At 69.8% G+C, this 48,884-nt stretch carries 47 protein-coding genes; 16 read left to right on the top strand and 31 right to left on the bottom strand.

Features of this window, described 5'->3' with window-relative positions:
* Positions 1–145 precede the first annotated feature (145 nt).
* Complete coding sequence (locus EV186_RS38125) at positions 146–1,444, bottom strand: SWIM zinc finger family protein (RefSeq protein WP_243754542.1); 1,299 nt, start codon at positions 1,442–1,444, stop codon at positions 146–148.
* A 107-nt stretch (positions 1,445–1,551) separates the two neighbouring features.
* On the opposite strand from EV186_RS38125, the gene EV186_RS38120 reads away from it, so the two are divergent.
* Positions 1,552–1,926, top strand: a complete 375-nt coding sequence (locus EV186_RS38120; RefSeq protein WP_166659531.1) for an FKBP-type peptidyl-prolyl cis-trans isomerase — start codon at positions 1,552–1,554, stop codon at positions 1,924–1,926.
* 60 nt (positions 1,927–1,986) lie between these two features.
* Here EV186_RS38120 and EV186_RS38115 read toward each other — a convergent pair whose 3' ends face one another.
* Positions 1,987–2,706: an alpha/beta fold hydrolase gene (locus EV186_RS38115; protein WP_133854424.1), complete on the bottom strand. Its 720-nt coding sequence runs from the start codon at positions 2,704–2,706 to the stop codon at positions 1,987–1,989.
* Entirely contained in the window at positions 2,703–3,437 is a 735-nt protein-coding gene (locus EV186_RS38110; RefSeq protein WP_133854423.1) for a nucleotidyltransferase domain-containing protein, read from the bottom strand. Before EV186_RS38110 ends, EV186_RS38115 begins: the two co-directional genes overlap by 4 nt.
* A 14-nt stretch (positions 3,438–3,451) precedes the next feature.
* On the opposite strand from EV186_RS38110, the gene EV186_RS38105 reads away from it, so the two are divergent.
* The 3 genes from EV186_RS38105 to EV186_RS38095 are packed head-to-tail and all read left to right on the top strand — an operon-like array spanning position 3,452 to position 6,729.
* Positions 3,452–4,744: a cytochrome P450 gene (locus EV186_RS38105; protein WP_133854422.1), complete on the top strand. Its 1,293-nt coding sequence runs from the start codon at positions 3,452–3,454 to the stop codon at positions 4,742–4,744.
* 52 nt (positions 4,745–4,796) lie between these two features.
* Positions 4,797–5,873, top strand: coding sequence for an HpcH/HpaI aldolase/citrate lyase family protein (locus EV186_RS38100; protein WP_133854421.1), 1,077 nt, complete (start codon positions 4,797–4,799; stop codon positions 5,871–5,873).
* Complete coding sequence (locus tag EV186_RS38095) at positions 5,866–6,729, top strand: HpcH/HpaI aldolase/citrate lyase family protein (protein WP_133854420.1); 864 nt, start codon at positions 5,866–5,868, stop codon at positions 6,727–6,729. Before EV186_RS38100 ends, EV186_RS38095 begins: the two co-directional genes overlap by 8 nt.
* Before the next feature lie 209 nt (positions 6,730–6,938).
* On the opposite strand, the gene EV186_RS38090 is transcribed toward EV186_RS38095, so the two are convergent.
* Both EV186_RS38090 and EV186_RS38085 read right to left on the bottom strand, forming a co-directional pair.
* Positions 6,939–8,318: an MFS transporter gene (locus EV186_RS38090; protein WP_133854434.1), complete on the bottom strand. Its 1,380-nt coding sequence runs from the start codon at positions 8,316–8,318 to the stop codon at positions 6,939–6,941.
* A 56-nt stretch (positions 8,319–8,374) separates the two neighbouring features.
* Entirely contained in the window at positions 8,375–9,424 is a 1,050-nt protein-coding gene (locus EV186_RS38085) for a Gfo/Idh/MocA family oxidoreductase (RefSeq protein WP_133854419.1), read from the bottom strand.
* A 122-nt stretch (positions 9,425–9,546) separates the two neighbouring features.
* On the opposite strand from EV186_RS38085, the gene EV186_RS38080 reads away from it, so the two are divergent.
* Entirely contained in the window at positions 9,547–10,617 is a 1,071-nt protein-coding gene (locus EV186_RS38080) for a serine hydrolase domain-containing protein (RefSeq protein ID WP_133854418.1), read from the top strand.
* On the opposite strand, the gene EV186_RS38075 is transcribed toward EV186_RS38080, so the two are convergent.
* Genes EV186_RS38075 through EV186_RS38065 form a run of 3 tightly spaced genes read right to left on the bottom strand, consistent with a single transcriptional unit; the run spans position 10,614 to position 12,639 of the window.
* Positions 10,614–10,976: a VOC family protein gene (locus EV186_RS38075; protein ID WP_133854417.1), complete on the bottom strand. Its 363-nt coding sequence runs from the start codon at positions 10,974–10,976 to the stop codon at positions 10,614–10,616. The two genes, EV186_RS38080 and EV186_RS38075, sit on opposite strands and share 4 nt — an antisense overlap.
* Before the next feature lie 25 nt (positions 10,977–11,001).
* Entirely contained in the window at positions 11,002–11,724 is a 723-nt protein-coding gene (locus tag EV186_RS38070; RefSeq protein WP_133854416.1) for an SDR family oxidoreductase, read from the bottom strand.
* Positions 11,725–11,739: 15 nt separating this feature from the next.
* Positions 11,740–12,639: an RNA polymerase sigma-70 factor gene (locus tag EV186_RS38065; RefSeq protein ID WP_133854415.1), complete on the bottom strand. Its 900-nt coding sequence runs from the start codon at positions 12,637–12,639 to the stop codon at positions 11,740–11,742.
* Positions 12,640–12,736: 97 nt separating this feature from the next.
* Here EV186_RS38065 and EV186_RS38060 point away from each other — a divergent pair, with 97 nt between their 5' ends.
* The gene (locus EV186_RS38060) at positions 12,737–13,432 is read left to right on the top strand and encodes an alpha/beta fold hydrolase (protein ID WP_133854414.1); all 696 of its coding nucleotides are present in this window, start codon (positions 12,737–12,739) and stop codon (positions 13,430–13,432) included.
* Between the two features lie 114 nt (positions 13,433–13,546).
* On the opposite strand, the gene EV186_RS38055 is transcribed toward EV186_RS38060, so the two are convergent.
* Complete coding sequence (locus EV186_RS38055) at positions 13,547–14,365, bottom strand: amidohydrolase family protein (RefSeq protein WP_279538364.1); 819 nt, start codon at positions 14,363–14,365, stop codon at positions 13,547–13,549.
* 15 nt (positions 14,366–14,380) lie between these two features.
* On the opposite strand from EV186_RS38055, the gene EV186_RS38050 reads away from it, so the two are divergent.
* On the top strand, positions 14,381–14,734 hold the full coding sequence (locus EV186_RS38050; RefSeq protein WP_133854412.1) for a MerR family transcriptional regulator: 354 nt from the start codon (positions 14,381–14,383) through the stop codon (positions 14,732–14,734).
* A 201-nt stretch (positions 14,735–14,935) separates the two neighbouring features.
* Here EV186_RS38050 and EV186_RS38045 read toward each other — a convergent pair whose 3' ends face one another.
* The 5 genes from EV186_RS38045 to EV186_RS39750 all read right to left on the bottom strand — a co-directional run bounded on the left by EV186_RS38045 (position 14,936) and on the right by EV186_RS39750 (position 21,550).
* Complete coding sequence (locus EV186_RS38045) at positions 14,936–15,616, bottom strand: hypothetical protein (RefSeq protein WP_208116012.1); 681 nt, start codon at positions 15,614–15,616, stop codon at positions 14,936–14,938.
* 147 nt (positions 15,617–15,763) lie between these two features.
* Complete coding sequence (locus tag EV186_RS38040; RefSeq protein WP_208116011.1) at positions 15,764–16,930, bottom strand: hypothetical protein; 1,167 nt, start codon at positions 16,928–16,930, stop codon at positions 15,764–15,766.
* A 104-nt stretch (positions 16,931–17,034) separates the two neighbouring features.
* Positions 17,035–19,851, bottom strand: coding sequence for a vitamin B12-dependent ribonucleotide reductase (locus tag EV186_RS38035; protein WP_133854411.1), 2,817 nt, complete (start codon positions 19,849–19,851; stop codon positions 17,035–17,037).
* Positions 19,852–19,988: 137 nt separating this feature from the next.
* Positions 19,989–20,462, bottom strand: a complete 474-nt coding sequence (gene nrdR / locus EV186_RS38030; protein WP_133854410.1) for a transcriptional regulator NrdR — start codon at positions 20,460–20,462, stop codon at positions 19,989–19,991.
* A 638-nt stretch (positions 20,463–21,100) separates the two neighbouring features.
* Positions 21,101–21,550, bottom strand: a complete 450-nt coding sequence (locus EV186_RS39750; protein WP_208116010.1) for a LysM peptidoglycan-binding domain-containing protein — start codon at positions 21,548–21,550, stop codon at positions 21,101–21,103.
* 226 nt (positions 21,551–21,776) lie between these two features.
* Between EV186_RS39750 and lexA the strand changes: the two genes are divergently transcribed.
* On the top strand, positions 21,777–22,544 hold the full coding sequence (gene lexA / locus EV186_RS38020; protein ID WP_424984174.1) for a transcriptional repressor LexA: 768 nt from the start codon (positions 21,777–21,779) through the stop codon (positions 22,542–22,544).
* 365 nt (positions 22,545–22,909) lie between these two features.
* Here lexA and EV186_RS38015 read toward each other — a convergent pair whose 3' ends face one another.
* The 3 genes from EV186_RS38015 to EV186_RS38005 all read right to left on the bottom strand — a co-directional run bounded on the left by EV186_RS38015 (position 22,910) and on the right by EV186_RS38005 (position 26,010).
* The gene (locus EV186_RS38015) at positions 22,910–23,926 is read right to left on the bottom strand and encodes an esterase-like activity of phytase family protein (RefSeq protein ID WP_243754540.1); all 1,017 of its coding nucleotides are present in this window, start codon (positions 23,924–23,926) and stop codon (positions 22,910–22,912) included.
* A gap of 63 nt (positions 23,927–23,989) precedes the next feature.
* Positions 23,990–25,435, bottom strand: a complete 1,446-nt coding sequence (hflX, locus tag EV186_RS38010) for a GTPase HflX (RefSeq protein ID WP_424984172.1) — start codon at positions 25,433–25,435, stop codon at positions 23,990–23,992.
* 5 nt (positions 25,436–25,440) lie between these two features.
* On the bottom strand, positions 25,441–26,010 hold the full coding sequence (locus EV186_RS38005; RefSeq protein ID WP_133854409.1) for an ArsR/SmtB family transcription factor: 570 nt from the start codon (positions 26,008–26,010) through the stop codon (positions 25,441–25,443).
* 54 nt (positions 26,011–26,064) lie between these two features.
* Between EV186_RS38005 and EV186_RS38000 the strand changes: the two genes are divergently transcribed.
* Positions 26,065–27,330, top strand: coding sequence for an MFS transporter (locus EV186_RS38000; protein ID WP_133854408.1), 1,266 nt, complete (start codon positions 26,065–26,067; stop codon positions 27,328–27,330).
* Here the strand turns inward: EV186_RS38000 and dapF are convergent.
* Genes dapF through EV186_RS37985 form a run of 3 tightly spaced genes read right to left on the bottom strand, consistent with a single transcriptional unit; the run spans position 27,299 to position 29,748 of the window.
* Positions 27,299–28,120 (bottom strand): diaminopimelate epimerase, encoded by an 822-nt coding sequence (dapF, locus tag EV186_RS37995; RefSeq protein WP_133854407.1) that lies wholly within the window; start codon positions 28,118–28,120, stop codon positions 27,299–27,301. The genes EV186_RS38000 and dapF overlap by 32 nt on opposite strands.
* 9 nt (positions 28,121–28,129) lie before the next feature.
* Positions 28,130–29,047: a tRNA (adenosine(37)-N6)-dimethylallyltransferase MiaA gene (gene miaA / locus EV186_RS37990; protein ID WP_133854406.1), complete on the bottom strand. Its 918-nt coding sequence runs from the start codon at positions 29,045–29,047 to the stop codon at positions 28,130–28,132.
* Positions 29,029–29,748: a class III extradiol ring-cleavage dioxygenase family protein gene (locus EV186_RS37985; protein ID WP_133854405.1), complete on the bottom strand. Its 720-nt coding sequence runs from the start codon at positions 29,746–29,748 to the stop codon at positions 29,029–29,031. The genes miaA and EV186_RS37985 overlap by 19 nt, the downstream gene beginning before the upstream one ends.
* Before the next feature lie 193 nt (positions 29,749–29,941).
* Here EV186_RS37985 and EV186_RS37980 point away from each other — a divergent pair, with 193 nt between their 5' ends.
* On the top strand, positions 29,942–31,258 hold the full coding sequence (locus EV186_RS37980; RefSeq protein WP_133854404.1) for a DUF349 domain-containing protein: 1,317 nt from the start codon (positions 29,942–29,944) through the stop codon (positions 31,256–31,258).
* Positions 31,259–31,747: 489 nt separating this feature from the next.
* Here EV186_RS37980 and EV186_RS37975 read toward each other — a convergent pair whose 3' ends face one another.
* Both EV186_RS37975 and miaB read right to left on the bottom strand, forming a co-directional pair.
* Positions 31,748–32,260 carry an Rv2732c family membrane protein gene (locus EV186_RS37975; RefSeq protein WP_133854403.1) on the bottom strand — a complete coding sequence of 171 codons (513 nt, stop codon included), beginning with the start codon at positions 32,258–32,260 and terminating at the stop codon, positions 31,748–31,750.
* The gene (gene miaB / locus EV186_RS37970) at positions 32,257–33,729 is read right to left on the bottom strand and encodes a tRNA (N6-isopentenyl adenosine(37)-C2)-methylthiotransferase MiaB (RefSeq protein ID WP_133854402.1); all 1,473 of its coding nucleotides are present in this window, start codon (positions 33,727–33,729) and stop codon (positions 32,257–32,259) included. Before miaB ends, EV186_RS37975 begins: the two co-directional genes overlap by 4 nt.
* Positions 33,730–33,772: 43 nt before the next feature.
* On the opposite strand from miaB, the gene EV186_RS37965 reads away from it, so the two are divergent.
* Positions 33,773–34,702 (top strand): TAXI family TRAP transporter solute-binding subunit, encoded by a 930-nt coding sequence (locus EV186_RS37965; protein WP_243754539.1) that lies wholly within the window; start codon positions 33,773–33,775, stop codon positions 34,700–34,702.
* Here EV186_RS37965 and EV186_RS37960 read toward each other — a convergent pair.
* Both EV186_RS37960 and EV186_RS37955 read right to left on the bottom strand, forming a co-directional pair.
* Positions 34,681–36,081: a sensor histidine kinase gene (locus EV186_RS37960; protein ID WP_133854400.1), complete on the bottom strand. Its 1,401-nt coding sequence runs from the start codon at positions 36,079–36,081 to the stop codon at positions 34,681–34,683. The genes EV186_RS37965 and EV186_RS37960 overlap by 22 nt on opposite strands.
* Before the next feature lie 10 nt (positions 36,082–36,091).
* Entirely contained in the window at positions 36,092–36,763 is a 672-nt protein-coding gene (locus EV186_RS37955) for a response regulator transcription factor (protein WP_133854399.1), read from the bottom strand.
* A gap of 202 nt (positions 36,764–36,965) precedes the next feature.
* Between EV186_RS37955 and EV186_RS37950 the strand changes: the two genes are divergently transcribed.
* From EV186_RS37950 to EV186_RS37935, 4 genes are all read left to right on the top strand, one after another.
* Positions 36,966–37,694, top strand: coding sequence for an amino acid ABC transporter ATP-binding protein (locus tag EV186_RS37950; RefSeq protein WP_133854427.1), 729 nt, complete (start codon positions 36,966–36,968; stop codon positions 37,692–37,694).
* A gap of 31 nt (positions 37,695–37,725) precedes the next feature.
* Positions 37,726–38,562, top strand: coding sequence for a glutamate ABC transporter substrate-binding protein (locus EV186_RS37945; RefSeq protein WP_133854398.1), 837 nt, complete (start codon positions 37,726–37,728; stop codon positions 38,560–38,562).
* Positions 38,563–38,652: 90 nt separating this feature from the next.
* Complete coding sequence (locus EV186_RS37940; protein WP_133854397.1) at positions 38,653–39,321, top strand: amino acid ABC transporter permease; 669 nt, start codon at positions 38,653–38,655, stop codon at positions 39,319–39,321.
* Positions 39,318–40,205, top strand: a complete 888-nt coding sequence (locus tag EV186_RS37935; protein ID WP_133854396.1) for an amino acid ABC transporter permease — start codon at positions 39,318–39,320, stop codon at positions 40,203–40,205. Before EV186_RS37940 ends, EV186_RS37935 begins: the two co-directional genes overlap by 4 nt.
* 120 nt (positions 40,206–40,325) lie before the next feature.
* On the opposite strand, the gene EV186_RS37930 is transcribed toward EV186_RS37935, so the two are convergent.
* The 6 genes from EV186_RS37930 to EV186_RS37905 all read right to left on the bottom strand — a co-directional run bounded on the left by EV186_RS37930 (position 40,326) and on the right by EV186_RS37905 (position 47,224).
* Entirely contained in the window at positions 40,326–41,090 is a 765-nt protein-coding gene (locus EV186_RS37930; protein ID WP_133854395.1) for a succinate dehydrogenase/fumarate reductase iron-sulfur subunit, read from the bottom strand.
* Between the two features lies 1 nt (position 41,091).
* On the bottom strand, positions 41,092–42,984 hold the full coding sequence (locus EV186_RS37925; protein ID WP_133854394.1) for a fumarate reductase/succinate dehydrogenase flavoprotein subunit: 1,893 nt from the start codon (positions 42,982–42,984) through the stop codon (positions 41,092–41,094).
* A gap of 9 nt (positions 42,985–42,993) precedes the next feature.
* Positions 42,994–43,797 (bottom strand): hypothetical protein, encoded by an 804-nt coding sequence (locus tag EV186_RS37920; RefSeq protein ID WP_133854393.1) that lies wholly within the window; start codon positions 43,795–43,797, stop codon positions 42,994–42,996.
* Positions 43,798–44,248: 451 nt separating this feature from the next.
* On the bottom strand, positions 44,249–44,821 hold the full coding sequence (gene recX / locus EV186_RS37915; protein ID WP_133854426.1) for a recombination regulator RecX: 573 nt from the start codon (positions 44,819–44,821) through the stop codon (positions 44,249–44,251).
* Between the two features lie 997 nt (positions 44,822–45,818).
* Positions 45,819–46,862 (bottom strand): recombinase RecA, encoded by a 1,044-nt coding sequence (gene recA / locus EV186_RS37910; RefSeq protein WP_133854392.1) that lies wholly within the window; start codon positions 46,860–46,862, stop codon positions 45,819–45,821.
* A gap of 167 nt (positions 46,863–47,029) precedes the next feature.
* Positions 47,030–47,224 carry a DUF3046 domain-containing protein gene (locus EV186_RS37905; protein WP_133854391.1) on the bottom strand — a complete coding sequence of 65 codons (195 nt, stop codon included), beginning with the start codon at positions 47,222–47,224 and terminating at the stop codon, positions 47,030–47,032.
* A gap of 24 nt (positions 47,225–47,248) precedes the next feature.
* On the opposite strand from EV186_RS37905, the gene EV186_RS40645 reads away from it, so the two are divergent.
* Complete coding sequence (locus tag EV186_RS40645) at positions 47,249–47,374, top strand: hypothetical protein (protein ID WP_279538363.1); 126 nt, start codon at positions 47,249–47,251, stop codon at positions 47,372–47,374.
* Between the two features lie 4 nt (positions 47,375–47,378).
* On the opposite strand, the gene EV186_RS40400 is transcribed toward EV186_RS40645, so the two are convergent.
* Positions 47,379–48,824, bottom strand: a complete 1,446-nt coding sequence (locus EV186_RS40400; protein ID WP_243754538.1) for an Hsp70 family protein — start codon at positions 48,822–48,824, stop codon at positions 47,379–47,381.
* Between the last annotated feature and the right edge of the window lie 60 nt (positions 48,825–48,884).

The following is a 48,884-nucleotide window of genomic DNA, read 5'->3' as shown; positions in this document are numbered from 1 at the left end:
TACGATCCAGCCCGGCACGGCGGCGCCCGACACAACACCGAACAGCAAGCCGCAGCCTGACTTTGATCTTGAGGTTGACACAAGGGGTGTCATGGCGCCACCTCCAGCCTGGCGTCGGGGACGGGCATCACGTGTTCCTGGGCCATCAGACCGGTACCGGGCGGTTGCCGTCCCAGCAGGACATGGGGCGCAGGCCTGCGGTCGACCATTCGGCGGACACGGTCACCGGGCGGCCCGCCGACACCGCCAGCAACCGCCACGGTTCGGCCGTTCTGCGCAGCGGCAACGCATCGCCTGCCTCGTCGCGCAGGAGCCAGCTGTCGCTGTCCCCGGCCGCCGGGACCACGTCCCGCAACAGCACCGGCCAGCGCTCCAGCCACGGGTCCACCGCCAACGCGGCCGACCACGACGTCAGCGCGTCGCCCACCGTCTCCCCTGACGGGTGCTTCGCCACCACGGGCTCCCCCTGTTCGATCACCAACGCCCGCAGGCTCAGCGCCCCCGGGTGAAACGCCAACTCGGCCGCCACTTGGGTGCCCGGCACCAGCGACGAATCCAGCGGCCGCCCCGGCGGTGCGAACGACAACACCAGCGCCCGTCGGCCGGTGCCCAGCCCACGCAGCCAGACCCGCCGGCTGGTCAACCGCTCGTTGATGTCGTCGACGGCTCCGGTCACCAGCCACGTGTCAGCGACGCGTTCACCATCGGCGCGGACGCGTTCCTTCTCCACCGTGTACCCCAGCCGCGACCGCACGGTCTCGGCGAGCGGACCGGGTAAGTCCGCCAGTCCGGCGTGCGCGCGGGCCAGCAGGTACAACTGCGCGAACTCGTCGAGCACGCGGTCGGGCCAGTCGGTGGACCGGCCGATCAGCGACGCCGCCCGGCGCAGGCCGGACGCGAGCCCGGGCGCCTGCGCGTCGACCATGCGGGCGGCCACCGTGAACAGCTCCAGGCCACCGTCCCGGTCGAGCCCGGCCAAGCCCCGGGCCAGCTGGTCGGACAACCAGCCGGTCAGCTCGGCCACCCCGGCCGACACCCGCTGCTCGCGCTGGGCCGCGCGGCGCTCGGCCGCGGCCGGGTCCCGGACCTCGGTGCGTTCGGCCTTGTCGGCGCGTTCGATGGACCGCGCCGCGCGCTCCTGCAGCCACGCCTCGACCCAGCCGGGCGCGTCGGCGTCCGGCACGCGGCCGGCGGACCAGCGCAGCAGCAGGCCCAGCGCGTGCTTGCACGGGAACTTCCGCGACGGGCACGTGCACTTGTACGCGGGCCCGGACGGGTCGACCGCGACCTGGTACGGCCGGCTCCCGCTGCCCTGGCAGTAGCCCCACACGGCAGCGTCGGACCCGCCCTCGTCGGTCCAGCGGGCTTCGGCCTGCTTGCGGCCCGCACTCACCGACGCGGCGTCGGGTGCCAGGGCCAGCACCTGATCCGCGGTCCAGCGCACGTCGTTTCCTCTCCATCCGGCGGTGCCCAGAGCATGCCAGCGACCACCGACAAAACCAGGCATGGCACGGTGGCACCCACGAATCACGGCAATCAAGGAGGAGTCGCGTGGCACTGGAGAAGCCGGAAGTCGACCCGATCGAGGGCAATCCCCCGAGCGATCTCGACGTGCAGGACATCACCGTCGGCGACGGCGACGAGGCGACCGCCGGCAAGACCGTCTCGGTGCACTACGTCGGCGTGGCGCACTCGACCGGCGAGGAGTTCGACGCGTCCTGGAACCGCGGCGACGTGCTGCGGTTCCCGCTGGGCGCCGGCCGCGTCATCGCTGGGTGGGACCGCGGCGTGCAGGGGATGAAGGTCGGCGGCCGCCGACGGCTGGTGATCCCGCCGCACCTGGGCTACGGCGCGCGGGGCGCGGGCGGGGCCATCAAGCCGAACGAGACGCTGATCTTCGTGGTGGACCTGGTCAGCGTGGACTGACGACCACAGAAGTGATCGACGGGGAGGCCGCGTGGGCCTCCCCGTCGTCGTTTCCGCCGGTCAGGGCAGCAGCCGCGCCACGGCGGCCGGGTCCTCGACGTGGGCGTTGTGCCCGAGCCCGGGCAGGATCACGTGCTGCGCCTGCAGTTCGGCCAGGTGCGCCTCCGGGCACATCGGGTCGTGTTCACCTGCGGCCAGCACGACGTCGGCCCGCGCGGCGGCGAGCAGGCCCGGCAGATCCGGCGCGCCGACGCCGAACGCCGCCTGGTCCACGGCCGGCCGCCAGCCGTCGTCTTCCTTGCGCACCAACGAATCGGCGAACTCGGGCGACGAGAGCCCGGCCACCCGCAACGCCCGCGCCACGGCCTCGTCCCGGCCGGCGAAGGTGCGCGCGGGCCGCGCCGCCAGCTCCGCCGCCTTCGCCAATTCCTCCGCCGACCAGCGCACCTTGATGCCGAGGCCGATCGCCGACGTGACGGGCACGCCGAACCACCCGGTGGCCATGGTCAACGCCAGCACGCCGCCGAGCGAATGCCCCAGCACCACGACCGGCTGGTCGCCGACCTCATCAGCGAGTTCGGCGGCGACCGCGGCCGCCATCGCGCCGAAGGAGTAGCGCCGCAACGGATCCGAGCCGCCGTGGCCCGGCAGGTCGGGCGCGAGCCAGCGACCCGGCCAGTGCTCGGCGACGCCGTGCCACACGTCGGCGCTCGCACCGAGGCCATGCAGCAGGACGAGGAGCGGGCCGTCGCTGCCGCCGCCGATCACGCGCAAACTCATGCACCGATCCTGCCATTGCCGAACAACTGCTCCGCCGCGGTGATCGCGTCCGGCGGCATCGCGGCGATGATGTCGTCGATGCCGCGCAGGCCCGCGCGTTCGAGCAGGCGTTTCTCGTTGGTCACCCACTCCCCGCGCTCGGCGAGGATCGCGTGCGCCGTCTGCATCGCCGCGGTGGCCAGGGTGCCCGCGAGTTCGGCGACCCGGCCGGCGTAGTTGTTCTTGGCGTAGGCCATGGTCAGGGCCGCGCGTTCCCGCCAGAACCGGGGCGCGGTCGCGCGCAACGGCTCCGGGTAGTCCGGTTTCGGCAGGTCGCCACGCAGGACCACGTTGACCGCGAGTTCGGCGACCACCAGGTAGCTCGGGATGCCGGCGAGGTGGAACAGCAGCGGCTCCCAGTGGAACCGGCCCGCGCGGGCCTCGGCGAGTTCGTGCTCGACCACGTCGAGGTCGCGGTAGTGCACGTCGACGCGCCGGCCCTCGATCGTGAGCCACGCGCCGCCGTTGAACACGCCGCCGCCCCAGCCGCCGATCGCCGAGACCTCCCCCGGCCAGCCGAGTTCCCGCAGGTCAGCAGGGTCGAAGCTGTCTCGGTAGTACACGGCGAGGTCCCAGTCGCTGTCCGGTCCGTGGGTGCCTTGCGCGCGTGAGCCGCCGAGGGTGACGGCGCGAACGCACGGCAATCCGGCCAGCCGGTCGGCCACAAGGGCGAGGAATTCGTCGTCAGTCACGCTAGAAACGACACATGGACCTGGCCGAGCTCGTCAATCCGGATACCTACGTGCGGGGCGTGCCGCACGAGTTGCTGGCGCGGCTGCGTGCGGAACACCCCGTCGTGTGGGTGGACGAGCCCGCGATCGACGGCTGGCCCGCGGGCCCCGGGTTCTGGGCGGTCCTGCGGCACGCCGACGTGCGGCACGTGCTGCGCTCGCCCGCCACGTTCTCCTCGAGCCTCGGCGCCACGCAGATCCGCGACCCCTCGACGCCGGAGGCGCTGCGGTACGTGCGCCGGATGATGCTGAACATGGACCCGCCCGAGCACTCACGCCTGCGCGGACTGTTGACCAGGGCGTTCACCCCGCGGGCGATCGCGCGGCTGCAGGAACGGATCACCGGGTGGGCGCGGGAGCTGGTGGCACGCATCGATGGTCCTTGCGACTTCGCGCAGGTCGCGGCCGACCTGCCGTTGCTGACCCTCGCCGAGGTGTTCGGCGTGCCGGCGCCGGACCGGTGGCTGATGTTCGACTGGAGCAACCGCGTGATCGGCTACCAGGACCCGGAGTACGCGGTCAGCGCGCGCACCGACGCCGGGTCGTCCACGGAGCTGGCGCGCGCGGCGCTGGCCGTGCGACCGAAGCCCGACGCACACGGGCGGATGCCGGATCCCCGTACCAGGGAAGGGATGCCGGACCTCTACGCGTACGCCCACGCCCTCGGCGAGTTCAAGCGCCGAGAGCCGGGCGACGACGTGATGTCGAACCTGATGACCTATGTGGACGATGAGGGCGGGCGGGTCAGCCTCGCGGAGTTCGAGAACCTGTTCTGGCTGTTCTCGGTGGCGGGCAACGAGACCCTGCGCAACGGGCTGCCCGGCGGCCTGATCGCTCTGCTGTCCGATGTGGACGTTTATCGCGCGGTGCGGGCCGACCGGTCGTTGTTGCCCGGTGCCGTGGAAGAGATGTTGCGGTGGTGGACACCGGTGATGAACTTCCGGCGCACCGCCACCGAGGACACAACGCTTGCGGGGACCCGGATCAAGGCCGGTGACAAGGTCGTCGTGTGGTTCTCCTCGGCCAACCGCGACGAGGACGTCTTCCCCGATCCCGATCGTTTCGATCCTGGCCGCCGGGGCGAGCACCTGACGTTCGGCCATGGCCCGCACTTCTGCCTGGGCGCCCACTTGGCCCGCGTGCAGATGCGCGCCATGTTCGACGCGGTCCTGGATTTGCCTGGTGAGCTGCGGATCGACGGCGAGGTCCAGCGCCTGCGGTCCAACTTCCAGAACGGCGTCAAGCACCTGCCGGTGCGCTGGAGTTAACCGTGACTAACGCCACCGCGCGGGTTACCGGCAAGTAGGGCAACATCTACACATGCGCTCTCCGAAGGACTTCTTCAAGCCGCTGGCCATCGGCGCGCCGCAGCCGGTGCGGGAGATCCCGTTCCGGCCGTCCCGGATGATCCACTTCTTCGACCCCAGCAACCCCAAGATGGCCGCCAAGGTGCCGGACATCGCCAAGGGCGTCGACATCATCCTCGGCAACCTCGAAGACGCGATCCAGGCCGACCGGAAGGTCGCCGCACGCCAGGGCCTCGTCGACATCGCCAAGGCTACCGACTTCGGCGCCACGCAGCTCTGGACGCGGATCAACAGCCTCGACTCGCCGTGGGTGCTCGACGACCTCACCACGCTGGTCACCGAGATCGGCGACAAGCTCGACGTGATCATGGTCCCGAAGGTCGAAGGCCCCGAGGACATCCACTACGTCGACCGCCTGATCGCCCAGCTCGAAGCACGCGCCAAGCTGGAGCGCCCGATCCTGGTGCACGCGTTGCTGGAGACGGCGAGCGGCGTGCGGCGGGTCGAGGAGATCGCCGCCGCGAGCCCGCGCATGCAAGGCATCTCGCTCGGTCCGGCCGACCTCGCCGCGAGCCGCCGGATGAAGACCACGCGGGTCGGCGGCGGGCACCCCGGCTACCTCGTGCGCACCGACCCGGTCGGCGACGACCTCAGTGAGGGTCGCCAGACCTACCAACAGGACCTGTGGCACTACACCGTGTCCCGCATGGTCGACGCCTGCGTGAGCAACGGGATCCTGCCGTTCTACGGGCCGTTCGGCGACATCCGCGACACGGTCGCGTGCGAGGACCAGTTCCGCAACGCCTACCTGCTCGGCTGCGTCGGCGCGTGGAGCCTGCACCCGGTGCAGATCGCGATCGCCAAGAAGGTCTTCTCCCCCGAGCCCAGCGAGGTCGCGTGGGCCCGCCGGGTGATCAAGGCGATGGGCGACGGCACCGGCGCGGTCATGATCGACGGCAAGATGCAGGACGACGCCACGTACAAGCAGTGCCTGGTCGTCGCCGAGCTCGCCGACGCGCTGGCCGACCGCGACCCGGAACTCGCTTCGGCTTATGACAAGGCGACCGAGGAGGCCTTGGCGAATGACTGACCTGCGGCCGCGACGCTCCGTGCTCTACATGCCGGGCGCCAACGAGCGCGCGCTGGAGAAGGCGAAAACCCTGCCCGCCGACGCGTTGATCCTCGACCTGGAGGACGCGGTGGCGCCGGACGCCAAGGCCGAGGCACGCAAGCGGGTGTGCGCGGCCGTGGCGTCGGGCGAGTACGGCGAGCGCGAGCTGGTCATCCGGACCAACGGCCTGGACACGTCGTGGCACGAGGATGATCTGCGCGCCGCCGCCGAGGCCGGCCCGGACGCGATCCTGATCCCCAAGGTCAACAGTGCGGCGGAGGTCCACCAGGTCGAACGTGCGCTGGAGGCAGCGCCCGATCACACGGCGATCTGGGCGATGGTCGAGACGCCGATCGCCATGCTGCACGCGCACGAGATCGCGTCCGCCTCGCCGCGGTTGACCGTGCTGGTCATGGGCACGAACGACCTGGCCAAGGAGCTGCAGGCCGAGCACGTGCCCGGCCGCGCGCCGCTGCTCGCCGGGCTGTCGCTGGCGCTGCTCGGCGCGCGGGCGGCCGGCAAGGTGATCCTCGACGGCGTCTACAACGACGTGCAGGACCTTGCGGGTTTTGAAGCGGAATGCTTGCAGGGCAGGCAGTTCGGCTTCGACGGCAAGACGTTGATCCACCCGAAGCAGCTCGAGCCGTGCAACCGGGTGTTCGCGCCGTCCGAGGAGGAGGTCGAGCGCTCGCGGCGGATCATCGACGCCTTCGAGGAGGCCTCGCGCGAGGGTCGCGGCGTGGTGACGGTCGACGGCCGGATGATCGAGAACCTGCACGTGGAGAACGCGCGCCGAGTCCTCACCCTGGCCGAAGCGGTCGCCGCCCGCGGCTGACCACCGCGCGTGTCCCACACTCACGCCCGGCGTGTCCCCTCTTCCGACCCCGCGTGTCCCCTCTTCCAACCCCGCGTGTCCTCTGTTCCGGCCCCGCGAGTTCCCTTCCGATCGCCGGAGCGAGGGACACACCCGACGGGAACAGGGGACACACCCGGCCGGAGCAGGGGACACACCCTGCGCGAACGTGGGACACGCCCTGTTGCTGGTCAGTTCTGGTGGGCGTCCGCGGGAACGGCGTCCGGGGCTTCCTGGTGCGGCTGAGGTCGGTCGGCGACCAACTCCTTGATGCCGAGACCCAGCGCGATCACCACCAACGCCGCCGCCGTCGCGATCGCCCAGCCGACGCCGGTCGCGTAGCTCCTGGTCGCGGTGAGCACCGCGTGGAACACCGCCGACAGCACGGCCGTACCGATCGCCGTGCCGATCCGCTGGCCGGTCTGCAGCGCGCCGCCGGCCGCGCCCGACATCCTGGTCGGCACGCAACGCAGGGTCAGCGTCGTGTTCGGCGAGATCACCATGCCGCCGCCGAGCCCGGCGACCGCCATCGGCGCGATGATCGCGAGACCCGGGTGGGCAGGCTGCACGAAGCCCAGGATCACCGCCACGACACCGAGCCCGACGATCACCAGCGACAGGCCCAGGACCGTCAGCCACCGCCCGCGTTTCTCCACCAGCCGCCCGGCCAGCGCGGCGGCGACCGCCGAGGCCAGCGCGAACGGCGTGACCGCGAGCCCCGACTGCAACGGGGTGAGCCCGGCGCCCTGCTGGAAGTACATGGCAAAGACAAGCCAGATCCCGCTGAACCCGCAGAAGTACACGGCGCCGAGCAGCGCGCCCGAGGCGTACCCGGGCGTCCCGGTGAACAGGCGCAGGTCGAGCACCGGCGCCCGTCCGTGCCTGGTCAGCCGCGCCTCCCACCGCACGAAGGCGAACCCGAGCACGGCCGCGACCGCCATGAGCCACCAGGCGCCTTCGTGCACCATCGGGAACAGCACGGCGACCACCGCGGCGCCGAGCAGCAGCGCGCCGACCGTGTCGATCTCGTCGCGCAAGCGGCCTTCCTTGCGCCGCCCGGACGGCAGCAACCGCGCCGCGAGCACGAGCGCGACGAGCCCGATCGGCAGGTTCACGAAGAAGACCCAGCGCCAGCCGTCGTGCGCACCGGTCACGGCGAGGATCAGCCCACCGGCCAGCGGACCGACGGCGGTCGACAGCCCGACGGTGGCGCCGAACAGGCCGAACGCCTTGCCCCGCTCCGCGCCGGTGAACAGGTCCTGGATGAGGCCGGTGTTCTGCGGGGTCAGCAGGCCCGCGGTGAGCCCTTGGGCCAGCCGCGCGACGATCAGCAGCTCGATGGTCGGGGCCAGGCCGGCCAGCCCGCTCGTCACGACGAACCCGGTCAACGCCAACAGGAACATCCGTCTGCGGCCGAGCACGTCGCCGAGGCGGCCGCCGGCCACCAGGGTCAGGCCGAACGCCAGCGCGTACCCGGACACGACCCATTGCACGGCGCCGGGCGTGGTGGTCAGGCCGCGCTGGATCGATGGCAAGGCGACGTTGACGATGCTGACGTCCAGCAGGCTCATGAAGCCCGCGACCAGGGTGACCGCGAGCGCCCGCCACCGCTTCGGATCCGGTTCCGTCACAGCACCACCGGCCTGCCGTCGCGCACCGCGCGCATCGCGGCCGCGACGGTGGTGACCAGCCGGATCGACTCCTCCGGCAGCACGGGCGGCGGCCCGTCGCCCCGCAGGCACGCTTCCACCATCGACCAATACCCCAGGTAGTCGCCGTTCAGGGTGGGCACGACGGCCCGGCCCTCGTCCGTGATCAGGCTGCCCCACTGGGCCTCGTCGTACACGCCGAACCCTGGGTCGGTCGGCCGGGCGCCGGACCGCGCTGCCCGTTCTTGCGGGTCGAGACCCCAGCAGCGGTAGCCGGCGGTCGCGCCGGTCACGGTGAACCGGGGCCCGGCGGGCTGGACCGCGTTGCTCATCCGCAGCAGGGTCGAGACCCCGCTGACGTGCCGCACCGCGAGCGTGACGTCCTCCTCGACCGGCACGTCCGGGCGTGGGCTCGACGCCCGGCCGAACACCGACTCGACCGGTCCGAACAGCACGATCGCCTGGTCGAGGAGGTGGCTGCCGAGGTCGTAGACGATGTGGGCCAGGTCGAGCGGGTCGGTGCTCGTCTTCCACGCCGAGCGCGCGCCCGGGCGGCCCACGCGCTCGAACCGCGACTCGAAAGCCGACACGTCGGGCAGCCGGGCCGTGTCGACGAGGTCGCGGACGGTGCGGAAGTCGCCATCCCAACGGCGGTTCTGGAAGACCGTGAACATGACGCCCTGGTCCTCGGCCAGTTCGCCGAGCGTCGCCACCTCGTCCGGCGTGCCCGCCACCGGTTTGTCCACCACGACCGAAATGCCGCGCCGCAACGCTTCCGTCGCGTTCGCCACGTGGTGACGGTTGGGTGTGGCGACCACCACCAGGTCCGGCCCGGCGGCCAGCATATCCTCCATTGTGGACACGACAGCGGCGTCCGGGTAACGCTCCCTGGCCGCCGCCTGGCGTTCCGGGTTGCCGGTGACCACGGTGGCGACCCGAAGACCCGGCGTGGCTTCGATGTACGGCGCGTGGAAGGCGCTGCCCGCGAGGCCGTAGCCGAGCACGGCCACCCGCTTGTCGTCCGTCATGTCCTCCAGCCTGCCATGCGGGGGTGGAGCCAGCCCCACCTCGAACAAGGGGGTCAGCGTGATCGACCGGCACCGCTCGCGCCACCAAGGTGGGTGCAGATGAAAGCGACCAAGGGGGTCCGATGCAGTACCGCTCGATCGTCGCGCTGGCCGCGACGTTGTCCCTGCTGCCGGTGAGCGCGCAGGCGGCTCCGCGCCCCGCGCTGGCCGCGGCCGTGCACCAGATGGTGGCCGACGGGTTCACCGCCACGGTGGTGCGTGTGCGTGACGACGACCGAGTGGTCAGCCTTGCCGCGGGGGTGGCCGACGTGCGCACCGGCGCGCCCGCGCGGACCGGCGACCGTTTCCGGATCGCCAGCAACACGAAGTCGTTCGTGGCCGTCGTCGTGCTGCAACTGGAAGCGGCCGGATTGTTGTCTATTGAGGACAGTGCGGCGCGCTGGGTGCCCGGCTTGGACCCGCGGATCACCCTTCGGCAGTTGCTGAACCACACCAGCGGCCTCTACGACCCGACCGAGGAGCGGTCGTTCTGGAAGCCCTACCTGGACGACGACCACCGCGGGTACGTGTACACGCCGGACCGGGTGATCAGGATGGCGCTCGCGCACGGGCCGACCGGCGAGCCCGGCGCCGCGTACAAGTACTCCAACACCGGCTATCTGGTGCTCGGCAAGGTCATCGAGCGGGTGACCAGGCACAGCCCGGTCACCGAGATCCAGCGCCGGCTGCTGGACCCGCTCGGCTTGCACGACACGTACTTCCCCGTGCTGGACCCGGTGCTGCACGGCCCGCACCTGCACGGCTACGACATGAGCACGCCGATGCGGGACATGACGACGTTCAGCCCGTCCTACGACTGGACAGCCGGTGCCATGGTGTCCACTGTGGAGGATCTGGCCCGGTTCCACGAGGCGTTGTTCGCCGGACGACTCTTGCCTGCGGCGCAACAGGAAGAGCTGCTGACCGGGAACCTCGGCATCGAGCGGATGCCGTCGCCGTGCGGTGGGGTGCTGGTCGGCCAGACCGGCGCCGGGCCCGGGTACACCAGCATGTCGCTGTCCACCGAGGACGGCAAGCGGCAGCTCGTGCTGGTGGGCACCCGGTTCGACGTGGCGAAGGAGATCGCCGACGAGCCCCCGCTGCCGACCGGTGACGGGTCACGGCAGGTGCTGTCGGCGGCCTTCTGCCCCTAGGACGGCAGGCAGATGCAGAACGGCTGGCCGTCGGGGTCCAGGAGCACACGCCACCGCTCCCCCGGCTGGAAGTCCGGCTTGGTCGCGCCGAGCTCCAGGCACTGCTGCTCGGCCTTGTCCAGGTCGGCGACGTGCAGGTCGAGGTGGAAGCGCTTGCCGTTCTCCGGGTCGGGCCACTTCGGCGGCTGGTAGCCGTCCATGCGACCGAACCCGATCGGCGCGCCCGGGCCGCTGATCATGGCGTACTCGTCCTGGGCGTGCGTGACCTCCCAGCCGAGCACCTGGGCGTAGAACTCGGCTTCGCGGGCCGGGTTCGCGCAGTCGAGGTTGAGCATGGCGAGCTTGGCGATCTCTGTCATGCGTCCAGCCTCGCAGACATACCTGTCAGGCAGTGTCAGGATTGCGCAGGTATTCCTCGAACGTGATCGAGCCGCGGCTCGGTCCCACGTGTTCGCCCCGGCGGAAGGCGGCGAACGTCCGGCCCGGCACCCGCACCGGCAGGATCGGCCGCCGCTTGCCCCGTGCAGCGAGGAAAGCCTTGGCGAACTCGGGCAGCGGCCGGGTCTCCGGTCCGCCCAGGTCAGGCACTCGTCCGGCTGGTTCACCACCAGCCAGCTTGGCCAGTTCCACGGCGACCTCGCTGACCGCGATCGGCTGGTCGGGGATGGCGGGCACCGGCATCACCGGCAGCTTCGCCGCGGCCGTGAAGATCCGCACCAGCAGCGTGTGGAACTGGGTGGCGCGCAAGATCGTGTGAGGGACACCGGAGGACTCGATCACCTTCTCGGCCGCCAGCTTGGCCTTGTAGTAGGGCAACGGGACCTCGTCGATGCCCACGATCGAGATGTAGATCAGGTGCCGCACGTCGGGCGCGGCCTCGATCAGGTTCCGCACGGCTTCGGCGTCGTCGCTGGGGCTGCTCGCGCAGTGCACGATCGTGTCCACCCCGTCTACCGCCGCGGCGAGCCCGGCACCCGTCTTGAGGTCGGCGACCACCCACCCGTCGCCGTCGCGGGCCGTCCTGCTCATCTTGCGCACGGCGGGACCGAGCTGCCCGACCAGCACCCGGCCCAGTTCTCCGCTCGCGCCTGTGACCAGCGTTGTCACCGATGGCTCCCTTCGTCACCCCTCTTGACCGGGAAGCGCGGCGGAACGTGACAGCTGGCGGGCGAGGAAGGCGAGTTTGTCCGGGTTGGCGACGATGTGGAACGCGGCCAGGCGGCCGTCGGACTCGGTGGCGAGCAGCAGGCCGAGGACCGTGTCGCCGGACCGTCCGATGATCGCGGGCTGGCCGTTGACCTCGAGGTGCTCGTAGCGCAGGTCGGGGAACCGGTCCCACGCGGTGCCGGTGAGGTAGCGCGCGACCTTGGCGCGGCCGAGGATCGGACGGCGGGCCGCGGTCGCCTTGCCACCACCGTCCGCTGTGGACACGACGTCCTGGGCGAGCAGCGACTCCAGTTCCGCCATCGCACCTTTGGCGGCCGCGTCGAGGAACCGGTCGAGCAGGTCCCTGGCGAGCTTCGGGTCGGCGCTGAACCGGGGCCGGTCCCGCATCCGCTGCCGCGCGCGCCGATGCAACTGGCGGCAGTTCGCCTCCGTGAGCCCGGTCAACGCGGCGATCTCGCGGTGCGGGTAGCCGAACGCCTCCTTGAGCACGAAGACGGCGCGCTCCGCGGGCGTGAGCCGTTCCATGGTCGCGAGCAGCGCGAACGAGACCGACTCACGCTGCTCGGTGGTGTCGAGCGGACCGAGCGCGCCGCCGGCGGTGAGCACCGGCTCGGGCAGCCAGGGGCCGACGTAGGTCTCCCTTTTGGTCCTGGCTGCCGTCAACCGGGTCAGGCAGAGGTTGGTGACGACCCTGGTCAGCCAGCCTTCGGGGTTGGTGATGACCGCTTGGTCGGCTTCGTGCCAGCGCAGATAGGCGTCCTGGACGACGTCCTCGGCATCGGCGGCCGACCCCAGCATCCGGTAGGCGATGCCGAAGAGCCGGTCGCGCTGCCGCTGGAAGACGTCGGCCACCACGCGACCAGCTTGCCACGCCCCATAGTGGATCAAGTGATTTGCTGGCGTTCGGCCCCACGGTATTCCTTGAACCGATGGCGGCCTGCGGAGGACGCGGATGACCACCTACATCCTGTTTCACGCACGGTGGCTCGGCCCGTGGTGCTGGCTTCGGGTCGCGAGTCGACTGCGGGACCTCGGCCACACGGTGCACACCCCGGAACGGCCCGACTTCCAGGCTGCGGTGGACCTGGTGCGCGCCCAGCCGACCCCGCCCGTCCTGGTTGGCCACAGCTCCGCGGGCATGACGATCTCCGCGATCGCCGAGCTGCTCCCCGACCAGGTGGGCGTGCTCGTGTATGCGTCGGCGTTCCTGATGCCGACCGGCATGAGCACCGGTGAGTTCACCAAGCCGGAGAGCGGGTCCATCCTGCGGCCGAACCTGGTCGTCGACGAGAAGAACGCGACGATGAGCGTCGGCCACGCAGAGGACGTGTTCTTCAACGACTGCACGCCAGAGGACGTCGCGTGGGCGGTGAGCATGCTGCGCGCGGAGCCGCTCGAACTGCCGAAACCGCCGGACGTGCGGCTCACCGACGCCAACTTCGGCCGGGTGCCACGGGTGTACGTGGAATGCACCCAGGACAACGCGATGCACGTCAGCCAGCAGCGGCGGATGCAGGATCTGTTGCCGTGCAAGAAGGTTTACCGCTTGCCGGCAGGCCACACACCGTTCCTGTCGATGCCCGACGAACTGGTGGACTGCCTGTTGGACGCCGCCAAGTACACATCCCACACGACGCAGTCCACCTGACGGCAGGCTGCAGCCTTCGCAGACGTAGCAAGACCCGGGCGCATCTCGGCCGCCTCGACCGACTTCTGCTCGAAAGGCTTGGCCTCGACCGAGGTCAGGCACGTCTCCAGCGTGTCAAAGGCCGAGCAGCTCCGCGAGCGTGTCGCCGAGCACCCGGTCGCGCACGGCTCCGGGCCGCGTCACGCGCTCGACGGTGATCCGGGCGAGAACCGGGTCGCCGTAGGGGGCATCCGATCCGAACAGCGTGCGGTCCGGCACCTCGGCGATCGCGAGCCGGACGGCGAAGATGACGTTCGCGGTCGACAAGTCCAGGTACAGGTTCGGGGTCTGCGCTGCCAGCTCGATCGCCGTCATCCAGTTGAGCCCACCGAGCTGGCTGATGACGAGCGGGACGGTCGGGTAACGGGGCGCGAGCCCCGCCAGCGTCGCCAGATCCTCGGCCGTGGTCGGCGCGAACCCGTGCACCACGACGGGCAGCCCACCGTGATCCGCCGCGGCCTGCAGGACCGGCTCGATCTGGTGTGCTTGGCCGGGTGGCGGCGTCAGCTCGCCGATCCCCTGGAACCCGCGGCCGATGACCTCACGTTCGACGTCCTCGGCAGCTCGGTCGAGACGAACCTTGCCGAACCCGATGAACCGCTTGTCGGCACAGGCATTGTGAAGCTCTCGCCACGCTTCTTCGTAGCCGTCGGTTTGACCGCTGACGGTCTCGTGCAGCACCGTCAGCTCGTCCTTCAGCGAGGCCAGATCGGTGGCACGCTCAGGATGCGGCCGAGTGCCGAAGAGCACCGAGCGGTCGATCCCAGCCTCGTCCAAGAGGGCAATGTGGTCGTGCACGGGGTCGTGGACATGGCTGTGCGCGTCAATGATCACTGGTTCTCCGTGGGTTCGCGGAATGCGGTTGGCGGAACCAGTGTTGGACCTTGACACCATGGCAAGGTCAAGAAGATGTTGATCGGGCAGTTGGCTTCGCGCACCGGGACAAACGAACGCCTGCTCCGGTACTACGAGCGCGTCGGCCTGCTCGACTCGCGCCGCCAACCCAACGGCTACCGCGACTACGACGAGGACGCGGAGCAGACGGTGCGGCAGATCAGGGCGCTGCTCGCGGCCGGGTTGCCAACGCGGTTGATCAAGCAGGTGCTGCCCTGTGCGCTGGCGGATGGTTCGGTGCGCGCCTGCCCTGGGGTGTTGGAGCGGCTGCGGGGTCAGCTGTCGCGCTTGGACCAGCGCGCCACGGAACTGGCGGAGGCTCGCCATACCTTGCGCCAGGTGATCACCGCTGCCGAACGCGCCGAATAGCGGCGAACGGGGTGCCGACCCGCGCTCCGTCTATGCGGCCGGGCTCCGGTCAGCTGCAGCCGGACGTGGAGCCGCAGCCTTCACACACGTGGCAAGGCCCAGCCGGGCGCATCTTCGTGCCCGCAGGTCATTCACGCGGGCGCATCCGCTGCCCACACTCCAGGACAAGGCTCTCAACGCGGTTGATCAAGCAGGTTTGAGTCATCCGCGCTTCGGCCGAGAGCGCTGCGCCCGCCAGATCGCGTGGTCCACCTCCCATGGAGTCCTGTCGTTGGCTGCCGCCAACTTGGTGACCAACTCGACAGCCTCGCCGACGCCGACCTCGCGACCGAGGTGGCGACCGAGCCATCGCCGAACCATGCGGTCCGGTTTGATCCGGTCATCGGAACCGACGAGCATCCAGAGGTAGTTCATCCTGATGCCTGACCAGCCATGGCCGGGCACCGTGGCGAGATCCGCTTCGACGCGCGCCAGGCGTTCGGCATCGCCCAGCAGGTCAGCCGCATCGCCGAGCAGGTTGATGCCGTGCCGCACCAGGATCTGCGCGTACTCGATGTCAGCCCGCGTCTTGAGGGGCGCGCCCCTGCGGGTCGAGGTCCGGTGGTGGTTGCCCAACGCATCGGCGAGCTCGGCTTCGCCGAGTTCGACGGCCCATTCCGCGAACTCGCGCAGTGGTTGCTCAACGTAGGTACCGACCTTGGCCGGGGCCACCAGAACGGTTCCCAGAAGCGGTTCGCCGTACTTCCAGCACAGGGCTTTCACGGTCTCGTAGCGCACGCCGATGGAATGAACGGCGTCGAGCACGCACAGCGAGAGGTGTGCCCACCGGCATTCGCGCGGCTGGATGTCGAGCTCCGCCATCGCCGGTTCGAAAACGGCCAAGCTCGCAGGCAAGGTTGCTGTCACCGCACGGAATTCGCGGCAACCGTGGTTGGCGTTACGGCAGCCCTGACCGCACAAGCACGTCCCCACTCTGTCACGGCCGAGTACCTCCGCGACCGTCTCGCCGAGCAGCCGATCGCGCAGCCGTCACGAAGACCGTGTCTCATCGGTCCGCCGGCTGGCGGTGAACGCCCGAAGCCCGAGCCTCGACCCCACCTTCGCGAGCCACTGCAGGTAGTCCGGGTGAAGGTATTCATCCCCGTCCCGGACAGCGCGACGCGCGACCGCGCACCAGTCGTCCCGGTCGAGCACTGCCATGTAGGCGTCGCGGAGGCCGTGCAGTTGCCTTGGCACTGCCTGGCCACTCAAGTAGGCGGCCAGCATCGCGGCGGTGGCAAACCGTCCGGCCGTCGGCTCCTGCCTACCAAGGTGCCGGACGTGGGCGCCCAGGACACCGGCCGCATGCGGATAGTCCTCGACCGATTTGTCAAGCATGCCTTGACCGTCGGCCAGCACGCAAAGAAGACGACCAGCGTGGTCGACGAGGTCGTCGTCCACCGACGGGTCCACAATGGCCTCATGGACGCCTGAGACCTCCGCGACCGCGCTTGCGAAGTAGCCGTTCAAGAAGTCGCCGTCCACCGGGCGTCGGAGCAGCCAATCTCGAGCAGCCGGGTCGGCCAGCCGGCACAGTGCCTCGACCACGTATACCCGGCCCCATCCAGCGACGCGATCAGCCAGCCAGAGCAAGGCCATCGACCCGTTGTCCTGGCGCTCCAATGCCCATGCGGCCAGGGGAGCGAACTGGTCAGATAGGAGCCCAATGGTCTGGATCAACGGTATGTCCTCGACCGTTCCGGCAACCCCGACCAAGGCCAGTCCGATGATCGCCGAACACCGATCGGGGCTGCGCCGGACGAGCCATCGGCCCGTGCGCCGGACGCGGATCGGGTCTGTTGCTCGCGCGGCCGCGATGATGTGTTCGTTGCGGTGAATCGGCACGTCGATGTCATGAAACGCATCGACGAGATCATCTGGCGAGGCCACAGGATTCGCGAAGTGTTCGCGGAGGACCTGGGCCGCATCGGCGCCGACCAGCGCGTAATCACGAGGCCTCTTGGGGGCTCGTCGACGGTGGCGCTCTTCGTCGGGATAGGGAGCGCCATAGCCTGGCAACGGCGAATCGGGCGCCTTGATGTGCAGGCTGACCGCGTGGTCGAAGAGGGTCTGGCGGGATCCGAGCGATGGCTCGGGCGCAGGGCTCACCGGTGTGCGGAGGTCTCGATTCTGTCGCTCATGGTTCGAGAATGCCATCGGCGCGCCATCGACGGCAACGCCCGCCGAACTCTTTACCGAGCCGGGCAGACGACTGGGCCCGGCGGTGCGGGTGCACCACCGGGCCCAGTCGGTTCAGTTGGTCAGCTGCAGCCGGACGTGGAACCGCAGCCTTCACACACATAGCAGGACCCGGCCGGACGCATCTTGGTGCCGCAGGTCATGCACAGGGGCGCGTCCGCTGCCTTGCCCAAGTGCAGTTCCAACAACTCCGTCGAGCTGTGCGCAGTCGTGGTCTCCGGCTTCGCCGCCTCGACCGACTTCTGCTCCGAAGGCTTGGCCTCGACCGAGGTCTGGATGCCTTCGATGTCCACTTCGGACGGACCATAGCCGCCGGCATCCACCTGGGCCGAGCGCTCGTCGGCGGTGAAGATGCCGAGCTGGGCGCGCTTGTCGTAGGGCAGGTAGTCCAGCGCCAGCCTGCGGAAGATGTAGTCCAGCACGCTGGTCGCGATCCGCAGGTCCGGGTCGTCGGTCATCCCGGCGGGCTCGAAGCGCAGGTTCTGGAACTTCGACACGTAGAACTCCAGCGGGATCCCGTACTGCAGACCCACGGAGATCGACGTGGCGAAGGCGTCCATCACACCCGCCAAGGTCGAACCCTGCTTGCCCAGCTTGATGAAGATCTCGCCCAGGCCGTCATCCGGGTACGAACCGGCGTGCAGGTAACCCTCGGCCCCACCGACGGTGAAGGACACCGTCTGCGACGGGCGCTTCTTCGGCAGGCGCTTGCGGACCGGCCGGTACTCGATGACCTTCTCCGGCTCGGCATCCTTCTTGGCCTCGCCGCCCTTGCCCGCCGACAGCGGCTGGCCGACCTTGCAGTTGTCGCGGTAGATCGCGAGCGCCTTCAGGCCGAGCTTCCAGCCCTCGTAGTAGATCTCCTCGACGTCCTCGACGGTCGCCGACTCCGGCATGTTGACCGTCTTCGAGATCGCACCCGAGATGAACGGCTGGACCGCCGCCATCATCCGCACGTGGCCCATCGGCGCGATGGAACGCTCGCCCATCGCGCAGTCGAACACCTCGTAGTGCTCCTGGCGCAGGCCGGGCGCGTCGACCACGTGGCCGTGCTCGGCGACGTACTCGACGATGGCCTCGACCTGCTCGTCCTGGTAGCCCAAGGACTTCAGCGCCCGCGGCACCGTCTGGTTCACGATCTGCATCGACCCGCCGCCGACCAGCTTCTTGAACTTCACCAGCGCCAGGTCCGGCTCGATCCCGGTGGTGTCGCAGTCCATCATCAGGCCGATCGTGCCGGTCGGCGCCAGCACGCTCGCCTGCGCGTTGCGCCAGCCGTTGCGCGCACCGATCTCGGTGCCGAGCTGCCACTCGCGGGTGGCCAGCCGCTGCACGGCGCCATCGCTCGCGCCGTAGGTGCGGATCAGGTCGTTCGCCGCGGCGTGCTTGCGCATGACCCGCTGGTGCGCCTCGGCGTTGCGGGCGTAGCCCTCGTACGGACCGACGACCCCGGCGAGTTCGGCGGACCGCCGGTACGCGGTGCCGGTCATCAGCGAGGTGATGCCCGCGGCGAGCGCGCGGCCGCCGTCGGAGTCGTACGCGTGGCCGGTGGCCATCAGCAGCGCACCGATGTTGGCGTAGCCGATGCCCAGCTGGCGGAACTTGCGCGTGGTCTCGGCGATCGGCTCGGTCGGGAAGTCGGCGAAGCAGATCGAGATGTCCATCGCGGTGATGACCAGCTCGACGGCCTTGACGAACTTCTCGCCCTGGAAGCTGCCGTCGTCACCGAGGAACTTCATCAGGTTCAGCGACGCGAGGTTGCAGCTGGAGTTGTCCAGGTGCATGTACTCGCTGCACGGGTTCGACGCGGTGATCCGGCCCGACTCGGGGCAGGTGTGCCACGCGTTGATCGTGTCGTCGTACTGCAGACCCGGGTCGGCGCACTCCCACGCGGCCTGCGCGATCTTGCGGAAGAGCTCCTTGCCGTCGACCGACTCGATGACCTCGCCGGTGGTGCGTGAACGCAGCCCGAACTGGCCGGCGTTCTCCACCGCGCGCATGAACTCGTCGGAGACGCGGACCGAGTTGTTCGCGTTCTGGTACTGCACCGACGTGATGTCGGAGCCGCCGAGGTCCATGTCGAAGCCGGCGTCGCGCAGCGCGCGGATCTTGTGCTCCTCGCGCGCCTTGGTGGTGACGAACTCCTCGACGTCCGGGTGGTCGACGTCGAGCACGACCATCTTCGCCGCGCGCCGGGTGGCCCCGCCGGACTTGATGGTGCCCGCGGACGCGTCGGCGCCGCGCATGAACGACACCGGGCCGGACGCGGTGCCGCCGGAGGACAGCAACTCCTTCGACGACCGGATCTTCGACAGGTTCAGGCCCGCCCCCGAGCCGCCCTTGAAGATCAGGCCTTCCTCGCGGTACCAGTTCAGGATCGACTCCATGGTGTCGTCGACCGCGAGGATGAAGCAGGCGCTGACCTGCTGCGGCGACGTCGTGCCGACGTTGAACCAGACCGGCGAGTTGAAGCTGAACACCTGGTGCAGCAGCATCCAGGTCAGCTCGTGCTCGAAGACCACCGAGTCTTCGGGGGTCGCGAAGTAGCCGTGCTGCACGCCCGCGGTCACGTAGGTCTTGACCACGCGGTCGATCAGCTGGCGCAGCGAGTGCTCGCGGACCGGCGTGCCCACCGCGCCGCGGAAGTACTTGCTGGTCACGATGTTGGTGGCGTTGATCGACCAGAAGTCGGGGAACTCGACGCCCCGCTGCTCGAAGTTCACCGAACCGTCGCGCCAGTTGGTCATCACCACGTCGCGCTGTTCCCAGGTGACCTCGTCGTAGGGGTGCACACCCTCGGTGGTGTAGACGCGCTCGATGTGCAGCCCCGTGCGTGTTGAAGCGCCCGGTGTCGCCTGGCCCTCGGCGATGTCGGTCATGACAGGTCCCTCTCCCTTGTCCTCTGCTCGCTGGTGCATGGCCACGTCCGGGCTCCCCGTCCGATGCGGCCGGCCCAAGTTGTGCTGCCGGTTGTGCTGTGCCGGCCGACGGCTGGCGACTTTGCCGCGCCGTCGGCTCACGTGTTGTTCTCGGTGTCGTTGCTGGTGATCGCCGCGCGCAGGTCGGCGATCTCCTTCTCGAAGTCCTCCACCGAGGAGAAGGACCGGTAGACGCTGGCGAAACGCAGGTAGGCGACTTCGTCCAGGTCGCGGAGCGGGCCGAGGATGGCCAGCCCGACCTCGTGGCTGGGGATCTCGGCCGCGCCCGCGGACCGGATCGACTCCTCGACCTTGTGCGCGAGCAGGGCGAGGTCGTCGTCGTTGACCGGGCGGCCCTGGCACGCCCGGCTCACCCCGCGGATGACCTTCTCGCGGCTGAACGGCTCGGTGACCCCGGACCGCTTCACGACGGCCAGCACCGCTTCCTCGACGGTGGTGAACCGGCGGCCGCACTCGGTGCAGGACCGGCGCCGCCGGATCGCCTGGCCGTCCTCGACCTCACGGGAGTCGACCACCCGCGAGTCGGAATGCCGGCAGAACGGGCACCGCATCGCCCCACACCCCTTTCAACGTTCGCGCGCACCGCCGCATTTCGTCCGATCTGTGATCAACATGTGGATCGACCGGTGGATGGGCGGTGGACAACCTGTGGACCGCCAGACCCAACCTGTGGACTAACTACAGCGATGTAACTACTAGATGTTGGGGTTCAAGCTATGCCGCGGGGCGCGGCGACGCAAGCCGACACGGCCGCCGACACCCGGCCGAGGGATCTCGGGTTGACACCTGTTGACGGAGCGTGGCAACACCCACACGGAGTAGCACCGTCCACTCGGCGTTCACCCGCCGGAGAGCCTACGGACGTGCTCCAGATCACCCTCAGCGCCAACCACCGGGCGTGTCCCACACTCGCGCTGGGTGTGTCCCACCTTCCCTTCGGATGAGTTCCACGTTCCGCGCGGGACCCGCGGCCGAACGTGGAACACAACCGGCCGGAAGAGGGAACACGCCTGGCCGGAAGAGGGGACACACCCGGTCGGAACGGGGGACACACCGGGTCGGAACAGGGGACACGCCTGGCGAGCGGGTGAGCGCACGGCGAAGTGGTCGCTCCATCGCGAGAGATGGGCGAGCAAGGAGATGCGGGAGCCGAGGCGGGTGACGCCCGGCAGCAGGGCTTCCGGGGCGGCTACTGGCCGTCGGGGACGATCAAGGGGGTGCCCACGGCGACCGAGTCGGCGGGGTCCAGGTCGTTCAGGTCGCGGATGCGGTCGACGACGGCGGCCGGCTCGCTGCCCGGCGCGTGATGCTGGGCAATGGTCCACAGGTTCTCGCCGGGCGCGACCACGACCGAGACGGTGTGCGACGGCACGGAATCGCCGGCCACCGAGTTCGACAGCGCGCCGAGCCCGTACACGGCAGCGCACACGGCCGCGCCGAGCACCAGCAGGAAGACGAGAGGGAGCGGCTTCGGCCGCGGCAGCCGCGGCGCGGCCACGACGTGCGGCGCCGTCACCCGCTTCGGCCGCGTCGGCGGCCGGGTCCGGTCGACCTGGCGCGGCGTGCGACGTTCCTCGCGGACCGGGACGGACCGCACCGGCTGCCTCGTCCGGCCAACCCGCTCGACCAGGATCGCCATGGCAACCTCCCTGCTAGTCTTGATCAATTAGACGAACATCCGTTCGATCGAACGTTCGTGCGATCTTCTTACCACCACCCACCGACAAAAACGAGAACTCACCGGCGTGTCGCTCGAACAGGTGTTTGATCTGTCCACTCAGGAGGACTAGCGTCGATCGCGACACGGTGCCCCATCCCCAGGTCAGGGGCACCTCAGCGGACCATCACAGCGGAAGGCAAGCGACGTGGCTGGCACGAGCGGTCGGAAACCACCCACTGGCGGCGAGGGAGGTGGCGATGCGGAGATCCGCGCCTTCCCGCCGCGTGAGGACGAGGCCTCGGTCGAAGAAGAGCGGTCGACGGATCGCCAGCTGCCCGCGCGGCAGGCGAAAGTCCTGGAAGTGATCCGCAGCTGGGTCGAACGGTACGGCTACCCGCCGAGCGTGCGGGAGATCGGCGAGGCGGTGGGGCTCACCTCCACGTCGAGCGTGGCGTACCAGCTGCGCGCCCTGGAGAAGAAGGGCTACCTGCGCCGCGACCCGAACCGGCCGCGTGCGATCGGCGTGCTGCCGCCGGACGTCGACCCGTCGTCGGGCGACCTCGGCCTGCCGTCGGAGAACGACTACAGCGACCAGCCGGTGCCCACCTACGTCCCGGTCCTCGGCCGGATCGCCGCCGGTGGCCCGATCCTCGCCGAGCAGGCAGTCGAAGACGTGTTCCCGCTGCCGAAGGAACTGGTCGGCGAGGGCTCGCTGTTCATGCTGAAGGTCTCCGGTGACTCGATGGTCGACGCCGCGATCACCGACGGCGACTGGGTGGTCGTCCGCCAGCAGCCGACCGCCGACAACGGTGAGATCGTCGCCGCGATGCTCGAGGGCGAGGCGACGGTGAAGACATTCCGCCGCAAGGACGGGCACGTCTGGCTGATGCCGCACAACGAGAACTACGAGCCCATCCTGGGTGACGACGCCAGCATCCTCGGCAAGGTCGTCGCCGTGATGCGGCGGCTTTGAGATATCGCGTGGGTTCGGTTTCGGCTCGAGAGGCCGGGCCGAACCCACGCCCCCTGTCGTTCGCGTTGGACCGGGCCGAATGGCCTCAGGCCCGGGCTCACTGAAAGCCTGGCGCGCTCACTCCGAAACCGAGTGGCCGCAGGCTCATCGAAAACCTCGGCGCCCACTCCAAAACCCCAGTGCCGCAAGGGTTTTCGAGCCTTCGTGCGAGCAAATCGTGCCCAGCGCGCGGCCCACCCTCCTCTGGGGGCTCCCCCTTGTCCATTCTATCGGGTTTGGGGTGGGGGAACGGGTGCGGAGCGGATCTGTGGACAACTCGCCGTGCGAACGGAAACTTTGGTCGGTGACGGCGTCAGCGGCGGTCGTCAGCGGCGGCGGGAGCGCAGGCCCAGCACCAGGAGCATCAGGGCCAGTGCGGCGGCGGCCACGCCGATGATCACCGGCAGCGGCAGGTCCGAGCTCCCCGCGGCCGGCGCGGCCGACTTCCCGGTTCGGGCGGCTTGCGGGGCGGGCGTCGAAGACGTCTTGGGCGCGGCCAGCGACGCCGCGCCGGCGACCACGTGGATCGGCGACGAGTCGCCCTCACCGCCGGAGATCAAGGTGCCGTCCGGTTGGAACGCGATCGCTTCGCCTTGTTCCTCGTTCGCCAGCGGCACCCGGACCGCGGTTCCCTTCAAGGCCTTGAGCACATCGCCGTCCGGCGCCGGGTACAAGTACACGTCGGTGTAGGTCCGCACGGCGACCACGTGGCCGTCCGCGCTCACCGCTCCCCCGGTGACCAGGACGTTGCTGACCTCGTTGACCACCGGGCCGCCGGGCGTCCCGGTCGGCAGGTACGACAGGGTGCCGACCTGTTTGAGCGGGGTGGGGCCGGGCGACGCGAGTTTTCCCGTCGGCTGGTAGATCGCCGACAAGCCGATCGGAACCTTGGTGATCAGGTACGGCGTGCCGTCGTGGCCGAGCAGCAACGCCTCTGTGTCATGTGGACCGTCGGGGTAGGTGAGGCGGTGGATTTTGGCTTCACCGCTGGGAGTCACGGAGATCAACGCGACGGTCGAACGCTTGGCGCCGTTGTCGCCGGTGTCCGACAGCCAGAACGTGCCGTCGGCGGCCAGGGCCAGGTCTTCGGTGTCGTACGGGTCGATGTCGTTGTCGATCTCACGCTCGACCTTGCAGTCGTGGCCCAGGACGAACACGCGGATCCTGCTGCCACCGTCGTTGATGGCGTACCAGTGGTCCGCGTCGGCGGCCAAGCCGGACAGCTCGGTCAGGCGCTCGTCGTCGACGGTGCACTTCTTCTGCACCGACGGTGCCGCCGATGCGGGGACGCCGAGCAGGAAGATCGCAAAGACGGCAGCGATCAGCGACCAAGCTCTACCCAACGGATCCTCCCCCAGCCGGCCCCACGCGACGGCCAGCGTACTGGCCGTCGCGTGAGCCGAGGGTCAGACCGTGTTCGACTGGAAGGCTTCCAGCTGGCCCGCGAGGTCGGGGTAGACCTTCACCTTGAGCTGCGTGCCGTGCTCGGTGTGCTCCTCGGCGAGCACCTCGCCGTCGGTGTACACGCGGGAAACCAGCTCGCCCCGCGCATACGGCACCAGCACGTCCATCTCCCGCTGCGGCTTGGGCAGCAACTCGGCGATCCGCTCGCGCAGCTCGTCGAGCCCCGCCCCGCTGCGCGCGGACACGAACACCGCGCCCGGCAGCAGGTGCCGCAACCGGACCAGTGCGACCTCGTCGATCGCGTCGGTCTTGTTGACGACGACCAGCTCCGGCGGCATGACACCGCTGCGCCTGCGGCCGATGTCGGCGAGCACCTCACGCACCGCGTTCACCTGCCACTCCGGCAACGGATCCGCGCCGTCCACCACGTGCACCAGCAGGTCCGCGTCGGCCACCTCGTCCAATGTGGACCGGAAGGCCTCGACGAGCTGGTGCGGCAGGTGCCGGACGAACCCGACCGTGTCGGTCAGCGTGTAGACCTGCCCGCACGGCGTCTCCGACCGCCGGGTGGTCGCGTCGAGGGTCGCGAACAGCGCGTCCTCGACCAGCACCCCGGCGCCGGTGATCGCGTTGAGCAGGCTGGACTTGCCCGCGTTGGTGTACCCGGCGATCGCCACGCTCGGGACCGCGTTGGCCACGCGGCGGCCGCGCTTGGTGTCGCGGACCGCGCCCAGCGCGGCGATCTCCTTGCGCAGCTTGCTGATCTTCGCGCGAATGCGCCTGCGGTCGGTCTCGAGCTTGGTCTCACCGGGACCACGCAGACCCACACCGCCGTTGCCACCGCCCGCACGACCACCGGCCTGGCGGGACAGCGTCTGGCCCCAGCCGCGCAGCCTCGGCAGCAGGTACTGCAACTGCGCGAGCTCGACCTGCGCCTTGCCCTCCTTGGAGCGGGCGTGCTGGGCGAAGATGTCCAGGATCAACGCGGTGCGGTCGATGACCTTGACCTTGAGCCGCGCCTCCAGCTGCTGCAGCTGACCAGGCGAGAGCTCGCCGTCGCAGATCACCGTGTCCGCGCCGGTGGACAGCACGATGTCGGACAGCTCGTTGACCTTGCCGGAACCGATGTACGTGGCCGGGTCGGGCCGGTCGCGGCGCTGCACGAGGCCGTCGAGCACCTGCGAGCCCGCCGTCTCCGCGAGCCGGGCGAGCTCGGTGAGCGACGCCTCGGACTCGATCGCGGTGCCCTCGGTCCAGACGCCGACCAGCACGACCTTCTCCAGGCGCAGCTGGCGGTACTCGACCTCGGTGACGTCGGTGAGCTCGGTCGAAAGACCGTGGATCCGGCGAAGCGCGACCCGGTCTTCCAACTCCAGCTCGCCGGTGGAGGGCGCCAGCGGCGCGTCCAGTCGATCTTCCGGTTCCAATGAGCTGAAGTCTCGGGTCACGTGGTTCACCTTTCGTCGGTTGTGTTACCTGAGTCATCGTCCCATGTCACACCGACATTTCCGAACGATTTCCCCATTGGGTACAACGCCGTGTACACCCCGATTCGTTCCCCGCCCTCGTCCGGGGGTGCCTGCGAGAACTCCTCGAGCACCATCGCGAGCCGGTTGACCAGCTCAGCCTTCCGTTCCGGACCGACCTGGACGACCATCCGCGTCTGGTCCAGCTCCTGGAAGTCGACCTCGGCGATCTCGTTCAAGTAGGCCTGCAGCATGGCCTCGCCAATGGCGGGTCGGTGCACGTTGTCCAGCTGCCACGACAGGCCGGTGGCGCGGTACGGGATCTCCCGCGAGCCGCGCTTGCCCCGCCGCGCGGGCAACGCCGCCAGGAAGCCCGTGTCGACCAGTTTGCGCACGTGGTGCAGCGTGGTCGCCGGATCCTTGCCCAGCGCCTCGGCGATCTCCTTGTTGGTGAGCGGGTCGAACCGGGTGATCCGCAGGATCCGCAGCCGGATCTCAGAGGCGAGGGCCGCCGCCTCGGCATCGGTCGACGGTCGGCGTGGTCGCGGTGCTGTCACCGGCACAGCCTAACTGATTGACAGCTTCCAATCAGTGAGCCATGCTCTCCGCCCATGGGGAATTCGCTGTGGCGCCACCGTGACTTCCGGCTGTTGTGGGCAGGCGACACGATCAGCCAGTTCGGCGCGTCGATCAGCATGGTGGCCATCCCGCTGCTCGCGGCGACCGTGCTCGCGGCGACGCCGTTCCAGATGGGCGTGCTGACCGCGGCCGAGAACGCGGCGTTCCTGCTGATCGGGCTGCCCGCGGGCGTGTGGGTGGACCGGATGCGCAGGCGGGGCCTGATGATGACCGCCGACTTCGGCCGCGCGGTGCTGCTCGCGACCATCCCGATCGCGTGGTGGCTCGGGGTCCTCACGCTCGCGCACGTGATCGTGGCGGTGCTGCTGGTCGGCGTGCTGACGGTGTTCTTCGACGTGTCGTACCAGTCCTACCTGCCGAGCCTCGTGGGCCGCGACAAACTCGTCGAAGGCAACTCGAAGCTGCAGGCCAGCCAGTCGGTGGCGATCGTGTCCGGACCCGCGCTCGCCGGGTGGCTGGTGCAGTTGATGAGCGCCGCGGGCGCCGTCGTGCTGAACGCGGCGGGGTTCCTGTGGTCGCTGCTCTGCCTCTCGCGCATCCGCACGCGCGAGCCCGAACCGGAGAAGGTGGCCGACCCGAGCCTGCGCCGCGACATCGCCGAGGGCCTGCGGTTCGTGCTGGGCAACCCGTTGCTGCGGGCGATCACCTTCTGCACCGGCACGTCGAACTTCTTCTCCAACATGAACACCGCCGTCGGCGTGATCTTCCTGGTGCGTGAGATCGGCGTGCCGGCCGGCGGGATCGGGCTGATCTTCACCGGGTTCGGCATCGGCGGCATCCTCGGCGCGCTGTCCGGCACGTGGTGGCAGCGCTGGTTCGGCCAGGCCCGGACGATCTGGCTGTCGTTGCTGCTCACCCAGCCGTTCCTGCTGCTCCTGCCCTTGACCGACGCCGGTTGGCGCGTGTCGCTCTACTGGGTCGGCGGTGTGGTCTACGGCTACGGCGCGGTGGTCTACAACGTGGCGCAGGTGAGCTTCCGGCAGGCCATCTGCCCGGACCGGCTGCTCGGCCGGATGAACGCCTCGATCCGGTTCCTGGTCTGGGGAACGATCCCGCTCGGCGGCCTCACCGGCGGCGCGCTCGCCGAGTGGGTCGGGGCGCGCGACACGCTCTGGGTGGCCGGGATCGGCGGCATCGCCGCGGTGCTGTGGGTGCTGTTCTCCCCGCTGCGCGGCATGCGGGACATCCCGATGGCGGACGAGCCGGCTAGCGGTGCGCCGTCCACCACTGCGAGCTGAGCGTCCCCTCGGCGACGAACTCGGCGGGTCCGGTGAGCGTGCTGCCGTCATCGGTGATGACAACCGACACCTGCCCGCCGGGAACGTCCACAGTGGCCGAACCGGTGGTGCGGTTCTTGGAGTGCAGCCACGACTTCACGGCGGCGACCGTGCCAGTGCCGCACGACCGGGTCTCCCCCACCCCGCGTTCGTGCACCCGCATGCGGATCGCGTCCGGGCCGAGCTCCTGGATGAACTCGACGTTGACACCGTTGGGGAACAGCGCCCGGTCGTAACCCGGCTGCGCGGTGAGATCGAGGACGTCCACAGTGGAGCCTTCGGGCAGCTGGCACCCGAGGTGGGGGTTGCCCACGTCGACCGCGACCCCCGGGAACAGCATGTTCTGCACGGTGGCCGACGACTCGCCGAACACCCGCACCGCTCCCATGTGGACGGTCACGGTGTCGTCGTCGTGCACCTCGACCCGCCGGTCCCCCGCCCGCGTGCCGATGACGAAACCGCCGCGCTTCACCAGTCCCGCGTCGACGAGGTAGCGGGCGAACACCCGCACGCCGTTGCCGCACATCTCGGCGATCGAGCCGTCGGCGTTGCGGTAGTCCATGAACCAGGTGTCGGCATCCACTTCGGACGGCACGACCCGCAGCACACCGTCCGCGCCGAGCCCCATCCGCCGGTCGCAGAGCGCGCGCACCCGCGATTCGGTGAGCTCCAGGGCATCAGCGAGGTCGGGCAGCAGCACGAAGTCGTTCTGGGTGCCGTGGCCCTTGCGGAACGGGATGGGTGGTTGCACGACCCCAGATTACGTGTCGAGCAGCGCGAGTGCGGCGTCGAGCAGGTCGGGGCGGGCGGCGTCCAGCCAGGTGATGCGCTTGTCGCGGCGGAACCAGGAGCGCTGCCTGCGCACGAACCGGCGGGTGCCCTGCGCGGTCCGCTCGGCCGCCTCGGCCATGTCGTAGGCACCGTCCATCGCGGCCAGCACCTGCTGGTAGCCGAGCGCACGCGACGCCGTGAGCCCCTCGCGCAGGCCCTTGCCGATCAGCGCCTCGACCTCGTCGACCAGCCCGCCGTCGAACATGGCGGTGACGCGGGCGTCGACGCGGGCGTCCAGCGCTTCGAGCTCGCGGTCGAGCCCGATCAGCACGGCGCCGTAGCGGGCCGGGCCGGGACGGGGCAACGTCGCCGAGAACGGCCGCCCGGTCAACTCGATCACCTCGAGCGCACGCACGATCCGGCGTCCGTTGGTCGGCAGCACGTTCTCGGCCGCGACGGGGTCCAGCTCGCGCAACCGGGCGTGCAGGCGTTCGGCACCGACCTCGCCCAGCTCGACGGTCAGCCGGTCGCGGATCGCCGGATCGGTGCCCGGGAATGCGAACTCGTCCAGCACCGCTTGCACGTACAAACCTGATCCGCCGGTCAGCACAGGCACCTTGCCCGCGGCGAGCAGCCGCTCGACCACCGCCCGCGCGTCGCGCTGGTAAGCCGCCACGGACGCCGTCTCGGTCACGTCGAGCACGTCGAGCAGGTGGTGCGGGACACCCTGGCGCTCGGCCTCGGGCAACTTGGCGGTGCCGATGTCCATGCCCCGGTAGAGCTGCATGGCGTCGGCGTTGACCACCTCGCCACCCAGCCGCCGGGCCAGGGCCACCGCGAGGTCGGACTTGCCGGTCGCGGTCGGCCCGACAACGGCGATCGCCCGGGTCACCGCACGGGTTCCCATTCGGCCAGGTGGTAGGCCACGCCGAACGGCACGGCCAGCTCGTGCCCCGCGCACTGCCAGCGCCCGCTCGCCTCGGCGAACCCGGCGAGCACCTGCCAGGGCACCCGGCCCGCCGCGCCCAGGCTGCGTGCGAGGTCGGCGTCGATGTCCAGCAGCGCGGAGGGATCGGCGGCGGCCAGCGCGGCCGACACGGCGTCGTCGAAGCCGCCGGCCCGCTCGTCCGGGCGGCCCACGGCACGCTCGCCGTGGCGGTGCGAGCCGTCGCCGAGGACCAGCAGGCCGACCGGGTCGCCCCCGCCGAACTCCTCGGCCAGGCGCGCGCCGTACCGGCGACAACCGTCGGCCGGGGTGTCGGCCGCGAGGATGCGGACCTGCACCTCGGCGGCGCCCGCGGCCCCGCGCAGCCAGCCCGCGATGAGGGCGGGCAGCGGCATCGACGGGTCCGGCTCGGCCTCGGCCGACGCCCCGAGCCGCACCTCGACGTCGACGCCGAAGTCGGCGAAGGTGCCCACGTCGGCCGGCGTCAGGGCGGCAGGCGCGGACCCCGCGCCGACCGCGACCCAGTCCGGCGCCGCCGCGGCGAGCCGGGCGGCGACCTGCACACACGATTCCCGCAGCTTGGCGGCGTCCGCGTCGGGTCCACCCACGAGCTCGGGGACCAGCAACGGGGGCTGCGGCAGCACGGCGACCCTGGTGATCACGGCGTCCGAGACTACCGATGTGCACCGATCCGGGCGCTGGGAGTACCAAGGCGGGCTCGGACCTGTTTGAATGCGCACGAAGTACTCTTCGACGCCCGCCGCAGGGCGTGGAGTACGCGCACAGCGCTGAGGCCCCGACGTACGGGGCGCCCGTGGCGGCCACGGGCAGGCAGGGCGAGGAGGGACACCGGCCATGACCGAACACGAGCCGACCACCCCGGGCGGGGCACTTGACGAGAAGGAAGGCACCGCCGCGGCTCCGGTCCCGGCGCCTCCTGTCCGCCACCACGGCGCGAACGACCCGGCCAAATGGGGCCGGGTGGATGCCGACGGCACCGTCTACCTGAAGACCGCCGACGGCGAGCGCGCGGTCGGGTCCTGGCAGGCGGGCTCGCCGGCCGAGGGGCTGGCCCACTACGCCCGCCGCTTCGACGACCTGCGCACCGAGGTCGAGCTGCTCGAGGCGCGCCTGAACTCCGGCGCGGGCGACCCGAAGCACGCGCTGACCAGTGCGAAGCACATCCAGGAGAGCCTGCCGGACGCCGCCGTGGTCGGTGACGTCGCCGGCCTGGGCAAGCGCGTCGAGCGGCTGATCGCCAAGGCCGAGGAAGCGGTCGCGGGCGCCAAGGCGGCCAAGGACTCCGCTCGCGCGGCCGCCGGTGCGCGCAAGCAGGAGCTGGCCGAGGAGGCCGAGAAGATCGCCGCCGAGTCGACCCAGTGGAAGTCCGCGGGCGACCGGTTGCGGGCGATCCTGGACGAGTGGAAGACGATCAAGGGCGTCGACCGCAAGACCGACGACGCGTTGTGGCGGCGGTTCTCCAAGGCCCGCGACACGTTCAACCGGCGCCGCGGTTCGCACTTCGCCGACCTGGACCGGCAGCGGGGCACGGCCAAGCAGCGCAAGGAAGAGCTGGTCGCCGAGGCGGAGGCGCTCTCGGAGTCCGACGACTGGGGTCCGACCGCGGGCCGCTACAAGCAGCTGATGGCCGACTGGAAGGCCGCCGGGCGCGCGCCCAAGGACGCCGACGACGCGTTGTGGCAGCGGTTCCGGGCGGCGCAGGACGCGTTCTTCTCGCGCCGGTCGGCGGTGTTCAGCGAGCGTGACGCGGAGTTCGTGGACAACGCCAAGCGCAAGGAAGAGCTGCTGGCCGAGGCCGAGAAGATCAACCCGCAGGCCGACCTGGACGCGGCGCGTGCGCAGCTGCACCGGATCCAGGAGCGCTGGGAGGAGATCGGCAAGGTGCCGCGCGAGCGGGTGCGCGAGCTCGAGGGCAAGCTGCGGGCCGTGGAGGAGAAGGTCCGCACGGCCGCGGACGCCCAGTGGCGCCGGACCGATCCCGAGGCGCAGGCCCGCGCGGCGCAGTTCCGCGAGCGGGTCGAGCAGTACGAGGCGCAGGCCGCGAAGGCCCGTGCGGCCGGCGACAACAAGCGTGCCGACCAGGCGCAGGCCCAGGCCGACCAGTGGCGCGAATGGCTGGAAGCCGCCGAACAAGCCCTGGCCAGCCGCTGACCCCTGCGGGCGTGTCCCACACTCCCGTCGGGTGTGTCCCCCCTTCCCGCAGGGCGTGTCCCCCGTTCGCGTCGGGCGTGTCCCACACTCGCGAAGGCCGTGTCCCACAGTTCGTACGGGACACGGCCTTCGTGGTCGTGGGACACACTCGCCGGGACAACCAATCCCGAGGCCAGGCCGCAGCCAACTGCGCTCGTGGATTCGGTTTACACGGGGCACGACGGCCCTGAACTCGCGCGCTGCGGGCGCCTCACCTCCTGCCCGTTTTAGCGCCCGCAAGGGCCGTCGTGGGGGTCCCCGTGTCAAACCGAACCCACCCAACTCGAGCCGCACCCGAGACCAACCGGGCCAGCGGGCACACCGGGCCGGAAGAGCGGACACGCCCCGCCTGAAGAGGGGACACACCGGGCCGGAAGAGGGGACACACCTGGCCGGACGAGGGGACACACCCGGAAACCACACACGAGCCCCCATCCCGGGGGCGTGGAGTTAGTTGTCGCGGTTCAGGCGGGGGACCAGATGAGTCGGCTGCTTGCCGCCAGGAGCACGCGACCAAGCGGTACGGAACCAGCAGACGGCGATCACGACGACCGCGATCTCGGCGACCGGCAGCCCGACCCCCAGGCCGAGCCCGTCGGTCGAGGACTGACGTGACCAGATCGCCAGCACGCCGTCCACGGCCGCGAACCACCCGCCCAAGGCGCCGATCCACACCATGCCCCAGCGCTGCGTCACCAGCGCGCCCATCGAGGCCAGCACGCCGAACAACAGCGAGGTCCCGGAGAACAGCCGCGGCACCATCGTGGCCTTGCCGGTGACCGTGCCCAGCAGGACCTCCCAGCCGGTCACGCCACGCATCCACGGCAGCGTCAGGCCGATCAGCACGACCATCACCGACACGGCGATGACCATCGCCCGCGTGCCCAGCTCGACGCGCCGGCGCACGCCCTTCTCGACGGACTCGATCTCGTCCTTCAGCTCATCCAAGTTGTCGTCGGTCATCGGACCGCACAGCCTCCCGTCGGCTCCGCCGGGGTCGCGGGCTTGCCGAACGACGGCAGCCCCAGCGTCACCCCGGACGTCTTCGGCCGGATCCCGGCCTCGTGCCGGTCGCCGGCCACGGTGCGCCGGTGCGCCAGCACGTCCCCGTCGGCGACGAGGTGGTGCGGCGCGGCGTAGGTGATCCGGACGTCGACCACGTCACCAGGGCGGACCGCGGCGGCACCGGGCGTGAAGTGCACGAGCCGGCCGTCGCGCCCGCGCCCGCTCATCCGGTGCGTGTCGGCGTCCTTGCGGCCCTCGCCGGCGGCCACCAGCACCTCGACGGTGCGGCCCACCAGCTCCTTGTTCAGCGACCAGGAGATGTCCTCCTGCAACGCGACGAGCCGCTCGTAGCGCTCCTGCACGACCTGCTTGGGCACCTGCTCGTCCAGCACGGCCGCGGGGGTGCCGGGTCGCTTGGAGTACTGGAAGGTGAACGCGCCGGAGAACCGCGAAGCCGCCACTACGTCCAGGGTCGCCTGGAAGTCCGCTTCGGTCTCGCCGGGGAAGCCCACGATGATGTCGGTGGTGATGGCCGCGTCCGGCATGGCCTCGCGGACCCGCTCGAGGATCCCGAGGTAGCGCTTGGACCGGTACGACCGGCGCATGGCGGCCAGCACGCGGTCGGAGCCGGACTGCAGCGGCATGTGCAGCGAGTGGCACACGTTCGGCGTCTCGGCCATCGCCGCGATGACGTCGTCGGTGAAGTCGCGCGGGTGCGGCGAGGTGAACCGGACCCGGTCCAGCCCGTCGATCTCCCCGCACGCACGCAGCAGCTTGCCGAAGGCGAACCGGTCGCCGAACTCGACGCCGTAGGAGTTGACGTTCTGGCCGAGCAGCGTCACCTCGGACACGCCTTCGTCGACCAAAGCCTTGACCTCGGCCAGGATCTCCCCCGGCCGGCGGTCGCGTTCCTTGCCACGCAACGAAGGCACGATGCAGAACGTGCAGGTGTTGTTGCACCCCACGGAAATCGACACCCACGCCGAGTACGCCGAGTCGCGCTTGGCCGGCAGCGTCGACGGGAACACCTCGAGCGACTCGAGGATCTCCACCTCGGCGCGCTCGTTGTGCCGCGCGCGCTCCAGCAACGCAGGCAGCGAGCCGATGTTGTGGGTGCCGAACACGACGTCCACCCACGGCGCCCGGTCGACGATCGTTTGCTTGTCCTTCTGCGCCAGGCAGCCGCCGACCGCGATCTGCATGCCGGGGTTGGCGAGCTTCGCCGGCCGCAGGTGACCGAGGTTGCCGTACAGCTTGTTGTCGGCGTTCTCCCGCACGGCGCACGTGTTGAACACGACGACGTCCGGGTTGCCGTCGGCACCGACGGGGGCGTAGCCCGCGTCCTCGAGCAGGCCGGCCAGCCGCTCCGAGTCGTGGACGTTCATCTGGCACCCGTAGGTGCGGACCTCATATGTGCGCGCGCTCATGACAGTTTTCGAGGGTACGCCCGGACTCTGGCACGATCAGGGGGTGGTCCGCCCCGTCGTCCTGCTGCTCACGCTGCTGACAGCCGCCTCGATGCTCTCGGGGTGCGACAGCAGCTTCGCCGGGCTGCACCTGCGGCTGGCCACCGGCGGCTCGTCGGGGGTCTACTACGCGCTGGGCGGACCGCTCGCCGACCAGTGGGCCGGCCAGCTCGGCATCGACCGGCCGCAGGTCCAGGAGAGCCCGGGCTCGCCGGAGAACCTGGCCCGGCTGCGGGCGGGCACCGCGGACGTGGCGTTCAGCGCCGCCGACGTCGCGGAGGTGGACACCGAGAAGGGCCCGCGCAAGCTGCGTGCGCTCTGCCGCATCTACGACGACTACATCCACCTGGTTGTGCGGGCCGACGGCCCGATCAAGGCGGTCAAGGACCTGCGCGGCAAGCGGGTGTCGACCGGATCGAAGGGCTCCGGGGTCGAGGTGATCGCGCAGCGGGTGCTCGCCACCGCGGGCCTCGACGAGGCCGTGACCGAATCCAAGTACAGCCTCGAAGACTCCAAGCGGGCGCTGGAAGAGGGCCGCATAGATGCCTTCTTCTGGTCGGGCGGCCTGCCGACCAAGGGCATCACGGACTTGGCCGACCAGCTCCGGATCAAGCTGATCGACCTGGGCCCGGTGCTGACCTCGATCCAGCAGCGGTACCCGATCTACGGCACGGCGTCGATCCCCACGTCGACCTACCCCGACCTGCCCAGGGTGCCGGTGACCACGCTCGTCGTGCCGAACTTCCTGATGGTCACCGACGCGATGCCCGACGACGTGGCCCGCGAGCTCGTGCGCGGGGTGTTCCTCGCGCAGCCCGAGCTGGTCAAGAAGAGCGACGCGGCCCTGTCGATCGACATCCACTCGGCCATCGACACCGCGCCGGTGCCGCTGCACCCCGGCGCGCTGGAGTACTACCGCGACGCCAAGGTCTGAACGCGCGGCACCCGCACCGTCACCGCGAGCCCGCCACCGTCGGGCAGGCTCAGCTCCATCGAGCCGCCGACGCGGTCGACCACGCTGCGCACGATCGCGAGCCCGAGGCCCGAGCCCGTCACGTTCTGGTGCGCGGGGCTGCGCCAGAACCGGTCGGTCGCCCGCTCCAGCTCGTCCGGGTCGAGCCCGGGGCCGTGGTCGCGCACGGTCAGGGTCAGCTCGTCGTCGTCCCCGCCGACCCCGATGCGCACCTCGGTGTCGGGTGGGCTGAACTTCAACGCGTTGTCCAGCAACGCGTCCAGGATGGTCTCCATCCCGCGCGGGGGCAGCAGGACCATCGTCCCCGCCTCGATCGGGTCGACCTCCAGCCGGACGTCCTCGTTGGCGGCGAGCACCCGCCAGTCGGCGGCCCGGTCGGCGACCGACGGCGCGACCTCGGTGGGTACCGGGTCGCCCGCACCCTCCGCGCGGGCCATGGACAACAGGTCGTCGAGGGTCTGCTTGAGCCGGTCGGCCTCGGCGAGCGCGGCGGCGCGGTGTTCTTCGGCGGAGGAGTCGACGTGGCCTTCGAGGTTGGCCAGGCGCAGCTTCAACACGGTCAGCGGGTTGCGCAGCTGGTGCGAGGCGTCGGCGACGAACTTGCGCTGCGCGCGCAGCGCTTCGTTGACCCGGCTCGCCATCCGGTCGAACGACCGGCTCAGCCGGCGCAGTTCTGCGGGCCCTTGGTCGTCGCCGACCGGCTCGACGGGACGGCCGCTGACCACGGCGCCGACCAGCGCGCCGGTCGCCTCGTCCAGCCGGCCGACCGGGCGCATGATCCACCGCACCACCGGCAACGCGGCGAACAGCGCCAGCAGGAACACGACCACGCCGCCGATCGCGATGCCCAGCCACCACAACAGCACCCGCTGCCGGGTCCGGTCGGTCGGCGACACGGTGAGCACGGCGCCACGGACCTCGCCGTCGACGAGGACCGGTTCGGCGAGCATCAGCTTGCGGTCGTCCCACGGCAGCAGCAGCGGACCCGGCGACGGTTGCCGTCCCGCGAGCGCGGCGCCGACCAACTGCTTCACCGCGGGGTCGTCCGGGCTGATCGCGTGCGTGCCGGAGTCGACGACCAGGCCGGTCTCGCGGTTGAACACCGCGACCTCGATGCCGTAGACCTCGGTGTAGCGGCGCAACTGGTCGCGCAGCGGCGCGGCCCGGTCCTCGGTGAGCGGGCGCTGCGCGACGGAGGCGAAGCGGCTGGTGTCGGTCAGCCGGTCGACGAAGAGCCGCTGCTGCTCGCTCTGCGCGACCGAGCGGGCGAGCGGGATGCCCAGCCCGAACACGGCGAGCCCGACGAGGAAGAGCACGATCCCCTGCAGCCTGGTGCGCATGGTGCCGCCGTCAGCCGGTCGTGTCCGGCACGCTGGCCAGCCGGTAGCCGACGCCGCGCACGGTCTCGACGAGCGCGGGCCGGCCGAGCTTGGTGCGCAGCGTCGCGACGTGCACGTCCAGCGACCGGTTCTCCGCGGCGCCTTGGCGGCCCCACACCTCGTCCAGGATGTGCTCGCGGGTGACCACGTCGCCCTGCGCGCCCACGATCAGCGCGAGCACCTGGAACTCCTTGCGGGTCAGGGCCACCGACCCGCCGGCGACGATCACCTCGTGGCGGCCGAGGTCGATGGTCACGTCGCCGAGCTTGATCACCCCGGTGGCCGGCGCGGCGCCCTGGCGCCTGCGCACCGCCTGCACCCGCGCGACCAACTCGTCGACGTCGTAGGGCTTGACCAAGTAGTCGTCCGCGCCCGCGTGCAGCCCGGCGATCCGGTCGTCGACCTCGCCGTGGGCCGACACGACGATGACCGCGACATCGCACGCCGAGCGGATCCGACGGCACAGCGCGAGGCCGTCCATGTCGGGCAGGCCCAGGTCGAGCAGGACGACGTCCATGTCGGGGGCCAGCTCGAGCGCACCCGCGCCCTGGGCCAGCCTGCGCACCGTGAGCCCGCGTCGGGTGAGCGCCGGGATCAGCGCGTCGGCCACGCGGTCGTCGTCCTCCACAAGCAGCACCCGCACCCGTGGTTCCCTCCGTTGCGCACCCGATGTGTGACAGAGTTGAGACCCTAAGTGTTGCTCAACCGGGTGGACTTGACTGGTTCAGGACACCTAAGTTTCCCGCATTCGCGTTCGCGCTACCCTCACGATCCATGATCGCGCCCGTAGTCCCCGTGGAGGACCGATGACCGAGGCGAACACCGAGTCGAACTCTGCGGCCCCCATGATTCGGATGCAGGCCGTGAACAAGCACTTCGGCCCGTTGCATGTCCTCAAGGACATCGAGCTGGAGGTGCCGCGCGGCCAGGTGGTCATCGTGCTCGGCCCGTCGGGTTCCGGGAAATCCACGCTGTGCCGCTCCATCAACCGTCTCGAGACCATCGACAGCGGTGTGATCGAAGTGGACGGTAAGGCGCTGCCCGCCGAGGGCAAGGCCCTGGCCCGGTTGCGCGCGGACGTCGGCATGGTCTTCCAGCAGTTCAACCTGTTCGCGCACAAGAGCATCGTGGACAACGTGCTGCTCGCACCGGTCAAGGTGCGCAAGGTGTCGCAGAGCGAGGCCCGCAAGACCGCGATGGAACTCCTTGAGCGGGTGGGCATCGCCAACCAGGCGGACAAGTACCCCGCGCAGCTCTCCGGCGGCCAGCAGCAGCGGGCGGCGATCGCTCGCGCGCTGGCGATGCGTCCCAAGGTCATGCTCTTCGACGAGCCCACCTCCGCACTGGACCCGGAAATGGTCCAGGAGGTGCTCGACGTGATGACGAGCCTGGCAAAAGAGGGCATGACAATGCTGGTGGTCACCCACGAAATGGGCTTCGCCCGACGGGCGGCCGACCGGGTCATTTTCATGTCCGACGGGGAAATCGTCGAGGACTCGACCCCCGACGAGTTCTTCACCGCCCCGAAGTCCGGGCGTGCGAAGGATTTCCTGGCTAAGATCCTCACCCACTGATACCCCGAAGAATTCCTGGAAGGACTAACTCATGCGGTTGAGCCGGCTGGCCCGCGCCGGCGTGGCGGTCGTTTCTCTCGCCGTCGCGCTGACCGCCTGCGGAAGCAGGGACGAAGGCAGCGGGTCCCTTGTGGACAAGGCCAAGAACGACAAGAAGCTCACCATCGGCATCAAGTTCGACCAGCCGGGCCTCGGCCTGCAGACCCCCGGCGGCGCCTACGAGGGCTTCGACGTCGAGGTCGCGAAGTACATCGCCAAGGAACTGGGCGTCGACGCGAACAACATCACCTGGAAGCAGACGCCGAGCTCCCAGCGCGAGGACATGATCGCCAACGGCCAGGTCGACTTCATCGTCGCCACCTACTCGATCACCGACAAGCGCAAGCAGAAGGTCGACTTCGCCGGCCCGTACTTCATCGCGCACCAGGACCTGCTGGTCCGCGCCGACGACAAGTCGATCACCGGCCCGGACTCGTTGAGCGGCAAGAAGTTGTGCTCGGTGCAGGGGTCCACCTCCGCGCAGAAGGTCAAGGACAAGTTCCCGCAGGTCCAGCTGCAGAACGTCAAGGGCTACTCCGAGTGCCTTACCGGCCTGGAGAGCGGTGCCATCGACGCGCTGACCACCGATGACACCATCCTCGCCGGCTACGCCGCGCAGCAGCCCGGCAAGTTCAAGCTGGTGGGCAAGGGCTTCTCCGACGAGAAGTACGGCGTCGGCCTGAAGAAGGGCGACACCAAGGGCCGCGACGCGATCAACGCGGCAATCCAGAAGATGGAAACCGACGGCTCCTGGAAGACGGCGGCCGACAAGTACTTCGGCCCATCCGGCTACACGGTGCCGGCGCCGCCGGCCATCACCGAGAAGTAACGGCATCCGCGACCACCGGCGGGCCGGGTCAACCACCCGGCCCGCCGGTGTCGTCCGGGCCGCCGACCGGGACAGACACCGGGAGTTGACGTGTTCGACTTTCTGAGCAAGTACGACGTGCTCGGCGCGTTCTGGGTGACGGTGCAGCTGACCCTGTACGCCGCGCTCGGGTCGCTGATCTGGGGCACCATCCTGGCCGGGTTCCGGGTCAGCCCGGTGCCGCTGCTGAGAGCGTTCGGCACGGCCTACATCAACATCGTGCGGAACACCCCGCTGACGCTGATCATCGTGGGCACGCTGCTCGGCCTGAGTCAGACCCTCGGCGTCACGATGGGCACGAACGTCCTCGACAGCCAGAACTTCCGGCTCGCCACCCTCGGTCTGATCGCCTACACGTCGACCTTCGTGTGCGAGTCGATCCGCTCGGGCATCAACACCGTGCCGGTCGGGCAGGCGGAGGCGGCTCGCGCGCTGGGCCTGGGCTTCGGTCAGGTGCTGGGGGTGATCGTGTTGCCGCAGGCGTTCCGGTCGGTGATCGCGCCGCTGGCCAGCGTGCTGATCGCGCTGACCAAGAACACCACGGTCGCGAGCGCGATCGGCGTCGCCGAAGCGTCCTTCGTGATGAACAACATGATCGAAAACGAGAGCGACAAGCTGTTCCTGGTGTTCGGCGTCGTCGCGCTCGGATTCGTCGTCCTGACCCTGCCCACCGGCCTGATCCTCGGCTGGGTGGCCAAGAAGGTCGCGGTGAAGCGATGAGCAAGGCGATCTCGATCCTCTACGACGCGCCGGGCCCGAAGGCCAAGCAGCGCAACATCCTCTACTCGATCGTGTTCGTCCTGGCGCTGGCGGCCGTGGCGTGGTGGATCGTCACCATGCTCGCCGACAAGCACCAGCTCGACGCCGCCAAGTGGAAGCCGTTCGTCACCGACTCCCGGGTGTGGACCACCTACCTGCTGCCAGGGCTGCAGGGAACCGTGATCGCGGCGTTGCTGTCGGTGGTGATCGCATTGCCGATCGGCGCGATCTTCGGCATCGCCCGGTTGTCCGAGCACGTGTGGATCCGCGTGCCGGCCTCGGTGGTCGTGGAGTTCTTCCGCGCCATCCCGGTGCTGATCCTGATGGTGTTCGCCAACTACTTCTTCGTGCACTACAGCAGCGTGCCGCTGGAGAGCGTGGCGTTGTTCGCAATCGTGACCGGTCTGGTGCTCTACAACGGATCGGTGCTGGCCGAGGTGGTCCGCGCGGGCATCCTGTCGCTGCCCAAGGGCCAGGCGGAAGCCGCGGCGGCGCTGGGCATGCGCAAGACGCAGACCATGACGCTGATCCAGCTGCCGCAGGCGGTCACGGCGATGCTGCCGGCGATCGTCAGCCAGCTCGTGGTGATCGTGAAGGACACCGCGCTCGGCGGCTACATCCTCGGCTACGCGGAACTGCTCACCCAGTCCCGCACCGTCTCCAACGCCTACTCCAACACCATCCCGACGCTCGTGTTCATCGCCCTGGTCTTCATCGTGGTGAACTTCGCGCTGTCCCAGTTGGCTTCGTGGCTGGAGAACAAGCTGCGCAACCGCACCAAGGGCAACCGCACCACCGTCAACCCGGAGATGGTGGAGGAACAGGCCCCCGGCATGAAGATGTAGCCACCGCAACGCCGATCAGGGCCCGCGACGCACACCGCGTCGCGGGCCCTGATTCTTTTGTGCCACACAAAAGGGCCGGGCCCTGGAATCCCAGGACCCGGCCCCTTCGGCCGAGCAGCGTCAGGACTTGCTGCCGCTGCGCTTGAACAGCTTGTTGCCCAGCCACACGACCGGGTCGTACTTGCGGTCCACGACGCGCTCCTTCATCGGGATGAGCGCGTTGTCGGTGATGTGGATGCCTTCGGGGCAGACCTCGGTGCAGCACTTGGTGATGTTGCAGAACCCGAGCCCGTGCTCCTCCTGGGCCGCCTTCTGCCGGTCCTTGGCGTCCAGCGGGTGCATGTCGAGCTCGGCGACGCGCATCAGGAACCGGGGCCCGGCGAAGGACTTCTTGTTCTCCTCGTGGTCACGCACCACGTGGCAGGTGTTCTGGCACAGGAAGCACTCGATGCACTTGCGGAACTCCTGCGAGCGCTCGACGTCGACCTGCTGCATCCGGTACTCGCCCGGCGCGACACCCTCCGGCGGCGCGAACGAGGGGATCTCGCGCGCCTTCTCGTAGTTGAACGACACGTCGGTCACGAGGTCCCGGATCACCGGGAACGTGCGCATCGGCGTGACCGTGATGACCTCGTCCTCGGTGAACGTGGACATGCGGGTCATGCACATCAGGCGCGGCCGGCCGTTGATCTCCGCCGAACACGAGCCGCACTTGCCGGCCTTGCAGTTCCAGCGCACCGCGAGATCGGGTGCCTGGGTGGCCTGCAACCGGTGGATGATGTCGAGGATGACCTCACCCTCGTTGACCTCGACGGTGTAGTCCTGCAGCGCGCCGCTCTCGTCGTCGCCGCGCCACACCCGGAAACTCGCCTGGTAGCTGCCCATCTCACGCCTTCCTTTGCGGGTGCGCGGCCAGCTCACCGTCGGTGTAGTACTTCTCGAGCTCGCCGAGTTCGAACAGCTCCAGCAGGTCCTGCCGCATCGGCACCTGCTCCTTGGGCGAGACGTCGACGGCGTCGCCCTGGACGCTGCAGACCAGCAGCTTGTTGCGCCACTCCGCGTCCATGCCGGGGAAGTCGTCGCGGGTGTGGCCGCCGCGGCTTTCCGTGCGCAGCAAGGCCGCGCGCGCGACGCACTCGCTGACCAGCAACATGTTCCGCAGGTCCATGGCGAGGTGCCAGCCGGGGTTGAACTTGCGGTCGCCCTTCACCACGATCTGCTGGGCCCGCTTCTTGAGCTCCTCGAGCCGCGCGAGCGCCTGCTCGATCTCCTCCGCCTTGCGGATGATGCCGACCAGGTCGTTCATCGACTGCTGCAGCTCGGCGTGCACGTCGTACGGGTTCTCGCCGTCCGCCGGGCCGTCGAACGGCGCCAGGGCCCGGGCCACCGCCGCGTCCACATCGGACTCGGCCACGGCCGGCCGCTCACCGAGCTCCTCGACGTAGGTCGCCGCGCCGAGGCCGGCCCGGCGGCCGAACACCAGCAGGTCCGACAGCGAGTTGCCGCCGAGCCGGTTGGAGCCGTGCATGCCGCCGGAGCACTCACCGGCCGCGAACAGCCCCGGCACGGTCGCCGCGCCGGAGTCCGGGTCGACCTCGATGCCACCCATGACGTAATGGCACGTCGGGCCGACCTCCATCGGCTCCTTGGTGATGTCGACGTCCGCCAGCTCCTTGAACTGGTGGTACATCGACGGCAGCCGCCGCTTGATCTCCTCGGCGGGCAGCCGGCTGGCGATGTCGAGGAACACGCCGCCGTGCGGTGACCCGCGGCCGGCCTTGACCTCGGAGTTGATCGCGCGGGCGACCTCGTCACGCGGCAGCAGGTCCGGGGTGCGCCGGTTGTTGTCGGCGTCGTCGTACCAGCGGTCGGCCTCGTCGGTGCTCTCGGCGTACTGGCCCTTGAACACGTCCGGGATGTACTCGAACATGAAGCGCTTGTCGTCGGAGTTCTTGAGCACCCCGCCGTCGCCGCGCACGCCCTCGGTGACCAGGATGCCCTTCACGCTGGGCGGCCAGACCATGCCGGTCGGGTGGAACTGGACGAACTCCATGTTGATCAGCGTGGCGCCCGCGCGCATGGCCAGCGCGTGGCCGTCGCCGGTGTACTCCCAGGAGTTCGACGTGACCTTGAAGGACTTGCCGATGCCGCCGGTCGCCAGCACCACGGCCGGCGTCTCGAACAGCACGAACTTGCCGTTCTCGCGCCAGTACGCGACCGCGCCGGAGATCTTGCCATCGTTGGTGAGCAGCTCGGTCACCGTGCACTCGGCGAAGACCTTGACCTTCGCCTCGTAGTCGCCGGTCTCGGCGAAGTCCTCCTGCTGCAGCGAGACGATCTTCTGCTGCATGGTGCGGATCAGCTCGAGACCGGTGCGGTCACCCACGTGCGCGAGGCGCGGGTAGGTGTGGCCACCGAAGTTGCGCTGGCTGATCTTGCCGTCCTTGGTGCGGTCGAAGAGCGCACCGTAGGTCTCCAGCTCCCAGACGCGGTCCGGGGCCTCCTTGGCGTGCAGTTCGGCCATGCGCCAGTTGTTCAGGAACTTGCCGCCACGCATGGTGTCGCGGAAGTGGACCTGCCAGTTGTCGTTGGGGTTGGCGTTGCCCATCGACGCCGCGCAGCCGCCCTCGGCCATCACCGTGTGGGCCTTGCCGAACAGGGACTTGGACACCACGGCGACCCGGAAGCCCCGCTGGCGCGCCTCGATGACGGCGCGCAGACCGGCGCCGCCCGCGCCGATCACGACAACGTCGAATGAGTGCCGCTCGATCTCAGTCATGGAACCTTCTCAGTTGACGAAGCGCAGGTCGGCGAACCAGCCCGCGGACACGGCCATGATGTACGCGTCAGTGACGATCACCGTGATCAGCGAGGTCATCGCGTACCGGCCGTGGTTGACGTTCAGCTTGGAAACGAAGTTCCAGTAGCGGTAGCGCAGCGGGTGCTTGGAGAAGTGCTTCAGCTTGCCGCCGACGATGTGCCGGCACGCGTGGCACGACAGCGTGTAGAACCACAGCATCACCAGGTTGACCCAGATGATGACGGTGCCGAGGCCGAAGCCGAAGCCGCCGTCCTCGCCGCGGAAGGCCTGGATGCCGTCCCAGACGTTCAGCAGGCCGAAGAGGATCGCGCCGTAGAAGAAGTAGCGGTGCAGGTTCAGCAGCACCAACGGGAACTTGCTCTCACCGGTGTACTTCTTGTGCGGCTCGGGCACCGCGCAGGCCGCGGGCGCCATGAACAGCGAGCGGTAGCCGGCCTTGCGGTAGTAGTAGCAGGTGCCGCGGAACCCGGCGAGCACGACGAACGTGATCAGCGCGATCGGGATGAACACCGGCCACGAGCCGAACCAGTGCCCGAGGTGGCTCGACCCCGGCACGCAGGACTCGTTGACGCACGGCGAGTAGATCGGCGTCAGGTAGTGGTTCTGGTCGGACCAGTACCACTTGTTCATGAAGATCCGCACGGTCGCGTAAACGATGAAGAACACGAGCACCGAGCCCGTGATGAGCGGACTTCGCCACCAGTTGTCGGTGCGCAGCGTCTTCTCGGCGATGCGGGCCCGGCCGGGCGCGCTCACTCCAGCTTGTGTCATCTGATCCTCGGTTCGGCCTCGTCGCCGGTCTCAGCGCTCATGGCGGTGGCGTTTGTCCGCGCCACGCCAGAGGTCGGGATCGTACGGCGTGTCAGGTACCTGCACGACATCTTGGTCACCCGTTCGCGGGCGTGGTCGCGCGGGGTGGGTGTGACCGGGAACGTTGCGGGCCGGGGGCGTGGCCGGTGCGCCTGCTTCGACACTCAAGGCGGGCGCCCCGGCACCGTGCCGCGATTGCCCGTGGTCACGCCCCAGGTGGGCGAGCCCCGCGGACACCGTCGTCGGCATGGCTGTTCCTTCCCGCGCCGGAGCCGTGGACGGCTGTTCCGCACGGCGCCTGTCGCACCGGCCGCGGTTCCCGACGTTGTTGTGACAACTACCACAAGCCGCATTCCCGCCGGTCATCGGCCCCCTGGCGCGGGTGAAGTTGCTCACTGTGGACTGACCGCTGTCACCCCGTCGAGTTGAGCTCGTCCTTGATCACCGAGTACGCGAGGCCTTGGCTGTACCCCTTGCGCGCCAACATGCCCAGCAGCCGGCGGAGTTTCACGGTGTCGTCGAGCTCGGACATGGCGCGCAGCCGCTTGCGAACGAGTTCGCGGGCCCGTTGCTCCTCGGCCTCGTGGTCGACGGACGCGATGGCCTCGGCGGCGACCTCGTCGGGGACGCCCTTGCGGTGCAGCTCGGCTTTGAGGGCCCGGCGACCGAGACCTTGGTAGGTGTGGCGCGATTGGACCCACGCGTCGGCGAAGGCGGCATCGTCGATGAGCCCGACCTCGTCGAGGCGGCCGAGGACCTGGTCGATGACGTCGTCCGCGAATTCCTTGCGGCGCAAGGACTGCTCAAGTTCGGAGCGCGTTCGGGCGCGGGCGGTGAGGAGGGTGAGGCAGATGTCCTTGGCCTTGGCCACCGGGTTCGGGTCGTGACCCGGCGGTTGCTTGTCCCGCCTTGCTCCCCGGCCGCGACGGCCGGTTCGGCCCGGCTCGTCTTGTGTGGAGCCGTCGCGGTTCCCCGGCCCCGAAATCGATCCAGAACCGGACCGGCCCCGGCTTCGGGTTTGGTTGCGGGCTTGATTGCGCTGGGTGTTGTCGGCCGTGGACGAGCCGTTGCTCACGGCGGCGAGGCGGCGCTTGAGTACGGCGATCGGGTCGTCCTCGGCTTTGTCGGCGGTCGGCCCGGGACCGTCTCGGCGAGCTATTGGTGCGGCCTTGGCGTCGGCATTGGCCTTGCCCTTGTCGCTGGCGTTGTCGCTGCTGCCGCTTTCGGGCGCCGGATCGTCAGCGGAGACCCAGCCATCGGCCGGAGAGGGCGGCCGAACCTTGCTGCCGCCGCGGCGAGACGCCGCCGGGGAACCGTCGTCGTCCAGCGCCGGATCGTCGGCGGAGAGCCAGCCATCGTCCGCAGCGAGCGAGCGCACGCCACCGCGACGACGAACCCGCGGCGCCGAGAGGTCCTGACCGTCTGCGGCATCGTCCGCCGAGGACCAGTCGTCATCGGACGGCGTCGGGCGCAAGCGGTTGCGGCGGGATGCCGGAGCCGCCGGCGAGTCATCGGGCGGCAGATCGTCGGCGGAGAGCCAGTCGTCGTCGTGGTCGGGTGGCCGGGAGCCGCGACGGGCCGGTGTCGTGGACGGCGTGTCCCCGGACGTCAGCCAATCGTCGTCGGGAGACGAACTGCTGACGGCGCGGCGCTCGGCCGCGCGGGCCAAGGCCTGACCGAAGGTGTCGTTCGGGTCTTCCTCGGCCGTGTCCGGGTCCAGGGGCCAGCCCTTGCGTGCCCGCTCGAGGTCCGGCACGGCGCCGCCGCGGTCATCGCCCTGCTCGCGGGGTGGCACCGGGATCACCTTTCTTCACCAGTCGCGGACCGGTCGGAAGTGCGCCTGATCGCCCGCTGAGCGCCGCCTGGTGCCCAGCCCCGCCAGGTAGGGGGCTGGCGGGGCTGGGCACCAGGCGGACAGCGGGTGGACGGCGGTCCGAGCCGGGCAGCGTCAGAAATCAGCAGCAGTCAGGACCCGGCAGCGATCAGAACTCGACCGGAGCGGGAGCCGCGGTCTCGTCGGCGTCCAGGGTGGCGCCGATGCCCAGCTTGTCCTTGATGCGCTTCTCGATCTCGTTGGCGATGTCGGGGTTGTCGCGCAGGAACTTGCGGGCGTTCTCCTTGCCCTGGCCCAGCTGGTCGCCTTCGTAGGTGTACCAGGCACCGGACTTGCGCAGGATGCCGTGCTCGACGCCCATGTCGATCAGCGAGCCCTCACGGCTGACGCCGTGGCCGTACAGGATGTCGAACTCCGCCTGCTTGAACGGCGGCGCCACCTTGTTCTTCACGACCTTGACCCTGGTCCGGTTGCCGACCGGCTCGCCGCCGTCCTTGAGGGTCTCGATGCGCCGCACGTCCAGGCGCACCGACGCGTAGAACTTCAGCGCCTTGCCACCGGTCGTGGTCTCCGGCGAGCCGAACATGACGCCGACCTTCTCGCGGAGCTGGTTGATGAACACCGCGGTGGTGCCGGAGTTGGACAGCGCACCGGTGATCTTGCGCAGCGCCTGGCTCATCAGCCGGGCCTGCAGACCGACGTGGCTGTCGCCCATCTCGCCCTCGATCTCGGCGCGCGGCACGAGCGCGGCCACCGAGTCGATCACCAGGATGTCCAGGGCGCCGGAGCGGATCAGCATGTCCGCGATCTCCAGCGCCTGCTCGCCGGTGTCCGGCTGGGACACCAGCAGCGCGTCGGTGTCGACGCCGAGGTTCTTGGCGTACTCCGGGTCGAGCGAGTGCTCGGCGTCGATGAACGCCGCGATGCCGCCCAGCCGCTGGGCGTTCGCCACGGCGTGCAGCGCGACCGTGGTCTTGCCGCTGCTCTCCGGGCCGTAGATCTCGACGATCCGGCCGCGGGGGTACCCACCGATGCCGAGCGCGACGTCGAGGGTGATCGAGCCGGTCGGGATGATCTCGATCGGCGCGCGCCCCTCGTCGCCGAGGCGCATCACCGATCCCTTGCCGTAGTTCTTCTCGATCTGGGCAAGGGCCAGGTCCAATGCCTTGCCCTTGTCGGGTGCTGCTGCCACTGAAATCCACCTCGCGGGTTGCTGTCGAGAACGTGTTGGCTTCGACGCTAGGGGCAAGGACCGACAATTCCAGATCCGTCGCTGGATCTGTGGATAACCGGCCCGGTGTGGACAACTCTAAACGAACACCTGTTCGAGCTTCGCGGCGACACGCCGAACAGCCGTGACTAGCGCCGCTCGGGTGGCACCTCGAAGTCATCGCACACCGCACGCCAGATGTCCTTGACCGCCACGCCGGCCGCGAGCGCCTGGTCGACGGTGCGCCCGCCCAGCGAGGTCAGCACGTGGTCCTTGGCCAGCATCTCGGCCCGCAACGAGCCGAACTCCTCGGTCATCAGCCTGCGGAAGACGGTGATACGCATCGGACCCACCTTAAACTGGCCGACATGCTGATCATCGCCCAGATGGACCCGCCGACCGGCCTCGAGAGCTGGGCGTTGCGGCTCGTGGTGCTCGCGGGACTCGTCGCCGCGCTCGTGCTCGCCATCCGGGCCTACCGCAGCAGGCGCTGAGTCCTCAGGTGCCCGGCTGGACGTACTTCTCGAAGTAGTCGGCCATGTCGTTGGGCTGCACGTCGCCGCTCTTGGCCAGCACCCCCACGAGCATGCGGTCGTCCACGGTGAACACCAGCAGTCCGCCGTTGGAGACGCCGGCGGTGTAGCGGCCCTGCAGGCCGTTGCCCTTCCACTGCGCCTCGACGAGGTTGCCGGTGGCGCCCTCCCAGGCCGACTTCATGTCCCCGTCGAGGTCCGCCTTGGACACGTACTGCAGGTAGGTGACGCTGTAGCCGTTGGCGAGGGTGCACTTGGACACCGCGCCCTGGTCGGAGCTCTCCTGGACCTTGCAGTCGCCGTCGGCAACCGACCCCGCCAGCTGCTTCATGCAGTCGGTGAAGCCCTTGGCGTCCTTGCTGCCGATCGTCTTGCAGTCGCTCGCCTGCGGCAGGTCCGGACCGGACGGCTTGAGCACGAAGAACCCGACGGTGGCCAGGGCCGCGACCACGACGACCGCCGCCACGATGATCAACGCCGTCTTGTTGCGCTTGCCGCCCGGGGCACCAGGACCACCCATCCCCGGGTACTGGCCGACCGGCTGCGGCCCGCTCTGTGGGAACTGCCCCGACTGCGGGAACTGGCCGGACTGCGGGAAGCCGCCGGTGGTCGGGAAGCTGCTGGTCTGCGGGTACCCGGACTGCTGCGGGAGCGGCCCCGACTGCGTCATCGGACCTTGGGGCATCTGGCCCTGCTGGGGCATCTGGCCCTGCTGGGGCATCTGGCCCTGCTGGGGCATCTGGCCCTGCTGCGGGATCGGCCCGGACTGGGGCGTCATCGCCGGCTGCGGCGGCGGGGTCCCGACACCCTGAGCGGTCGGGCCCTGCGCCGGAAAACCACCCGTTCGGGGCATGTTCGCCGTCGTCTCCTGGGGCGACTGCAGCATGCCGCCGATGTCCTGCGTGCGCATGGACACGCCCTCGCGGGGCACGTGGTGCGCGCCGAGCGCGACGGCGGTCTCGGGGGCGTCGAGGCTCGTGGGGACGACGCGCAGGCCCTCGGCGATCAGCGTGGCGATCAGCGGGATGCGCGACGAGCCGCCGACGAGGTAGATGCCGGCGAGCCGATCGGCGGTCATGCCGGTGGAGCGGATCGTGCCCGCGAGCAGCTCGACCGAGCGCAGCAGCGAGGGACGGATCAACGCTTCCAGTTCGACCCGCGTGACGAGGACGTCACCGAACGGTTCCGGGAGGGGGACCTCCGTCTGCGGGTGGCGGGAAAGGGCTTCCTTGCCGTTGCGGACGTCTTCACGCAGCGCGCGCTGGGCCCGCCGGTCCCCGGTGGACTCGGGGCGGAGCAGGTGCTGCCACTTCCCCGGGTCGCGGGCGGAAACTTGGCGGCCGACGTGCTCGAGCAACGCCTGATCCACATCCAACCCACCAAGATCAGGCAACCCCGCCTCAGCCAACACCGCAAACCCCGACTGCGTAGCCCCCACCACCGCAACATCAAACGTCCCCGCACCCAAGTC

Origin of the sequence: Labedaea rhizosphaerae (assembly GCF_004362825.1) — a bacterium.
Lineage (GTDB): Bacteria > Actinomycetota > Actinomycetes > Mycobacteriales > Pseudonocardiaceae > Labedaea > Labedaea rhizosphaerae.
Note: the sequence above shows the minus strand (reverse complement) of the source record. Positions and strands in the feature narration are given on the sequence as shown.

Bases quoted from the DNA above. Each gene is read 5' to 3' on its own strand.
- EV186_RS38115 (WP_133854424.1), bottom strand. From the start codon at position 2,706: ATGAGTTTGCGCGTGATCGGCGGCGGCAGCGACGGCCCGCTCCTCGTC.
- EV186_RS38105 (WP_133854422.1), top strand. From the start codon at position 3,452: ATGGACCTGGCCGAGCTCGTCAATCCGGATACCTACGTGCGGGGCGTG.
- EV186_RS38100 (WP_133854421.1), top strand. From the start codon at position 4,797: ATGCGCTCTCCGAAGGACTTCTTCAAGCCGCTGGCCATCGGCGCGCCG.
- EV186_RS38095 (WP_133854420.1), top strand. From the start codon at position 5,866: ATGACTGACCTGCGGCCGCGACGCTCCGTGCTCTACATGCCGGGCGCC.
- EV186_RS38090 (WP_133854434.1), bottom strand. From the start codon at position 8,318: ATGAGCCTGCTGGACGTCAGCATCGTCAACGTCGCCTTGCCATCGATC.
- EV186_RS38085 (WP_133854419.1), bottom strand. From the start codon at position 9,424: ATGACGGACGACAAGCGGGTGGCCGTGCTCGGCTACGGCCTCGCGGGC.
- EV186_RS38080 (WP_133854418.1), top strand. From the start codon at position 9,547: ATGCAGTACCGCTCGATCGTCGCGCTGGCCGCGACGTTGTCCCTGCTG.
- EV186_RS38075 (WP_133854417.1), bottom strand. From the start codon at position 10,976: ATGACAGAGATCGCCAAGCTCGCCATGCTCAACCTCGACTGCGCGAAC.
- EV186_RS38060 (WP_133854414.1), top strand. From the start codon at position 12,737: ATGACCACCTACATCCTGTTTCACGCACGGTGGCTCGGCCCGTGGTGC.
- EV186_RS38055 (WP_279538364.1), bottom strand. From the start codon at position 14,365: ATGGTGTCAAGGTCCAACACTGGTTCCGCCAACCGCATTCCGCGAACC.
- EV186_RS38050 (WP_133854412.1), top strand. From the start codon at position 14,381: ATGTTGATCGGGCAGTTGGCTTCGCGCACCGGGACAAACGAACGCCTG.
- EV186_RS38040 (WP_208116011.1), bottom strand. From the start codon at position 16,930: ATGGCATTCTCGAACCATGAGCGACAGAATCGAGACCTCCGCACACCG.
- EV186_RS38035 (WP_133854411.1), bottom strand. From the start codon at position 19,851: ATGACCGACATCGCCGAGGGCCAGGCGACACCGGGCGCTTCAACACGC.
- nrdR (WP_133854410.1), bottom strand. From the start codon at position 20,462: ATGCGGTGCCCGTTCTGCCGGCATTCCGACTCGCGGGTGGTCGACTCC.
- EV186_RS39750 (WP_208116010.1), bottom strand. From the start codon at position 21,550: ATGGCGATCCTGGTCGAGCGGGTTGGCCGGACGAGGCAGCCGGTGCGG.
- EV186_RS38000 (WP_133854408.1), top strand. From the start codon at position 26,065: ATGGGGAATTCGCTGTGGCGCCACCGTGACTTCCGGCTGTTGTGGGCA.
- miaA (WP_133854406.1), bottom strand. From the start codon at position 29,047: ATGGGAACCCGTGCGGTGACCCGGGCGATCGCCGTTGTCGGGCCGACC.
- EV186_RS37980 (WP_133854404.1), top strand. From the start codon at position 29,942: ATGACCGAACACGAGCCGACCACCCCGGGCGGGGCACTTGACGAGAAG.
- EV186_RS37975 (WP_133854403.1), bottom strand. From the start codon at position 32,260: ATGACCGACGACAACTTGGATGAGCTGAAGGACGAGATCGAGTCCGTC.
- miaB (WP_133854402.1), bottom strand. From the start codon at position 33,729: ATGAGCGCGCGCACATATGAGGTCCGCACCTACGGGTGCCAGATGAAC.
- EV186_RS37960 (WP_133854400.1), bottom strand. From the start codon at position 36,081: ATGCGCACCAGGCTGCAGGGGATCGTGCTCTTCCTCGTCGGGCTCGCC.
- EV186_RS37950 (WP_133854427.1), top strand. From the start codon at position 36,966: ATGATTCGGATGCAGGCCGTGAACAAGCACTTCGGCCCGTTGCATGTC.
- EV186_RS37945 (WP_133854398.1), top strand. From the start codon at position 37,726: ATGCGGTTGAGCCGGCTGGCCCGCGCCGGCGTGGCGGTCGTTTCTCTC.
- EV186_RS37935 (WP_133854396.1), top strand. From the start codon at position 39,318: ATGAGCAAGGCGATCTCGATCCTCTACGACGCGCCGGGCCCGAAGGCC.
- EV186_RS37930 (WP_133854395.1), bottom strand. From the start codon at position 41,090: ATGGGCAGCTACCAGGCGAGTTTCCGGGTGTGGCGCGGCGACGACGAG.
- EV186_RS37925 (WP_133854394.1), bottom strand. From the start codon at position 42,984: ATGACTGAGATCGAGCGGCACTCATTCGACGTTGTCGTGATCGGCGCG.
- EV186_RS37920 (WP_133854393.1), bottom strand. From the start codon at position 43,797: ATGACACAAGCTGGAGTGAGCGCGCCCGGCCGGGCCCGCATCGCCGAG.
- EV186_RS37905 (WP_133854391.1), bottom strand. From the start codon at position 47,224: ATGCGTATCACCGTCTTCCGCAGGCTGATGACCGAGGAGTTCGGCTCG.
- EV186_RS40645 (WP_279538363.1), top strand. From the start codon at position 47,249: ATGCTGATCATCGCCCAGATGGACCCGCCGACCGGCCTCGAGAGCTGG.